Annotated in this window: 44 protein-coding genes (1 of these 44 only partly in view); 18 read left to right on the forward strand and 26 right to left on the reverse strand. The window is 38.9% G+C overall.

The genetic code is table 11. From position 1 onward, the window contains the following. The 8 genes from P20495_RS17340 to P20495_RS17305 all read right to left on the reverse strand — a co-directional run. Nucleotides 1–220, reverse strand: partial view of a family 16 glycosylhydrolase gene (locus tag P20495_RS17340; protein ID WP_007375369.1) — the 5' portion only. The gene continues 554 nt to the left of window position 1, outside the view; 220 of the gene's 774 nt are visible here — the first part of the coding sequence; its start codon is at nt 218–220; the stop codon falls past the left edge of the window. A 104-nt stretch (nt 221–324) separates the two neighbouring features. Beyond that, on the reverse strand, nt 325–3009 hold the full coding sequence (locus P20495_RS17335; RefSeq protein ID WP_008134064.1) for a TonB-dependent receptor: 2685 nt from the start codon (nt 3007–3009) through the stop codon (nt 325–327). Between the two features lie 682 nt (nt 3010–3691). Beyond that, nucleotides 3692–6100 carry a glycoside hydrolase family 15 protein gene (locus tag P20495_RS17330; protein ID WP_008134065.1) on the reverse strand — a complete coding sequence of 803 codons (2409 nt, stop codon included), beginning with the start codon at nt 6098–6100 and terminating at the stop codon, nt 3692–3694. A gap of 10 nt (nt 6101–6110) precedes the next feature. Then, entirely contained in the window at nt 6111–7607 is a 1497-nt protein-coding gene (locus tag P20495_RS17325; protein WP_007375372.1) for an MFS transporter, read from the reverse strand. Next, nucleotides 7600–9459 (reverse strand): alpha-amylase family protein, encoded by a 1860-nt coding sequence (locus tag P20495_RS17320; RefSeq protein ID WP_008134067.1) that lies wholly within the window; start codon nt 9457–9459, stop codon nt 7600–7602. Before P20495_RS17320 ends, P20495_RS17325 begins: the two co-directional genes overlap by 8 nt. Before the next feature lie 89 nt (nt 9460–9548). Next, nucleotides 9549–11348, reverse strand: a complete 1800-nt coding sequence (locus tag P20495_RS17315) for a glycoside hydrolase family 13 protein (protein WP_374700021.1) — start codon at nt 11346–11348, stop codon at nt 9549–9551. A 50-nt stretch (nt 11349–11398) separates the two neighbouring features. Continuing rightward, the gene (locus tag P20495_RS17310; protein ID WP_008134070.1) at nt 11399–12895 is read right to left on the reverse strand and encodes a tryptophan halogenase family protein; all 1497 of its coding nucleotides are present in this window, start codon (nt 12893–12895) and stop codon (nt 11399–11401) included. Between the two features lie 109 nt (nt 12896–13004). Beyond that, nucleotides 13005–15791 carry a TonB-dependent receptor gene (locus tag P20495_RS17305; RefSeq protein ID WP_033015027.1) on the reverse strand — a complete coding sequence of 929 codons (2787 nt, stop codon included), beginning with the start codon at nt 15789–15791 and terminating at the stop codon, nt 13005–13007. Nucleotides 15792–16451: 660 nt separating this feature from the next. On the opposite strand from P20495_RS17305, the gene P20495_RS17300 reads away from it, so the two are divergent. Beyond that, nucleotides 16452–18074, forward strand: coding sequence for an alpha-glucosidase family protein (locus tag P20495_RS17300; protein WP_007375377.1), 1623 nt, complete (start codon nt 16452–16454; stop codon nt 18072–18074). Nucleotides 18075–18166: 92 nt separating this feature from the next. On the opposite strand, the gene P20495_RS17295 is transcribed toward P20495_RS17300, so the two are convergent. Beyond that, entirely contained in the window at nt 18167–18712 is a 546-nt protein-coding gene (locus P20495_RS17295; RefSeq protein ID WP_007375378.1) for a TIGR00645 family protein, read from the reverse strand. A 241-nt stretch (nt 18713–18953) separates the two neighbouring features. Between P20495_RS17295 and P20495_RS17290 the strand changes: the two genes are divergently transcribed. Further along, entirely contained in the window at nt 18954–19196 is a 243-nt protein-coding gene (locus P20495_RS17290) for a hypothetical protein (protein ID WP_007375379.1), read from the forward strand. Nucleotides 19197–19487: 291 nt separating this feature from the next. Here P20495_RS17290 and topA read toward each other — a convergent pair whose 3' ends face one another. Together topA and P20495_RS17280 are read right to left on the reverse strand one after the other, a co-directional pair. After that, nucleotides 19488–22196, reverse strand: coding sequence for a type I DNA topoisomerase (topA, locus tag P20495_RS17285; protein WP_008134073.1), 2709 nt, complete (start codon nt 22194–22196; stop codon nt 19488–19490). A 252-nt stretch (nt 22197–22448) separates the two neighbouring features. Then, on the reverse strand, nt 22449–25730 hold the full coding sequence (locus tag P20495_RS17280; protein ID WP_008134074.1) for a hypothetical protein: 3282 nt from the start codon (nt 25728–25730) through the stop codon (nt 22449–22451). A gap of 192 nt (nt 25731–25922) precedes the next feature. Here P20495_RS17280 and P20495_RS17275 point away from each other — a divergent pair, with 192 nt between their 5' ends. Continuing rightward, nucleotides 25923–27257 (forward strand): dicarboxylate/amino acid:cation symporter, encoded by a 1335-nt coding sequence (locus tag P20495_RS17275; RefSeq protein WP_008134075.1) that lies wholly within the window; start codon nt 25923–25925, stop codon nt 27255–27257. A gap of 98 nt (nt 27258–27355) precedes the next feature. On the opposite strand, the gene sohB is transcribed toward P20495_RS17275, so the two are convergent. Both sohB and P20495_RS17265 read right to left on the reverse strand, forming a co-directional pair. Continuing rightward, complete coding sequence (gene sohB, locus P20495_RS17270) at nt 27356–28372, reverse strand: protease SohB (protein ID WP_008134076.1); 1017 nt, start codon at nt 28370–28372, stop codon at nt 27356–27358. A gap of 99 nt (nt 28373–28471) precedes the next feature. Then, complete coding sequence (locus P20495_RS17265; RefSeq protein ID WP_008134077.1) at nt 28472–30901, reverse strand: VolA/Pla-1 family phospholipase; 2430 nt, start codon at nt 30899–30901, stop codon at nt 28472–28474. A 206-nt stretch (nt 30902–31107) separates the two neighbouring features. On the opposite strand from P20495_RS17265, the gene P20495_RS17260 reads away from it, so the two are divergent. Further along, nucleotides 31108–31854 carry a YciK family oxidoreductase gene (locus P20495_RS17260; protein ID WP_007375386.1) on the forward strand — a complete coding sequence of 249 codons (747 nt, stop codon included), beginning with the start codon at nt 31108–31110 and terminating at the stop codon, nt 31852–31854. Between the two features lie 85 nt (nt 31855–31939). Here the strand turns inward: P20495_RS17260 and rluB are convergent, their stop codons facing one another. The 4 genes from rluB to P20495_RS17240 all read right to left on the reverse strand — a co-directional run bounded on the left by rluB (nt 31940) and on the right by P20495_RS17240 (nt 34725). Then, entirely contained in the window at nt 31940–32809 is an 870-nt protein-coding gene (gene rluB, locus P20495_RS17255) for a 23S rRNA pseudouridine(2605) synthase RluB (protein ID WP_002959716.1), read from the reverse strand. Further along, nucleotides 32806–33396, reverse strand: a complete 591-nt coding sequence (scpB, locus tag P20495_RS17250; protein WP_007375387.1) for an SMC-Scp complex subunit ScpB — start codon at nt 33394–33396, stop codon at nt 32806–32808. The genes rluB and scpB overlap by 4 nt, the downstream gene beginning before the upstream one ends. A gap of 151 nt (nt 33397–33547) precedes the next feature. Next, complete coding sequence (locus P20495_RS17245; protein WP_008134081.1) at nt 33548–34069, reverse strand: EF-hand domain-containing protein; 522 nt, start codon at nt 34067–34069, stop codon at nt 33548–33550. Nucleotides 34070–34293: 224 nt separating this feature from the next. Further along, nucleotides 34294–34725 carry a hypothetical protein gene (locus P20495_RS17240; RefSeq protein ID WP_008134083.1) on the reverse strand — a complete coding sequence of 144 codons (432 nt, stop codon included), beginning with the start codon at nt 34723–34725 and terminating at the stop codon, nt 34294–34296. Nucleotides 34726–34965: 240 nt separating this feature from the next. Between P20495_RS17240 and xthA the strand changes: the two genes are divergently transcribed. Genes xthA through P20495_RS17225 form a run of 3 tightly spaced genes read left to right on the forward strand, consistent with a single transcriptional unit; the run spans nt 34966 to nt 37222 of the window. Beyond that, nucleotides 34966–35772, forward strand: a complete 807-nt coding sequence (gene xthA, locus P20495_RS17235) for an exodeoxyribonuclease III (protein WP_007375390.1) — start codon at nt 34966–34968, stop codon at nt 35770–35772. A gap of 5 nt (nt 35773–35777) precedes the next feature. After that, nucleotides 35778–36425: an energy-coupling factor ABC transporter permease gene (locus P20495_RS17230; RefSeq protein ID WP_007375391.1), complete on the forward strand. Its 648-nt coding sequence runs from the start codon at nt 35778–35780 to the stop codon at nt 36423–36425. After that, nucleotides 36422–37222, forward strand: coding sequence for a putative RNA methyltransferase (locus P20495_RS17225; RefSeq protein ID WP_007375392.1), 801 nt, complete (start codon nt 36422–36424; stop codon nt 37220–37222). The genes P20495_RS17230 and P20495_RS17225 overlap by 4 nt, the downstream gene beginning before the upstream one ends. 38 nt (nt 37223–37260) lie before the next feature. Here P20495_RS17225 and yfbV read toward each other — a convergent pair whose 3' ends face one another. Continuing rightward, a complete protein-coding gene (yfbV, locus tag P20495_RS17220) occupies nt 37261–37707 on the reverse strand; it encodes a terminus macrodomain insulation protein YfbV (protein ID WP_007375393.1) in 447 nt (148 codons plus the stop codon). A 285-nt stretch (nt 37708–37992) separates the two neighbouring features. Between yfbV and P20495_RS17215 the strand changes: the two genes are divergently transcribed. The 7 genes from P20495_RS17215 (at nt 37993) to P20495_RS17185 (ending at nt 44669) form a co-directional block, all read left to right on the forward strand. Then, the gene (locus P20495_RS17215) at nt 37993–39207 is read left to right on the forward strand and encodes an acetate kinase (RefSeq protein WP_008134088.1); all 1215 of its coding nucleotides are present in this window, start codon (nt 37993–37995) and stop codon (nt 39205–39207) included. 1 nt (nt 39208) lies between these two features. After that, nucleotides 39209–41362, forward strand: a complete 2154-nt coding sequence (gene pta / locus P20495_RS17210) for a phosphate acetyltransferase (protein WP_007375395.1) — start codon at nt 39209–39211, stop codon at nt 41360–41362. Between the two features lie 233 nt (nt 41363–41595). After that, nucleotides 41596–41982: an ACT domain-containing protein gene (locus tag P20495_RS17205; protein ID WP_008134089.1), complete on the forward strand. Its 387-nt coding sequence runs from the start codon at nt 41596–41598 to the stop codon at nt 41980–41982. Nucleotides 41983–41985: 3 nt separating this feature from the next. Next, nucleotides 41986–42483, forward strand: coding sequence for a PTS glucose transporter subunit IIA (locus tag P20495_RS17200; RefSeq protein WP_008134090.1), 498 nt, complete (start codon nt 41986–41988; stop codon nt 42481–42483). Between the two features lie 4 nt (nt 42484–42487). Next, nucleotides 42488–42832 (forward strand): ArsC family reductase, encoded by a 345-nt coding sequence (locus P20495_RS17195; protein ID WP_008134091.1) that lies wholly within the window; start codon nt 42488–42490, stop codon nt 42830–42832. After that, nucleotides 42832–43962: a succinyl-diaminopimelate desuccinylase gene (gene dapE, locus P20495_RS17190; RefSeq protein WP_008134092.1), complete on the forward strand. Its 1131-nt coding sequence runs from the start codon at nt 42832–42834 to the stop codon at nt 43960–43962. The genes P20495_RS17195 and dapE overlap by 1 nt, the downstream gene beginning before the upstream one ends. Then, nucleotides 43962–44669 carry a M15 family metallopeptidase gene (locus P20495_RS17185; protein ID WP_008134093.1) on the forward strand — a complete coding sequence of 236 codons (708 nt, stop codon included), beginning with the start codon at nt 43962–43964 and terminating at the stop codon, nt 44667–44669. Before dapE ends, P20495_RS17185 begins: the two co-directional genes overlap by 1 nt. Nucleotides 44670–44671: 2 nt before the next feature. Here P20495_RS17185 and P20495_RS17180 read toward each other — a convergent pair whose 3' ends face one another. The 4 genes from P20495_RS17180 to P20495_RS17165 form a co-directional block, all read right to left on the reverse strand. Continuing rightward, a complete protein-coding gene (locus P20495_RS17180) occupies nt 44672–45541 on the reverse strand; it encodes a DMT family transporter (protein WP_008134094.1) in 870 nt (289 codons plus the stop codon). Nucleotides 45542–45580: 39 nt separating this feature from the next. Next, nucleotides 45581–46354 (reverse strand): DNA-binding domain-containing protein, encoded by a 774-nt coding sequence (locus P20495_RS17175; protein WP_008134096.1) that lies wholly within the window; start codon nt 46352–46354, stop codon nt 45581–45583. Continuing rightward, on the reverse strand, nt 46351–47181 hold the full coding sequence (locus tag P20495_RS17170; protein ID WP_007375403.1) for a DUF692 domain-containing protein: 831 nt from the start codon (nt 47179–47181) through the stop codon (nt 46351–46353). Before P20495_RS17170 ends, P20495_RS17175 begins: the two co-directional genes overlap by 4 nt. 175 nt (nt 47182–47356) lie before the next feature. Further along, nucleotides 47357–47815, reverse strand: a complete 459-nt coding sequence (locus P20495_RS17165; protein WP_007375404.1) for a hypothetical protein — start codon at nt 47813–47815, stop codon at nt 47357–47359. A gap of 224 nt (nt 47816–48039) precedes the next feature. Between P20495_RS17165 and P20495_RS17160 the strand changes: the two genes are divergently transcribed. The 4 genes from P20495_RS17160 to P20495_RS17145 all read left to right on the forward strand — a co-directional run bounded on the left by P20495_RS17160 (nt 48040) and on the right by P20495_RS17145 (nt 51116). After that, nucleotides 48040–49404: a COG3014 family protein gene (locus P20495_RS17160; protein WP_008134098.1), complete on the forward strand. Its 1365-nt coding sequence runs from the start codon at nt 48040–48042 to the stop codon at nt 49402–49404. An 8-nt stretch (nt 49405–49412) separates the two neighbouring features. Continuing rightward, nucleotides 49413–49838, forward strand: a complete 426-nt coding sequence (locus tag P20495_RS17155; RefSeq protein ID WP_007375406.1) for a YcfL family protein — start codon at nt 49413–49415, stop codon at nt 49836–49838. An 11-nt stretch (nt 49839–49849) separates the two neighbouring features. After that, the gene (gene lpoB, locus P20495_RS17150; protein WP_007375407.1) at nt 49850–50470 is read left to right on the forward strand and encodes a penicillin-binding protein activator LpoB; all 621 of its coding nucleotides are present in this window, start codon (nt 49850–49852) and stop codon (nt 50468–50470) included. Between the two features lie 178 nt (nt 50471–50648). Continuing rightward, nucleotides 50649–51116, forward strand: coding sequence for a glycine zipper 2TM domain-containing protein (locus P20495_RS17145; protein ID WP_008134100.1), 468 nt, complete (start codon nt 50649–50651; stop codon nt 51114–51116). Between the two features lie 376 nt (nt 51117–51492). Here P20495_RS17145 and P20495_RS17140 read toward each other — a convergent pair whose 3' ends face one another. The 4 genes from P20495_RS17140 to P20495_RS20095 form a co-directional block, all read right to left on the reverse strand. Then, entirely contained in the window at nt 51493–52710 is a 1218-nt protein-coding gene (locus tag P20495_RS17140; protein WP_008134102.1) for a pyridoxal phosphate-dependent aminotransferase, read from the reverse strand. 105 nt (nt 52711–52815) lie between these two features. Then, nucleotides 52816–53160: an Hpt domain-containing protein gene (locus tag P20495_RS17135; RefSeq protein WP_008134104.1), complete on the reverse strand. Its 345-nt coding sequence runs from the start codon at nt 53158–53160 to the stop codon at nt 52816–52818. Between the two features lie 459 nt (nt 53161–53619). After that, nucleotides 53620–54528 (reverse strand): DMT family transporter, encoded by a 909-nt coding sequence (locus P20495_RS17130; protein WP_008134106.1) that lies wholly within the window; start codon nt 54526–54528, stop codon nt 53620–53622. Next, on the reverse strand, nt 54512–55142 hold a 631-nt coding region (locus P20495_RS20095; protein ID WP_033015043.1), incomplete at its 5' end, for a 2OG-Fe dioxygenase family protein. The genes P20495_RS17130 and P20495_RS20095, both read right to left, overlap by 17 nt.

Genomic DNA, 55142 nt, shown 5'->3' on the forward strand with positions numbered 1-55142 from the left:
CACATTTGTTGTTATCAACTACCAGTGTTATGCCATGTGAGCTTGGTGAGATTAGACCTGGTTCAAATGTACAGCCAAATGGGCTGCCATTATCGCCTGATCTGGGTGTCCATATTGATGAATCAAAACCCCATGTAAAATTATCTTTAAAACTATTAGCTAGTACATCAGGTACTAACAACGCACTTAGTAAAATGAATACGACTATTTTTTTATACATATTTAATGATCTCTATTAAGATTTAAATGCACGTCAAATACTGTAATTACACAACCGCTTAAAGCACAGGACGTACGTTTTAATACTATATTTAACACTATAGGTTAAAAGTTAAACCCTACTTTTGCACCATAGTACCTAGGCATACCAAAACTGCCTTTAGCAAAGCCTTTAGAGGTACTGTTCCAATGCTGAACAGTTTCGTCACTGGCGTTACTAATGAACGCTTCTGCAAACCATTTTTGGCTTTGCGGTTCATATTTTAAAGAGGCATTAAACATTGCAAAGCTATCACGGGAGTCATCTATATAACGCGTGGCTTCATCAGAGATGGCAAACTCCATATCATCGAGGTGTTTATCAACGTTCCAAACTGTTGAATATGATTTATCTTTCCAACTTACATTAAACCAGCTGTGTATAAACCCGTATTCACCAAAATCAAAACTATGCGTGTAACTTAAATTAGCGGTAAATTTAGGCGTCATCGCCAAGTCATTGCCTTTTAAATTAGTTTGTAACAAAGGATTTTCAGGATTGAGTGAGTCCTCATAAGAAATATCAAATAAATACTCAGCATCGTAATCCCACTTTGTAAACCAGTCGTCTGTTACTTGAGCCTCTGTCCAGGTTACATATCCCGTAATTCGACCATTTGGGTATGGCTTCCAATCAAATTCGAGCTCAATTCCTTTAATAGTAGAACCAGGTACATTTTGTGTGTAATACGCTATAACAGGCTGATTTATGTAATCTAATACAGGGTTTCCAGAGACATCCAAAATAGGCCTACCATCATTATCCTCGACAGCAGAAAGACGCTCAACGTTACCAATAGAACCAACAGATGCATACTGCATGTCTGTGTAATCTGTGTAGAAAAATGCAGCTTGTAGATTTAACGAGTTATCAAAAAAGCTCGATTTAGCGCCTATTTCCCATGTTAATACTTCTTCTGGATCAAATTGCGTTTCGAATCGATTTACTTCAGAGGTTCTATCGTTTACTACTTCAAACACATCGCCAATACCACCGGCTTTAAAGCCGCTTGCTAAATAAGTATAAAGCATTGTATCGGGGCTCAAGTCGTAATCTAAACCCACTCTAAAGTCATGGTGCGTCCAACTGCCTTTGTTGTCATTTTCAAAAAATGATGCGTAAATAGTAGGATCTTCAAAGTAATCTGCTGGCAAGTTATTTAAATCAGTACGATTAAACCAACCCGGCGCGCAGCCATCTGCATTTGAGCAACGATAAGAGCGCCCGCCTTTATCTTCTTTTGTTTCATCACTAAAGCGATATCCCAGTGTGGCGTGCAGTTTGGGGGTTATTTTATACGTAGCTTGTGCAAAAAATGCGAATGCATCGGTTGATCTATCAGGTTGGTCCCAAAATACTTTATCGTCCATTGGATTATCGTAATACCCGAGCGTTGTGGTTTTTTCGTGAAAATAGTTAACGCCCGCAATCCAAGTAAGGTCAGTCATATCTGATGATTGTAGTTGCAGCTCTGTAGAATAAGATTTAGCGCCAGTACCGTCTAAAAAATAAGTTGCACCATCCCAAACATCTAAACCCGCTTCGCTATCTTGCTTTGAGGAGCGCTCCATGTCTTCAAAGCCCACTAACCACACTAAATCAAGATCGTCTGTTAATGCATAATTAAGAGTGTTACGTAAATACGTTATATCTAATTTAAGTTCACCGGGTACATTCACAACCGCTTGATATGTATTATCTGAAGGTAAAAAGTTTGAACAATCGCCACCGTACTCTGTTGGGCGACCTCGTAATTTATCGCAGTTTACCAAATCAACATTATTACCACTGTCGTTAACATATTTTTGAAATACGGTATGGTTGGTGAAATTACCATCTAAAGGCGACCATAACGTACTTACTCTAAATGAATACTCATTAGCACTATTATAAAAATCTGATTTGTCAGCTTCTGTTAACGCGCGAACTTGCTGCGACTCTGGGTTGGTACCAGCTGCATCTATCCACCAATTCTCTCGTTGAGTAAGTGTACTGCCAATGTTTTGATATGAATCTTGTGAAATAACGTCTGTATTTAGTACTGCATCACTTAATCTGCGAGTATCGTATTGGTTAGGATCGTAATAACCTTCCAAATAAGAATCACGTTTTAACCCTTTAGCTGCAATACGGACCGCAAAATCGTCGCTAACTGAAAAGTTATAAAAACCTTCCGCACTGCGTGTATTATATTTGCCCGCTTCTAACGTTACACTACCATAATCATCAGTAAAATCAGGTTTTGCAGAAATAACATTAATGCTACCAACGGTCGAATTTCTGCCAAACAGCGTACCTTGTGGTCCACGTAGTGCTTCAATACGCTCAACATCGTACATTAACGCTAAAGCACCTTGCATTCTTGGTGAATAAATTCCATCTAAATGCACGCCAACAGCAGGGTCGCCAAGTTCAGTAATATTGGTAGAGCGCACGCCTCGCATAGATATAACTGGTGCTGATTGATCTGTTGCCGTTGATATATCAAGCCCAGGTACAAGATTTGCTATATCCCTTATATTATTAACACCACTTTGTTTTAATTGTGCCGATGTTAACGCTGTAATTGCGACGGGTGTTTCCATTAACCTTGTTTTACGCTTAGTCGCCGTTACCGATATAACTTCTAATGCAGTGTCATTTTTTTTAACCTCGTTACTATTGCTTTGATCTGCTAAAGACTCTTGAGCAATACTAGGCAACGAACAAGCAAGTGCGATTGCCAAAGTTATTGTGTTTATTTTTTGCACGGGTATCACCTTTCAATTTGTGTGGGTTGTCAGAGGCATGTAAAACAGCTTTATTTACTACCTGTTAACAGGTTACAAATTAGTTACACCCATTGACTACCCTAATACGGTAAAGCGAAGCACTGGCAATACAACCCGAGTAAATTACACGTAAATAAAAATTAAGTTGTCATATTTATCGTTATTAAATAACCTGAACTTTGGATAATAACTGCTTGAGATAAATAAGTTTAACTATCATTGTGGTTCAATATGTTCATAAATCTCTTAACCAGAATTCAGGTTAAATAGATATAAATTAACTAGAGCCTATTTATCTTTCAGGTTAAATTTACAGCAGTATGTCTGATTTTAGGCAAATTGGCGCTTATGGGTCGAGGTTATTCACCATAGGCGATGTAAGTCATTATATTAGCGCAGGAGCCGTTACCAGCTCCATTAGGTTACACTCCTTACGCCTCGGTTAAGCCGCATTTAGATAAAACACATTTAAATCCTGAAAGATCAACCAGCCACAATAAAAGTGTTCCGATTGAGGTGAACATACGCTTTATGGATAATCAGATTTGATGAACTAAAAGCAAGGAGGGCAGCTTAACAACTCTTGGGTCACAGATACTAAAAAGCCATGGTTTTAAACCATGGCTTTTAAATTCGCGGATTTAAAAATATGAAACAATTACTATTTTAGTGCTTTTTTAACAACTGGGTAGTGATCCCATACTTGTTTATCACTGAGTGAGCGTACCAGCTTAATGTATTCTGCGTGTGTCCAAGCTAGAGGTGTTGCTGAATTAGTTCCTTCGCCCAGTATATAACCTGCTTTGTTTACACCAACGCCGTCCCATACTTGCTCTGGTAACATCATGCCTTCATTGGCAAATTGCTCTAGCCCTTTAACGTAACTGTTTTTAATTTCAGCTTGTTTTACGTCATTGAATGTATTACTGGCATTGGCTGCTGCTATTTCATAATGACCACGTTCACCGGTGAAAAACGGCCATACACGTCCACGTTGGCCAGGTGTATTACTTCCATTTTCTGCGTAATTTGTACCGGTTACTTCATCTTCGCCATAGCCATCGTTGCCATAACGACGATAACCTGCAAATGAGCCACGACCATCGCTAAATTTAAAGCTGTATTTTACTTGTAGATTGTCAGCGAGTGTTTCGTCATCGTATTCTGGTAGCGTTTTTACAATGCTTGGTGCAAGTGCATCACGTACCCCATAGCGTACTAACTCTAAAAAGCCACCGTCTAAAATCTGTTTTTTATTAAAGCCTTCTCGCCCGTTGTTTGCGTTAATTTTAGTGTTTGAGTTTGCATCGGTATCTTGGCCTATACGGATAAAGTATTCACCATCGCTATTCTCGCCTTTTAAGTTACCCTCGGTGGTAAACATTTGCGATTCAATGTCGTTGCTGTATTTTTTAGCCGTAGCAAGGTAGCGCTGTGCGTTTTTATCATCGCCACTAAGCGCTGCTATATCACTGGCTGTAACAAGGCCTGCTACTACTGCGGCTGTAGTTGAAGGCGAATAACCGCTTTGCTCTTCCCAGCGCTCTTGTTGTGTTGCCGGTGGTGTAATTTGCGTGTCGTTCCACAAAATTTTAGCAAGGCCGCCCTCGACTAAAAAATCCGCCGCTGGTTTTAACATACGTGCGTACCAGTCTTTAAGCTCGGCATCACTAAGTACATTTGCTTGGTGTAATTTCCACGCAAGCATAATTGGCATCGCAGTTTGATCAAGCTGTACACCCACCCATTCTAGTTCGCCATCGACATGTGTTTTTTGTAAAAACCAGCCTGTATCGCCATTGTTACCTGGCGTTTTGCTATTAACTTGAACTTTTTCAAGGTATTCGAATGCTATTTTTGCTGTAGCTGTATCACCCAGTGCCATAAATGCCATAGCTACTTGGTAGAAATCTCGTACCCACACGGCTTTATAACCAGTTGAGCCTGTTTTAGCCGATACGGTTTCGCCCCACGGATTAGACAACGACGCAATAAGCGCACCTGCGTGCGTTTTGTCTTCTTGTGCTTTTAATACCATTGCGCTGGTATAAAGTAACTTACCGTTATCGGCCGTTTGCCCCGTCATTTTATTAATAGGTGTAAGGCTTTGTAGGTAATCTTGCCAACCAAATGCCGCACCTTTACCATTGTAGTTATCAAGTACACTTTGATAACCTTTTGCTAATGTTTGGGCGCCCTGCTCTGCACTTTGTTGCTCGTTATGTGCAAAGCTCAGTACTAAATCAAACGTGGTATTACTTTCAATATTGCCAAGCTCAGCAAGTAAACTGACATTACCTGACTGCTCACCAGTATTGCTATAGCTGGTATTTAATGATTGTGACTTTTTAAGCTCATCCAAACCATCGCTTACACCCGTAAAGCCAACCGTTTTTGCGCCAAATTCAGTATTTGCTTGCAATGTTAAGTAGTTGTCACCTTGCCAAGCAACTAAACCTTGCTCGGTAGTTTTTGCAAAATCATCAAGGCCGTTATTATCAATATATGGATTTACCACAACATAGGCTTTAACGTCTTTAAGGTCGGTATTAAACACGCTACGAACAAATAAACTTTGCCCATCAGGATCGGTAAAAACGTGTTTTTCAAGAGTGAATCTGCCTTGTTTATCTTTACTTACTATTTTATAAGCAAGTGATAACGGACGGCCTTGCTCGTCTTTGTATAGATAATCAATAGTGACATCAAGATCGTCTGCTTCGCTAACAGTAAAGTCTTTTCCTGTTACCACAAATTGCATATCTTTTATTTGTGCTTGATGAATAAGGCCAAACATAGTTTCGGTGATCATGCCTTTAGCAATTGAAAACCAGACTTTTGATACTACACCTGTTGGTGCATCACTTGTGTAATGACCATTTTGGTATTGCTCGTACGATGTGCCAATCCCTGTTTTACCTGCGTATGACCAAAACGGGTCGCTGCCCGGAGCACCAGGCGCAGTTGTTTTAGATGTTTGTACTGTTTGTGACTGATTCGTATTTTGAGCACCGCATGCAGTTAATCCAAGTGCTAATAATGAAATAGTAATTAGGTTATAGTTTTTCATTTTTTTACTCTTAATTAGAATTTTTAACGCGCATAACAGCAATGGCTGCTAATACAAATGACGCAGCACCAATTAACAAAGCGTAAATGGGCTGATTAGAAAACACATGACTCAAAATAAGCCCTAAAATACTGGCTGCAAGTAGCTGTGGAATAACAATAAAGAAGTTAAATATTCCCATATAAACACCCATTTTATTACTCGGTAATGAGTTACTTAGCATTGCATAAGGCAGTGACAATATTGAAGCCCACGCAAAACCAACACCAATCATAGGAATAAGCAGCATTTTGGGGTCTGTTATAAACATAAAGCTGGCAAGGCCTAATGCGCCTAGTAATAAGTTAAAACAATGCGCGCCTTTTAAGCCCATTTTTTTAACTAAGAATGGAATGCACATTGCGGCAATAGCAGCGAATCCATTGTAAGCCGCAAATAAAATACCGACCCAATCAGCGCCATCATTAAACGCTTTTGATGTTGTATCGCTACTCCCATAATGAAAGCTTGTTACTGCCGACGTGGTATAAATCCACATCGCAAATAAGGTAAACCAACTAAAAAATTGCACCCAAGCTAATTGCTTCATCGCAGTTGGCATTGTAAATACATCTTGCACTACTTGATAAAAGCCCCCTTGAGTGTGATTTTTAGCTTTTAATAAACCAGCTATCCACTGCACAATGCCAAAGGCAAGTAAGCCACCCGCTAATAAATAAAGTTCTTTTTCAAGCGCTAAGCCCATCACTAGGGCAAGTGTTGCAAGGCCTAATACAACAAATATAATGCCGCCTTTATTGTAGTTAATATCAGCAATTTCAGCCGTTACAACTGGCCCTTTTTGTGCCTCAAATTTAGCTAATTGCTCAGGTGTGTATTCTTTTGTTTTTGCAACAGTCCACAACACAGCAGCTAGTAAAACAACGCCACCCCAGTAAAATGAGTACTTAACTGAGTCTGGTATTTCACCAATAGCTGCCGTGTTACTCACATCAAACCAATTTGTCATCATCCATGGCAGTGCTGATGCCAAAACTGCACCTATTCCAATAAAAAAACTTTGTAACCCGTAACCGGTAGCGCGTTGTTTTTCTGGCAAGTTATCGCCTACAAGCGCTCTAAATGGTTCCATGGTTACGTTAATTGACGCATCCATAATCCACAACATACCAGCAGCAATCCACAATGTTGGCGAATGCGGCATAATAAACAATGCAATGGTTGTTAATATTGCACCCAAAAAGAAAAATGGACGACGACGACCAAAACGACACCACGTTTTATCACTCCAATAACCAATAATAGGTTGCACAATTAAACCGGTTAGCGGTGCTGCTACCCATAAAATAGGAATATCATCCACTTGTGCGCCAAGGGTTTGAAATATTCGGCTCACGTTACCGTTTTGCAGGGCAAAACCAAACTGTATGCCTAAAAAGCCAAAACACATGTTCCATATTTGCCAAAAGCTTAGAGTTGGCTTGTCGCTATTATTTTGATTATTCATTATTAGCCTTATTTGTTAATACTGCGCTGCTAAATGCATCAAGTGTAAGTGTGAAGGTTGCGCCTTGAGACCCTGATGTAATCTCGGTGCTATGCTGCTCAAGTAAGTCATGCAATTGAGTGTATTCGCTGAGTCCCGCTAATTGCACTTTTGATAAATTAACCGTAATTGTTTGAGATTGTTCGCTAAAGTTACTTAATACGTAAAGCATTTGTTGGCCAAGTTTGCGGGTAAAGCCTACAACTCGCTCACTTCCTGTAACGCTAAGCTCACTCATTTCACCGCCCACCACTGCAGGTAAACTATTAAGTGACAGAATGGCTTTATAGTAATCACGAAGTGCTACTTGCTCTTTTGTTAAATTAGCGCCGTCAAACTTACCGCTATTCATCCATGCTTGGTGCGCTGGCACGCCAATGTAATCAAAAATACTGGTGCGGGTTGGTAAGCCAAAGCCTGCGTTTTCTAAACCATCTTCTCCCACATCTTGGCCAAAATATAATAACGTGGGTGCGCGGCTCATTAAGTTTGAAACCACCATGGCCGGTTTACCCCAAGCAGCATTACCTGCAAAGTCGGGGCTTGCGATACGTTGTTCATCATGATTTTCTAAAAAGTGCAGCATGTGTGCTTCAATATCAGTAACTTGGCTTTGGGCAGCAAAAATAGCATTAGCAGCTTGCTTACCCTGCATAATGGCTTTTAATGTGTCGTAAAAGCCCACTTTATCGTAAAGGTAGTCCATTTTACCTTGGTGAATATACGCACGGTACATTAGCGGGTTATACACTTCGGCTAATAAAAAGGCGTCGCTTTTTTGCATTTTTATCGACGAATTTAAAAAACTCCAAAATTCTACAGGCACCATTTCGGCCATGTCGTATCTAAAGCCATCAACGCCTTTATCTAACCAAAATAGCGCTATGTCTCTAAATTTGTACCAGCTATTAGGGAGCTCTTTATCTTGCCAAAACTCGTAGTGAGCACGGTAATCCTTGTCTTTATAGTCGTTTGGCAGCTGAGCAAAATCGTAGCTGCCATCAGGCTTTACACCGTAATTCACTTTTACTGTTTCGTACCAATCGTTCATATCTGGTTTTGGAGATCGAGCACCATTACCTGTCCATTTGGCGGGTGTTTCATCAAAAAAACCATCAACAAGAGGATGAGCATTCCCGCCTAGCACTTTATACTCTGGCGATGTTGGCACCTGAAAAGACTGCTCTGGTACGTAGTAAAAATTATTGTTTTTATCGTACGCTTTAGTCGTGTCATCTTGCTCGCCAAAGTCTTTAACGCCTTTAGGCTTGCCTAGCGATTGATAATTACGGGCAACATGGTTAGGCACTATATCAATAACTACTTTCATGCCATGGCTGTGTGTACGCTCAATGAGCTGGCTAAACTCTCCCATACGGTTCGTCACATTAACGGCTAAGTCGGGGTTAACATCGTAGTAATCCTTAATTGCATACGGTGAACCTGCACGGCCCTTTACTACATCGGGGTCATCTTGTGAGATCCCATAGTCGGTATAATCGCCTACTAAGGCGTGGTGTAACACACCGGTATACCAAACGTGCGTTGTACCTAGCTCTTTAATGCCTTTTAGGGCTGCATCGTTAAAGTCGGCAAATTTACCTACACCATTTTGCTCTTTAGTGCCCCATGGCACATTGGCAGTTTCAGTATTACCAAACAAACGGGTAAATACTTGATATACAACCGGCTTGGTAAGCTCATTTTGCATGTGTGCGGGTGTTTGTTGTTGTTCAGGTTTGTTGTTTTCTGAACACCCTGTAGCAATAAGTGCACTACAAAGTACTGCGGGTACATAAACTGATTTTTTCATTGTGTGTCTTTTTTGTCAGTATTGTTATTAACTTTATACTAAAGATTACTGCAGCAACCATACAGTTGCTGCATACGTATTCAGGTAAACTATTGAGAGGTATTTATAATTAATACCGTTGCACTCATTGCCGGTAAAGCAACTGTATTACCCAACACCTGTGTTTTGTGGGTGAATAAGTTAAGTGCTTTGGTATTTTTTGGTATTACTTCCTGCATATACTCAATATTCTTAGTTAGCTCTTTTGTGTTTTTATTCATAAATACCAACACAGTTTGCTCGTCGCTAATACGCGCGTAACTATACACACCTTGTTGAGGCGTAAAGTGTACAAGCTTTCCTTTATCAAGTGCTGGGCTACTTTTTCTAAAGTTAAGCAAGGTGCTAATTGTTTTATGCATCTCTTTTTGCTGTTTTGTTAGCCCCTCGCCCGTAAAGGCGTTACGAGTTTGGCCTTTAAATCCACCTGGGAAGTCTATTCTAATATCACCATGGTCTTTACTTGGGGTGTTATCTAATAGCACTTCCGTACCGTAGTACATTTGGGCTATACCTCGTGTGGTTAAAAACAAGGTCATTGCCATTTTAGTTTTGGCTTCGTCTTGGCCAAGTTCAGTGTAAACGCGGCTCATATCGTGATTATCTGCAAATACCATAATGTTATTGGTATCAGGGTATAAAAAATCATTAGCTAACGATTCATATACTTTAACCCAACCGGTGTTCCAACTTTCATCTTCATTTAGCGCTTGAATTACCGACTCTTGCAACGAAAAGTCCATAACGCTTGGTAGGCTTGATGTATAGCCATCTTGGTTATGCTTACCACGTTGCCAGTAAGAGGCAATAGCAGGGTTAGAGGTCCACTCTTCTCCTACAATATTAAAATCCGGATACTCTTGCATAATTGCTTTTGTCCAATCGCTCAAAAATGCTTTATCTGAGTAAGAGTAAGTATCAACGCGAATACCACTTAAATCTGCGTATTCAATCCACCAAATCGCATTTTGAGTTAAATATTCGCTCAAGAGTGGTTGGCGCTGGTTTAAATCCGGCATGCTGGCTACAAACCAGCCATCGTTAAACTGGCGTTTATCGTAATCGCTTGCGTGTGGGTCTTGAATTGTTTGGCGGGCATGGCTTGTCGCATTTTTACCATTTTCAAATTCGCCATTAAAGTTGATCCAATCTTTGCTCGGTTTATCCTTCATCCATGTATGCTCAGCACCAAAGTGATTAAGCACCATATCCATTACAAGACCAATCCCCTGCCCTTTGGCCTTTACTGAGAGCAATTTATAAAGTGAATTAGAACCCATGCGTGGGTCTACTTTATAAAAATCAGTAATAGCATAACCGTGATAAGAGTAATCGGGCATGTTGTTTTCAAGCACTGGCGTTAACCATAACTGCGTTACACCTAAATCTTTTAAATATGGCAATGCATTAATAACACCTTGTATATCACCACCGTGTCGCCCTCCTTTAAATGTTGGATTTACTTCCTCCAACATACCGCTCACGGTGTCATTTTGTTTATCGCCATTTACAAAACGGTCAGGATTAATTAAATACACAGTATCTTTACTGCTAAAACCTTCTCGCACAGCACTATTTTTTGTTCTCTCAAGTAAAGAGAAAATGAAATTATTCTTACCATTGCTATTAAATTTTAATGTGCCTGCTTGGGCTGTATCGCTAATGGCTATATGTAAAAATACGTAATTAGGGTTTTCGGTGCGCGTAATATTGGCCAGCTCAACTCCTTGATAAGGTAAAAGCTTAAATTGGGTGTTTGCAATGTTTTGTTCATGCAACATTAGCGTAATTGTATTTTTTTTCATGCCCACCCACCAATTAGCTGGTTCAACGCTAAGAGCATAAGACATGCTTGGTATAGTATATAAACAGAGTAAGAGTATTTGCTGTATAAATCGCATTATGACGCCCTTTTAATACTGGCTAAAAATTCTTTGTGGGTAGGAAGTTTTTCAACTGTCGAATTTACTAATGTTTTTAAACTAATAAACAAATCACTTAACTGCTCGTCCGTAAACGAATTAGCAATAGTGCAATAGTCATCAGGTATTAAGCCTTGTCCAATCATCACTTGCTGCCATGCTATTTCGGCAAATAACTCATTATTTTCACGAATCACCTTACCTGTTTGTTTAAATAGATTAAGTTTATGGATCAGTGAATCCGGTATATCCATTTGGATGCATTGACGCCAAAATGCAGAGTCGTCCCGCTCTGTAAGTTTGTAATGCAAAATAATAAAATCGCGCATGCGCTCTATTTCTGTCACGCTTTGTTTATTAAACTCGCTTGCTAACGCATCGCTGATACCATGGTGCGGAAATAATTTAATCAGCCGTGTAACTGCGCTTTGAATTAGGTGAATGCTTGTAGATTCCAATGGCTCTAAAAAGCCACTTGATAAACCAACCGCGACTACATTTTTATGCCATTGTTTTACACGTCTACCTGTTTTGAATTTGATAAATCGAGGTTCTGTTATTGGATCTGCGGGTAAGTTATTAAGCAACAACGCCTTTGCGTCTTCATCCGATAAATAACGACTACAATAAACCAAGCCATTGCCTATTCGGCTTTGTAACGGAATTTGCCACTGCCAACCGGCACTGTGCGCAATTGATTGCGTATAAGGTTTTAATTCATCGTTTGATTTTGTTTGTACTGCAATGGCACTATCGCATGGTAAATAATGAGACCAATCTACAAATCCGGTATTGAGTGTTTTCTCAATAAGCAACGCACGCAACCCTGTGCAATCTATAAATAAATCACCGTTGATTTGCTTATTATCATCGAGTATGAGTGTTTCTACATTACCCGTTGCTAAACATTGTGTAACCTCACTAATTTTGGCATCAATGTGTTTTACACCACGCGATATTGCCAGCTTTTTTAAATATTCAGCGTAAAGTGTGGCGTCAAAATGATAAGCGTAACTTAGCCCAGGTAATTCGGTATTGGGTATTGTGTTTAAGGGAGCAAATTTATGCTGTTTAGCGGCTTGGTAATTTAACGAAAAATCCCATAAATCGTCTTCGCAACCCGTGATTCGACCTTTTAACCAAAAGTTATAAAAGTCGCAAAACGGGAAGTCTTTTCCAATCGGGCCAAACGCATGCATATAACTGTGCGTTGGTTTTTTCCAGTTTTCGAATTCAATACCGAGTTTAATTGTTGCGTTGGTTTCGTTTATAAACTCTTTTTCGTTAATGCCTAATGCGTTATTAAGTTGGATAATAGGTGGTATGGTTGCTTCTCCAACTCCCACGGTGCCAATAGATGATGACTCTATCAATGTGATATTAATTACTTTACCTAACACTTTATTAAGCAGTGCTGCAGTTATCCAACCTGCGGTACCACCGCCTGCGATCACGACGTGTTTTATTGATTTCATCTTATTATCCACGTTTTATTAAATCAAAGTATGATTAAAAAGTTAGGTAAAGTAGCTATAAAAAAGCCCTTGTAAAATAAATCACAAGGGCTTCTACACACAATTTTTATTATAGCTTGTAGCTAAAGCCTAACAAGTAAGTGCGACCGTAATCTTGGTAGTCACGTACTTGTAAATTGTTATCACCCGAAAGCGAAGTAAATGGCTCTTCGGTTAAGTTTTGAATTTGGAATGTAACAGATAACCCTTCCAGACCTTGTAAGCCCGATTCAGCAAAATCATATCCAGTTTGAATATCCCAAATTGTTTCGCCTTTAATATCTACTTGCGTAGCCGCAAGTCCTAAGCCGTTAACATTACCTTTAAAGTCAGAGCGTTTACGCATACTTGTACGCGCTTGAAAGCCATTTCTTTCGTAATAAAAAGTTAAGCTATCGATCTTCTCTGATAAACCTGGCAGTTCATATTCATTCCCATTTTGATCTTCAATATCTTGCTCTACACCAGTATGGCTGGCAATTAAGCCAAAGCCTTCCAGTGATGAACTAAATATACTCAATGGTAAAGAAAGAGATAGCTCGTAACCCCAAAGGTCACCTCCGCCACCATTTACTTTGCCTGAGCCAGAACCTTGGCTATTTGCTGGTATTTCACCTGTTGATGGATTAGCGACACCAGTCATATCTATTGCGTAGTTACCGTCAAAAATCCAAGTAGAAATATCTTTATAGAAATACGCTGCTGCAAAATAACCTTCTTCATGAAAATAGTTTTCATAGCTTAAATCAAAACCAGTGGCTTCTTTAGGCTCAAGCTGCGGATTACCACCAGATACACTCCAGTTATTACCGTTAGAGTCTTGAGTTGGGCTATATGTTGCATTTACAGAAGCGTTCATTTCATCTAAACGAGCACGTGAAATAGTTTTAGCTGCACCAAAACGAACCGTTTGTTCTTCATCTATTGCAAATGATAAGTTTAAGCTAGGTAATACATGCGAGTAATCATGGCTAATGTCTGTTGGAGATACAACAACTAAACCGTTTTCGGTCGTCGCAGCAGAACCTTGTGATGATTGTTCCGTTTTAACATAACGCACACCAACGTTACCTGAAACAGGAATTGAACCTAGTTCAGTATTAATATCTGCTTGCAAAAATAAAGCTGTAACTTGTTCTTGTACTGTCCAAGACTGCGTTTTATGTTTTTGATCTGTTAAGCTCTCTTGTAGGAGATTGTAGTAACCGTCATTAACCAGACCATTAGTGTCATAAGCAATCATATTACCCATACCAATAAAGTCTAAACTTGCAGTGCCCAAACGGTATTTTTCAGGTACTGAGACCATTCCAGGGTTATCAAGTGAAAAATCTTTTAAAGTCATAAAATAACCTTCTGACTTTTTAGTTTTTTCACGGTCACGGTACGAAATACCAAATTTAATAGCGCTTATGTAGTCATTTTCAAGCACTTTGCTAGCAGCTAACTTTAATGTTTGAAGCTCATCATTAATTTCTGGTGCGTTGATGAAGCCATCTTGCGCTGTATTTTGGTAAGGCGTATCATTTAGGCCGTATTTATCATTTAAAGCAGAGCTTGCGCCCCAAGATAAAGGTCCACCTAGTTGAATTAAGTTATAGTCACTGTAATCAAGTTCATGGGTAAATTGCGCGCCCGTGTTGCCACCATTAAAGGTATAACCTAAGTTATCAGCAACACCATTACTGTCTCCGCGACCAGTTCCTGAGTAGCTTTCTATACTCCAAAGCTGACGTTCTACTTCAGATACACTTGCATCAAACTCTACAGACCATGCATCATTAATATCGTATTTTGTATTAAAACCGAATTGCTTTAGTTCAGCATTACGTTCTTCATAATCATTTCGAATAACAACGCGCTGGCCTTGTTGCAGCTTAGCGCTAGTAATAAAACCAGATTCTTCGTCTACAATAACACTGTTTGGATCTATACTACCTTGACCCCATGCAAATGGAATTTCAATACCGCGTAAAATTCTTTCGTCAGAAAAATCAACATATAATGCATCGAATGTCATATTCAAGCGATCATTCGGAGATGCTTCTATAACCAGCATTGCTGAGTCACGATCTAATGTAGATGAACGGACATAAGGTTTTGCACCACCTAAAATTGAATAATCTTTACCATTATTTGTGAATTCTGGATAACCCCACGAATTCCAACGCTTTTCTTGGTTTGGAGAACTCATTTTGTTATACGCGAATGCCACACCAATAGTGTCATCTGCAAATTGGTCAATATACGAAAAAGTACCGCGGAAACCTTGGTTATCGCCATCTGGGTTTAACTTGTCAAAGCTTGTTTTTTCAAGCTGACCATTAAACATAACAACACGTTCACCTTTACTTAAAGGCTTAACCGTTTGCATGTCAATGACACCAGCAATACCTTCGGCTTCAATACTGGCATTAGGTGTTTTATAAACAGTAACACCGCTCATTATTTCAGATGGGTAAAGATCAAACTCTACGCCTCGGTTGTCACCAATAGACACTTGCTCACGGCCATTAAAAGTGGTCGCACTTTCATCTTCACTGAAACCACGAACACTCACACGACTTGCTCGGCCATCTAAACGTTGTGCAGTTAAACCTGGTAAACGTGCAATAGACTCAGCAATAGACGAATCAGGTAGCTTACCTATATCTTCTGCAGAAATAGATTCTACAACCTGTGTAGAAAAGCGTTTAGTGTTTATAGATTCAATTAAGCTGCCACGAAAGCCTTTAACCTCGATAACCTCTACGTCATCTTTTTTTATTGTATTTTCTTGAGCAGCTAGTGTTGCAAAGCTTGATAAGCCTGCAGCTGTTAATGCCAAAGTTAATATACTTGGTTTGAACATAGACATAATGTTTCCCGTTACCCATATTGTGATACCCGCATTCATTGTTTGAGTGATAGTCAAACAGGCGAGCTAATTTTGTTGTCAGGATGAATATTAACGCCAGCTTTATTTTATTAACAACTTTATGCATACGTATTCAACCGTTACAGAAGGATTTAACATTAACATAAACTTGAAAAAATAAAGACTAACCAATTGATTTAATTATATATAAAAACAAATAAAATCAATTGGAAAACATTGCTCGTTAAATTTACTCTATTAACAGTTAATAGCTCACTGACCTTGATGTAAACAAAGTGAAACTAATTAGTACCGCTATGAAAAATAAGAACTATCAAGCATCAACCAAGTGTTGAATTGGTCAGACCATTAAAGGTGAAACATAAAATATATTTCCCTTATAGGACAAGCTATTAGGTTTAGTTCGAGTAAGAAAATAGCTAAATTATATAATTGGTAAACAAAAAAACACACAAATCGAACATTTTTAATGATGCCTAAGTACTTATTTTTGATAATTTAATTCTATTAATTTTAGTGCATACGTATGCAGGCTTTTTACAGTGTTCAAGGCTTCACGTATGCTTTTTCAAATAACGTGATTAATCTTAATCACAAATAAGAATAGTCTAAATACTGTGTGGAATGACGGAGAAAAGCATGACCCAAAAGCAGTGGTATAAAGGTGCGGTTATTTATCAGGTTTATCCGCGTAGCTTTCAAGATAGCAACAACGATGGTATTGGTGATTTAAAAGGAATTATTAATCGTATTGATTACATTAAAAGCTTAGGCGTTGATGCTATTTGGATTTCACCTTTTTTCAAATCGCCAATGAAAGACTTTGGCTACGATATTAGTGACTACCGCGACATTGACCCGCTTTTTGGTGATTTAAACGATTTTGATGAGCTAATAAGCCAAGCCCATGATCGTGATATTAAAATAATTATTGATCAGGTATTAAGTCACACCTCTGATCAACATCAGTGGTTTTTAGATAGCCGCGATAATTTAATAAACGATAAAGCCGACTGGTATGTTTGGGCCGATGCAAAAGAAGATGGTACAGCGCCAAATAACTGGCTTTCTATTTTTGGTGGTGGGGCTTGGCAGTGGGAACCTCGTCGCGGGCAATACTACTTGCATAATTTTTTAACCGAACAACCGGATCTTAACTTTCATAATCCAGATGTAAGAAAAGCAGTGCTTGATAATGTAGAGTTTTGGCTTAAAAAAGGCGTTGATGGTTTTAGACTCGATGCTATTAATTTTTGTTATCACGATGCACGACTACGCGATAATCCAGCTAAACCAAAAGATAAGCGTCAAGGCCGTGGTTTTAGTGAAGATAATCCGTATGCGTTTCAGTACCATTATTACAACAATACTCAGCCAGAAAACATTGAGTTTATGCAAGATATTCGTGCATTACTTAATAAATACCCAGGTACTGTATCACTTGGGGAAATATCGTCAGAAGATTCGTTAGCAACTATGGCAGAATATACTCAAGGCGGCGACAAACTGCATATGGGTTATAGCTTTGAGCTTTTAACAAATGATTATTCAAGTGAATATATTAGAACTACGGTTCAAACCCTAGAACAACATATGCTTGAGGGCTGGCCATGCTGGGCATTTAGCAATCATGACGTAGAGCGCGTAGCAAGCCGCTGGAGCGAAAACGGCAAAATCAACTCTCAGCAATGTAAAATGTTAACCGCCCTACTTGCCTCTCTTCGTGGCAGCGTGTGTATGTACCAAGGTGAAGAGTTAGGGTTAGGTGAAGCAAGTGTTGCCTTTGAAGACTTGCAAGACCCGTATGGCATAACGTTTTGGCCTAACTTTAAAGGGCGTGATGGCTGTAGAACGCCAATGCCTTGGGAGCAAACTGGATCGCAGCACGCTGGGTTTAGTGAAGCCAAGCCTTGGCTCCCAGTAGATGATGCACACAAAAAACAATCAGTTGCGATGCAAACAAATGATAACAACTCAATTTTAAATGCCTACCGTGAATTTATGACCTGGCGAAAAAAGCAAACAGTTTTGCTTGAGGGTGATATTGAGTTTATTGAAACGCCTGAGCCTGTGCTTGCTTTTTATAGAACCCTTGGAACGCAAAGAATGCTTTGCATGTTTAATCTAAGCTTTCAACAAGCAAGTATTGATATGCCAACATCAATCGTTAAAGAATACACTGAGCTTAGCCATCACAGCGCAAAATTAAGCCAAGATACACTAACGCTTGAGCCTTACGCTTGCTTTTATGCAGAGTGTTAATGACATCAATAGTTACACTTAATGTTACAGCTAAGCTCTAAACATAAAAAGCCCAAGTAAATTACTTGGGCTTTTTTGTACATTTAATTTTTCTAATGACTTTGGGTTTTACTGTTTAAGTAATCAGTTAGCGCAAATAGAACACCAGACATAACAAACGTAACATGAATAATCACCTTCCACAGTAATTCATCGTTTGGGTATGCACCTGAGTTAATAAATACTTTTAATAATTCAACAGCTGAAATAGCCACGATTGCGCTTATTAGTTTCATTTTTAGCCCTGAAAAACCGACTTTCCCCATCCAAGATGGTCTGTCTTCATGATTATCAATATCAAGCTTTGAAACAAAGTTTTCGTAACCGCTAAATGTGATGATTAGTAATAGCCCTGCTAATAGTGCGGTATCGACTAAGGTTAAAATGCCAACAAGTAATTCTTGATTAGTTGCTGAAAACGTCGCAATACCCATTAAATAAAGCTGTTTAAAAAATTTTATTAGTAACAATACAACTGCAAAGAGTAAACCAACAAAAAATGGGGCCAGAAGCCAACGTCCTTTAAAGATAAAAGATTCTAACGCATGCTCTAATTTATTCGCTTGGCGTGGCTTTTTTTGAGGTGTATGTGATGACATTTTTTGGTCTTTTAATTTAAAAAAGCGACCTTAGCTTATAACTCACAACAATACAATGATGTGAAAATACCGATAGATGAATTACTCATCTTCACGATAAAAATATTTCGTTATCTTTTATCTCAATTTCGTTTAAAAATCAGCATACCAACAGAATTGTTCTGTACTGGGCACTATTGTTTTACGCTTCAACTTAAATAGCGTAATTCAGTCGTCACACCATTTTTTTAGGAATAAACGAATGAACAAAGCATTGCTAGCATTAATCGTAGCACCTTTATTTGCAGTATCTGCAACTTACGCAGTAGCAGACGATGCGACAAACGCCTCAGCCGAAACAATAAAAGAATACACAGAAATGTGTGTTAACTGGGCTAAAGATGACGACGTAAGTAATGAAGATCTAAATGCATACGTATTAAAGTGTGTAAATGATGAACTTGAATCAGAAGGATACAAGAAAATATCTTCTGTAAAAATTTAATAATATTCATACCAATCTGCTTGTATATGTGGTCTATTTAACGATAAGAAAATCGCGCTAGAACTAAGCAAAAATTTTGTATCTAGTTGTTCTAAATAAAAATTTTTAACAACGTTGTAGAGTGATTTAATTCGATAAATTGTTCAAATATTTATGCAGGTTGGTATTATATGTGCGGCTAACAAAGCCATTGCGAAGTACATATAAATAGATAAAAAAAACCGGAATCGACACAAGCTGTGCGTTCCGGTTTTTTTAGCTTTTAAAAGCGATGAATAAGCGATTATTTACTTATTCAGCCTCTTTTTTTGCTTTTGGCTTAGCCTTTGCTTTAGCAGGGGCTTTTTTAGCCGCTGGTTTCTTTTTAGGTGCTGCTTTTTTCTTCGCTTCTTCGGTCCATTTACCCGCTTCATAATGAGCAGTCCAGCCGGTAGCTTTACCGTCAACTTCAGTCATAACATACTGAGATTTATTTTTACGGCTATAGCGTACAACAGCAAGATTACCATCAGGATCTTTAGCTGGTGCATCTGCTAAATAATAAAACTTAGGCGAAATGCGGTCTCTAAAGCGTTTTAACTCTTCTACCTTAGGTGCACGTGTTTCACGTGACTTAGGAAAAGTATTTGCGGCTAAAAATATACCCGCAGCGCCATCACGTAAAACAAAATACGCATCTGATTTTTCACATTCTAATTCAGTAATGTGAACAGGATCTTCTTTTGGCGGCGCTGCTTCGCCATTTTTAAGTAGCTTACGAGTATTTTTACATTCTTCGTTATTACAGCCAAAGTACTTACCAAAGCGACCCGATTTAAGCTCCATGTCCGAACCACATTTATCACATTCGATAATTGGTCCATCATAGCCTTTAATTTTAAAGGTACCTTCCTCAACTACATGGCCTTTACATGCGGGGTTATTACCACACACGTGCAATTTACGAGTTTCGTCAATTAGGTATGAGTCCATTGCTGTTTCACAAATTGGACAACGCTTCATTTGCATTAACTTTTCAGTTTCTACATCTTCAACATCTGCAGCTACAGCTTCATCACCCGATACCAAGTTCATCGTTGTAGTACAACGCTCTTTTGGTGGAAGGCTATAACCAGTACACCCTAAGAAAACACCGGTTGAGGCCGTGCGTATACCCATTTTTCTGCTACACGTAGGGCATTCAATATCTGTTTCAACCATCTCGTTAAGACGCATACCACCTTGTTCTGGCTCATCTTTGGCGACAGTTAGTTGCGTTGAAAAATCAGCATAGAATTTATCAAGTACTTCAGTCCAAACGCGCTCGCCTTCCGCGATATCATCTAGCCGACCTTCCATTTTAGCGGTAAAGTCAAAATTCATTAAATCTGTAAAGTTTTCAACTAAACGATCGGTAACAATTTCACCCATTTTTTCAGCGAAGAAACGGCGATTTTCAACACGTACATAACCACGGTCTTGAATCGTTGAAATAATAGATGCGTACGTAGAAGGACGACCGATGCCTCGTTTTTCAAGCTCTTTAACCAAACTCGCTTCACTAAAACGCGCAGGCGGCTTGGTAAAATGTTGCTTAGGATCAAGCTCAACAAGAGTCAGTGTTTCACCTAACGTAACCGGTGGTAATGATTGATCTTCTTCATTCTTTTTGCGAATTGCAGGTTGTACTTTAGTCCAACCATCAAAGCGTAATACGCGACCCTTTGCTTTGAGCTGAAAATCGTTTGCTGCAACAGTCAAAGTAGTTAGATCATATTCTGCAGGCACCATTTGGCATGCAACAAATTGACGCCAAATAAGCTCGTATAATTTTTTAGCATCAGCGTCAACGCCTTCAATGTGACCAGAAAGTACTGTTACACTTGATGGACGAATAGCCTCATGCGCTTCTTGTGCATTGCCTTTAGAACTGTAGTTAATTGGGTCTTTTGGTAAATATTTTTCACCAAATTGCTCAGTTACATATTCACGACACATAGCAACTGCATCTTTTGACAGATTAGTTGAATCGGTACGCATATACGTAATGTAACCACCTTCATACAAACGCTGAGCAAGCATCATGGTCTTTTTAACGCCATAACCTAAACGTGTACTTGCCGCTTGTTGCATTGTTGAAGTAATTAAAGGCGCACTTGGACGACTCTTACTTGGTTTTTCTTCAACATTAACAACTTTATATTCGGCATTCTCAAGGCTTTTAACTGCTGCGCTAGCCTGAGCTTCATTTACTGGCTTAAATGGCTTGTCGTCTTGTTTGGTTACTTCTAAACGTAACTCTGACTCTGTGTTTTTAACATCAGCATGAATATCCCAAAACTCTTCTGGTATAAATGCCTTAATTTCACGTTCACGTTCAACCAATAAACGCACTGCAACTGACTGAACTCGACCTGCAGAAAGTCCGCGAGCGACTTTTGCCCACAGTAATGGCGACACCATAAAGCCTACAACGCGATCTAAGAAGCGTCGCGTTTGCTGAGCAAAAACCATATCGGTATTTAACTCACCCGGCGTTTCGAACGCTTGTTGAATCGCATTTTTAGTAATTTCGTTAAAAACTACGCGTTTATACTTTTCAGGCTCTCCACCAATGATTTCTTGGAGGTGCCAAGCAATCGCTTCCCCTTCTCTATCCAAATCCGTTGCGAGATATATTTGATCTGCATTTTCTGCCAGTTTTTGTAATTCTTGGACAACTTTTTCTTTACCCGGCAATATTTCGTAATGCGGTTCCCAGCCTTGTTCAGGGTCAATTCCCATACGTGCGACTAAGTTGGTATAATCTCGTTGTTTTTTATACGCTGCTTTTTCTTCAGGTGGCAATTTACGAACTTCTGCTGGCGTTTTAGTTGCCGGCACTTTAGCTTTGCTCGAACCCGAAGTAGGTAAATCTCGTACATGTCCAATACTAGACTTTACGATGAAATCATTACCTAAATATTTATTAATTGTTTTAGCCTTAGCAGGTGACTCTACAATTACTAGCGATTTGCCCATAGTTGCCTATTTCTAACCAAATATTAAAAATGTGTTTACCGCTCTAAGCGGCGCGAATATTTATAGGTATATCTACAAACACTAGTTGTTACAAGCTTTTAATACAAACTTTTCAGTATTTACTGAATAAACGAACAATTTCTGTTGCTAATTTAAACAAACAGGTGTTTTTAGAATAATTGTTGTGGAATATATAGAACACAAACAAAAATGCCAACCTAAAGGTTGGCATTTTTTTAAAACATCATAAAATTATAGCTTAGCGTCGTCAGTAACTGCAATTGAAGTTGACGAAATAAGACCCGATGTAGCTTCAACACTAATTGTTAAAAAACCATCAGTTATATCATTTCTTCCATCGGCTGGCTCTCTTGTTATACCAAAGGAAATACCTACAGGCACAAAACTTGTTGTATTAGGAAAGATATAACTGTTAGTGCCCGTTAGAATACCATTTTCAGAGGCGATACTTACCTCACTCCCAACGGGTAAAGGGTTATTATAGGCATCAGCTATGAACACGGTTAATCCAACACTATTAGTTCCTGTCGCTTCTGTTAAGTCTATTGAATCAACTCCACACATTAGCTGGCCTGTTGAACTACGCACTAAAGGCCCTGTAGGGTCACTATTTACACGCACCTCAGTCGCTGTTACGCCTGTAATAGCAGCACAATCATTGGCATAAGTTATTAGCCTAAAGAAAGCAGCATCACCAGACATTACAATTTCTTGGTTTTGAAATACGTTAACCATTTGGCGGCTGCATATACCAGCAGTTTCGTCTTCTTGACGGCATAGTAAACCATTATATAAACCGTTCTCTGTAGTCCAAGAACCATTACCATCAAAATCTACAAACTCTTCAAACTCATCGCCTGTTGAGTTATCACGTGAACAAGGATCCGTTCCATCGTTACAGTCTTTACCGCCAAAAGTGCCATCTTCATTGTTATCAATAAAAGCTTCTGGAATATCAAATAAATCATCAAAGAAGTCTTCGCTATCAAAGTAACCATTACCATTTAAGTCTGAAAAAGTCTCTTCACCAATAGCATATGCATGAACGGTTGCACGCCCCCCTAATGGTAAATCTAATGTTAGATCATTATTTAAAATACCTAATGGACACGGTAATCCACCATCACATTTTTGAGCAATTGTATTTGCGTACATTGAATCGGTAAACGGGCGTGGATTACTACTTGTCCACGTAACACTACAAACGCCATTCGTAGTCGTACAGCTTGGTTCGATAACACCACCTTCAGTAATAAAACTTACAGCAGTGCCATCTGGTACCGGGTTATTAAAATGATCGGCTAAGCGCGCATTAACAGATACTAAAGTCCCATCAACATTTAAACCATGCGTATTAAACTCTGAGCGAGATAGTGAAAAGCTATTTTGATCAGCAATCCCTGTGCTTATAACTAAAATATCCGAAGGCGCTGTTACAACCACAGTTTCGCCACCAACATCATCTTTACTTGAAGCAATAACACGCACAGGCGTCGCAACTGCACCAGACTGAACTGTAGTCTGTATCTCACCAGCACTATTGGTGATAGCCGAAGCGGTACTAAGCGTAATTCCACCTACTGAAGTGGATAATGTAAAGTCGACAGTTCTAGAAGCTAGTGCATTACCGTTAGAATCAATTAGTTTAAATCTAACTTCTGAAATTTCACTTCTGTTAGCTCCACCTGTACCTTTTAATGAAATGACAGGTTGTGTTACTTCAATAAATTGGATGAAGCCAATATCAGCTGGAGATACATTAATCGTTGCCGTACCTGATACAGTATCACCACCAGTAACAACTGTTGCAGTAATAATATCGCCGCCAACACACGTTAAAGGTCGGTAAGTTGAACGAGCGAAACCACCAATGCTGGTAACAGCTTCATCCATCACAGCTAAACCACTTGCAACACAGCCTGATGAAAATTCTACATTTAATGGGGTTGTATAGGCTTCACCATCTTTAGTAATTTCAATAGAAATTAGTGCTGTAGCACCTGCGGCTAGAAATTCATCATCAGCTAAAGAGCTTGTTATAGTAATATCAATATCTACAGCAGCTATCTGAAATGCTTTGGTAATGCTGCTCCCCAATACTGAAACAGTTATTTCTCCAGCCCCTACATCTCTGCCGGGGATAATATCAAGTATTGCAATACCATTTACATCGGTAATTGCGGTGCCGGTTGTAGGTGAAATAGAGCCAATCGTTGTTGTTGCCGTAACGAGAGTTTGAGTTAGTGGTATGGTTGAATCTTTTTTATTAACTTTAATATAAAGGATGCCGATTGAATCACCAGAAATACCGGCAGTCTCTTCACATAAACTCACATCCTTCGTCGTTTTGAAGTCAGGTGGGCAGTTTTGGAATATTGTAAATGCTATATCGGCACTGCTTTGATTTGGATCAATCGCATCCCCACTGGTATAAAAGCCCAATGTAGATTCAACCGCTTCAAACTGTGCGGTAACAATACCAGCCCCTTCAATTGTTCCTGATGTCAAATTGAGCGTAGCTATGCCCTTTGAGTCAGTCAGTGCAGTCCCTGAACTGGGCAATAAACTACCAAGCGATGAGTTAAAGGTAACAACTTCTCCAACCGCCGGTTGACTATCAGAATCTAGAACAAGCGCCTTAATTAAACCACTTTCACTTGCACTAATCTGGCTCGTTTGTGCCAGCGTTGTCGCCGAAAGTAAGCTTAAATCAATCGTAAAATCTTCCGACAATCCCAGCACAGGAGCGTCGCCTGCTGTAGTGTAAGTATAAGCATTAGAGTTTATACTACTGCCATCTTCAGTAATATAAGTAGCTGAAACAGTTCCTGCACCAGCTTCAGTGCCAGCAAGTATATCTATTTTAGCAATGCCTTCATTATTGGTCATTGCTGTTCCATTAGACGGATTTATTGTTCCAAAGCCTGATAGATTAAATTGTATGAGCTGAAAAGCAGCTGGTTCACCATCTAACAGAAGTATTGCTTGTGCAATTGCAGGCGTTAAAAAATTTACATTTCTGGCCTCTCCTCCATTTAATGTTTGTAAATTAACGGCCAACTCTACTTTAGGTATAACTTCAGTTTGAGTCTGAAAATCAAAAACGTCTGTATACGTTGCGCCATCAATAGTATACGTCGCAGTAACTTCTCCCGCGCCTGTAATTGTTCCCGCAGAAAGCTCAACAGTGGCAATACCGTCACTTTGGGTTAATGCAGACTCTGGATTAAGTTCACCCACACCATCAGCTAAACTGAACGTTATGCGTCTACCTGCAACTGGGGTATCATTTTGTTTAAGTGTTACACGTAAATCTATTGGCGCGTCAGCAGTTACTGCATTTGATTCAGAGTCACTAGTTTGAGAATACCCTTGAAGGGTTACTGTATAGACAGTTGTGTCGGTATCAGTATCACCACCCACTGTGCCATCTTTTTCAAGCGTTCCACCTCCGCCACAAGCCATGAGTAAAAAGCTAAGTAACATAATACTGAGCAATCGCGTTAAAGGCATTGACCTCTCCCTAGTGTTGTTATTATTAACTAAACGTTATTTACCTAATATTAACCTATAACCTAGTTTAAAATCACAGTTTTTTATTACTTTTTTGTATAAAATAATTTTCAATAAATACTAACTTTTTCTGTATAAATATTTATAGACTGGTAGTCTATGACAAAATTTATTAAAAGTAGATTAGGGTATATGTCAAAAATCCGTTCAATGAGTTTAACCACTCGCATCATGATAGGTATGGGGTTAGGGGTTGTAGTAGGCTTTATATTTCAGGCTATTTTAGCTGGTGAAGACGATTATCTAATACCACTTGGGTTATTCTCTTTGCCAATTAAAGCATTTTTTGTCGATGGCCTTTTTCATGTGGGTGGGCAAATATTCATCGCTAGCTTAAAAATGTTAGTTGTTCCGCTCGTTTTTGTTTCACTTGTCTGTGGAACCTGCAGCCTTAGCGATCCAAAAAAACTGGGACGCTTAGGTGGCAAATCTATTAGTTTATATTTACTAACTACAGCTATAGCTATTACAGTAGCAATCTCCCTAGCCTTATTATTTAATCCTGGGGAAGGAATTGGCTTACCTTCTCAAGCGAGTTACGATGCAAAAGAAGCACCTACTCTAGCTAGAGTTATTATAGACATGTTTCCAACAAATCCATTTGAAGCAATGGCTAAAGGCAACATGCTACAAGTCATTGTATTTGCATTACTATTTGGTATTGCTATGGCACTAAGTGGTAAAGCAGGCAAACGCGTTGCTGATGTATTTGAAGACTTAAACACAGTTATTTTAAAATTAGTTACTTTATTAATGAACATCGCACCATATGGCGTGTTCTTTTTAATGGCAAAGCTGTTCACTACAATAGAGCTCAATTTAATTGTGAGCCTAGCTAAATATTTTGGCGTTGTTGTTTTGGCCCTGCTATTACATGCGCTTGTAAATTACACATTACTATTAAAAATACTAACGGGCTTAAACCCGCGTATTTTCTTAGCTAAAATGAAGCACACCTGTTTATTTGCATTTAGTACATCAAGCTCTAGCGCAACCATGCCTATTACACTTGAAACTGCGACTAAAAAGTTAGGTGCAAGCAACTCAGTTGCCTCATTTACTATCCCCCTAGGTGCAACCATTAATATGGATGGTACAGCGATTATGCAAGGCGTCGCAACCGTATTTATTGCACAAGTGTTTAGTGTTGATTTAACGATTTCTGACTATTTAATGGTCATATTAACAGCTACGCTCGCATCTGTAGGCACAGCCGGTGTTCCTGGTGTTGGCTTAATAATGTTGGCAATGGTACTTAACCAAGTTGGCTTACCTGTAGAAGGGATTGCTATTATAATTGGCGTAGATAGATTGCTAGATATGACCCGTACTGCGGTAAATGTTACTGGTGACTGTATGGTTACCTGTGTTGTTGCCAAGTCTGAAGGTGAACTTGATGAAAGCGTATTCAATGACCCTAACGCAGCTAAAGATTTAGAAGATTATCATAAGTCTATTGATTCATAATCTATGACTATTGAGTTATAAAAAACCTTGATGTTTTGCATCTAAGGTTTTTTTTCGAGTAAAAATAATTAGCTTGTTCTCAGGTTAAAAATTCTAATCTAAGGATTTAGGGACTTAAATTTAGAAAGTAAGTTTATCCCGACTTTATTTACGCCACTACTCAAGCCAAGCGCGAGCTTATCGCTCAGTCCTTTTTTGACTTTATATTTAATTTTATAGATTTGGCGTTCATGTTGCTGCTCTAATAAAGCATCATCACTTGTTTTTATAACATCTACCAAACCTTTTTCAATAGCTTGAGTTGCAAACCAATGCTCACCTGTCGCAACTAGATTTATATCTAAACTTGGACGTTGAGTGCTTACAAACGTTTTAAATAAACCATGTGTTTGTTCAATTTCTTCACGAAATTTTTCACGGGCCTTATCTGTGTTTTCACCAAATAAAGTTAGTGTGCGTTTAAATTCACCTGCTGTTATTTGCTCAAATTCAACATCATTTTTCTTTAATATTTTATTAAAATTAGGAATTTGAGCAATCACACCAATAGATCCAACTATTGCAAAAGGCGCTGCAAGTATCTCGTCCGCGACACACGCCATCATGTAACCGCCACTTGCTGCTACTTTATCAATTGCAACACTCAGAGGAATACCCGCACTTTTAATACGCTGTAACTGAGATGCAGCAAGTCCGTAGCCATGTACAACACCGCCACCACTTTCTAAACGAATAAGTACTTTGTCTTTACTTGGATCGGCAATAGAGATAATAGCCGTTATTTCTTCTCGTAAGCTTTCTACTTCGTGAGCGTCCATACTACCCACAAAGTCAATTACATATAAACGAGGTTTAGGCTCATCTTTATCTGCTTTCTTACTCTTTGATTTAAGTTGTTTTTGATGCGCTTTAAGCTCTTTTTTACCCAGCGTATTTTGTAAAAAACTTTCTTTAAGTTCTACTAATTGTTCTGATATATCATCTATTTGTATTTCACCTTTTTTAGCTTTTGGCTTAACTGCAGCGCCAACTATTAACATTAAAATAACTGCGATAGCGATAACAAAAGTAACTGTTTTAGCAAAAAACAAACCGTATTCGTATAAAAATTCCAACTGGTTTCTCCGTTTATAAATTTCAGCTAATTTAGCATGCTTTAAAACAAAAAAAAGCCACTTTCAGTGGCTTTTAAAGGTTAATTATTTTACTGGTTATTAATCAGTCACAACCTCAGGGTTGGAAACTAATAACATCCGTCCACGAGAAGCTAAATAAACAGCTACTTGCAACTGCATTTCTGCATTAGCGGCAGCACTGCCTTCAACAGTTGAAGCCTGTGCTGCATCTTGAGCTGGTGTTAATATAGAACCATGATGCCCTTTAGTGAATTTAACTAAATAGCTTGCCGGTGCTTCACTCAAGGCTTGCGAAGAGCTTACTGTTTCAAGCCCCATCAAGTTAGCTAATGGAATTGTGCCAGAAATAGGATTGTTAGCTGCCATTGGTGGTATCACTTGGTCAGGCTTGTTATCAACACCATCACCCACAACAACATTAGTATAAACAGGAGTACCTAATGCTTTCACCGTGGCAGCGTAGTTAGTTGGATCACCACTATCAAGTGCTGTTTGTGCCGCAAATGCAAACTGTGTAAATACACCTTGAATGTTAGTAAGTTTAGTCGTTTCACCCGCTGTAGTAAGTGATGCAACATATTCATTGTAACCACATGTCAAGTAAGCTTCCATGTCTGGTACTAATGAGCCACAGTTAGAAAGCGCAGCGCCTTGTAGGTAGACATTAAGTTCATCAGCTTCGGTTGTACCAGCTTGTGAAAGTACTGAACCTTGAATAAATGGACCAAACGCAGCAGATTCAAGTAAGAAGCTTGCTATGCCACCGCCGCCACTTGCAAGTGCTACTGTATTTACATTAAACAGTGGGTCAACAGTAGGTGCCATTGGGCTATTAGCTTGAGCAATAAATGCCGGGGCTACAATAGACCCTAACGAATGCCCGATGTAGGTAACATCTTTGCTATTGATAGTCGTATCGTTAATGAAGTTTAAACCCAAGCGTAAGCCTAATAAATCAGCCGCTGATTGACGTAGGCTATCTCGCGCAACAAGTAATGAACTCAAGTCCATATAACTAAGTACCGAACCTGTTGTTGCATTAAAGTCATCACTGCCATCACCATCAACATCGATACCGCGTTCACCATGTCTTGGGTGGTCAATTGCTACAGTTGCAAAACCTTGAATAGAAAGTTGGGCAGTTAACGCTAGCATACTTTCTTTTTGCGTAGTAATACCATGTTGCATAATTACAACAGGCCAGCCATTTTCTGGCATTTCAATAGCCGGTAATTGTAGTTGCGCACGAACACCGTTAATAATTGGTAAAATAGGTTTTGTTAGTTGTACTGGCACATTCGCCATGCTTTGTACTTTTGGAATGGTATTATATTTAGTTAAATGACGCGTGCTGTCTAAACCTAAATCTCGAAGCTGTCCACTACTCAATGCAAAACATAACCCGTCATTCTCACTAATAGGTTCTGCAGGAAAAGCATCACCGGCAACAGCTTTATAACCAAGTATTGCTACCGCGTTATCACACATACCTTGCCAATATGTATCGTTTAAATCACTTATCTCAGTGCCTGTTGGAGTCCCTAGGTACATAGGAAGCATAATGCTACCCTTTTGATATTGAACACCAGAAAAAGCAGGCGATACTTCAACACCTTGTGAAGCAAATACTTGTTGTACATTTACCATTGGTTGTTCTGGTACTTGCACAGCAGGTGTTGCCATACTTGGCTGTTGCAAGCTCACTGCTAACAACTGCTTGATAGTCCCCAGCACAGGTCCTGCTGATTGAATAGTCATCGCACCTGAGAAAATAATGTCGTCTTTCGTAATATTTCCAGAACTAACAACTACATTTTCGTAGCTATTAACTGCGCCCTGCAAACCAAGTTGGGCTGCTGTAATTAATGGCGCTTCTTGTTTAACTAACCCATAAGTTGAAGATGGCTCAATAGAGCGACCCAATGAGTCTTTAAGCCCTGTTGTTAATACATTAATGTATGAACTACCAGCTTTAAATGGTTTTAGAGGAACAATTGCAACAGCATTACCTGAAGCTTGAGTAACAAAGTCAACACCAAAGGTAAGTTCGCCCACTAATTTACAAGCAGTACCTGCAGCTACTACCGAACATTCTTCATCCGTTAAGCTTGCCCCCATTATTACTTCAAAAATTCTAACCGTACCAGGAGCCCCAGCAGACGCTTCATCTAAACTCACACTCGGTGGGAATGTTAAATCAATTTTATAAGGAACCTGCGAAGACCAACCGTCAAGTGCGCCTAGAGCCAATTGTGGGTTGGCATAAGCTGTGCGTGGAATAGACACGTTATCATCATCTAATTCACCAGGAATGTTTAATGTACCGTCTTGGGTACCACTCATTAACAAATCGTTTGGAACAGATATAACTCCATTAGCAGGGTCAAAACTTACTGTTGCCGTTGGAATAACTGGGGCTGTGTCGTTTTTAACATCTTTTAACGTTTCTCCACCGCCACAACCTGCTAAAGCAGCTGTAACCGAGAGTGAAAGTAGCATTTTTTTCATATTGTTGGCTCCGCACATATTTTATTTTTATAGTGTGTTTAATCAGTGTATTAAGTTAAAACAATGTAATCAGGTTATTAATGAGACATTAGACCAGTTAAACTTAACGTAAAGTTTCTATTTTCGCCACCTAATTTTGCAATAAATTCGATTACTTCACGTTTTGCTATGTTAAAATTAAAAAAATCATACAATTTGGTACTTTTATGCACACTTATCAAGCAGCTGAAAACGCACTCAAAGATAAAGTTATTTTAATAACAGGCGCCGGCGATGGCATTGGTAGAGTAGCAGCCATTACATATGCAAAGTATGGTGCTACGGTTATTTTATTAGGTAAAACAACTAATAAACTTGAATGTGTTTACGATGAAATTGTTAATGCAGGTTATCCTAAACCTGCAATTGTGCCTATGGATTTAAAAGGCGCAACGAAGCAAAACTACCGCGACCTTGCTGCAACGATTGAATATCAGTTTGGCCGCCTAGATGGGCTTCTTAATAATGCCGGTATTTTAGGCTCGCTTGGCCCACTTGAGCATTTTTGCTCATCTACGTTCGAAAACATAATGAAAGTAAACGTGACTGCACAAGCGATGATCACTAAAGCCTTGTTTCCGGTTCTTCGTAAATCTGATAATGCATCAATCGTATTCACATCATCAGGTGTTGGTCGCAAAGGCCGTGAATTTTGGGGACCTTATGCCATTTCGAAATTTGCAGTAGAAGGCATGATGCAAACATGGGCATGTGAAGTAGGTAAAACAAACATTCGTGTAAACTGTATTAACCCAGGTGCTACGCGCACTTCAATGCGAGCGGCTGCATATCCAGGTGAAGATAGAGACGCGCTTGCTACACCAGAGGATTTAATGCCTACCTATTTATATCTAATGAGTGACGATTCTAGTGAAGTGAATGGCGAATCGTTAGATGCTCAGGTAAAAAAATAACCCAGCCTAAGTCCTGTGTTATTTAAAAGCACATTAAAAAAGCCGCAATTAGCGGCTTTTTTGTGTTAAATAAATAACTAATTGACTATTTACGTTTAGTCGGCTTAACACGTTGATTGTGTTTTTTAACTGCTTTACGGATTTGGTTGATTTTAGCGCGTTTATCTTTGCGCTTTTCTGGCATAACAGAAAGCTTAGTCTGCGTCTCCCGACCTAATTTAACGGTTTTACGTAAATAGTTTACCGTTTCTAGATCATACTCCATCCAACCACCTTGCGGTACGCGCTTATCTAGCTCCAATTTACCGTAACGAATACGAATAAGACGAGATACTTCCGCATCTTGAGATTGCCATAAACGGCGGACTTCGCGGTTACGCCCTTCATTTAACGTTACGTTAAACCATCGGTTAACACCTTCGCCACCCATTGGGGTTACAGTCGTGAATTTGGCTGGGCCATCTTCAAGCTCAACACCACGTAGTAGGTTTTTAACCGTTTCGTTGGTTACTTCACCAAATACACGTGCAGAGTATTCACGTTCTACTTCATAACTTGGGTGCATTAAACGGTTTGCTAGCTCACCATCATTAGTAAACAGCATCAAACCTGATGTATTAACGTCTAAGCGGCCTACTGCAATCCAACGATCGCCATCAATACGAGGAAGTCGGTCAAATACAGTACGACGCCCTTCTGGATCTTTACGTGTACTTAGCTCACCTTCTGGTTTGTTATACATAATTACACGACAAATTCTATCTGCTTTTTCTTCAATTTTCACAGTGTGTCCGTCAACACGAATTAAGTCTGTTTCCTCAACACGGTCGCCTAACTTTGCCACTTTACCGTTTACACTAACGCGGTTTGCATCAATGTATTTTTCCATTTCACGGCGCGAGCCTACGCCTGCACGGGCTAGGACTTTTTGTAACTTTTCACCTTGTATACTCATTCGGATGGTTCTCTCACAGAAGGATCACTTAATAACTGGTTAATTTTACTTTGCTGCTCTGTTGGCAGTGCTGGTAAATTATCTAAACCTGTTAACGAAAAATAATCTAAAAATTGTTTTGTAGTTGCATATAAAGCCGGTTTACCCGGAACCTCTTTATGCCCTACCACTTTAACCCACTCTCTTTCGAGTAAGGTTTTTATAATATTCGAACCCGTAGTAACTCCCCTTACTTGCTCAATTTCGCCACGTGTAATGGGCTGCCTGTATGCAATAAGCGATAATGTTTCCAGTAAAGCACGTGAATACTTAGGCGCACGTTCTTGCCACAAATTATTTAACCAAGGGCTTAAACTACTACATGCCTGAAAGCGATAACCACTGCCAACTTCGACTAGACGAATACCACGAGTTTGAAAATGTTCTTGTATAGTGTCTATTGCGTCGTTTATTCGCGCCATAGAAATAGCTAAATCTATTAATACTACGTCTTTAAGGTGGCGCTTACTAACAGGCTTATCTGCAACAAAAATAGCTGCTTCAATGATCTCAACTAGTTGTTCATCACTAATTCGCCGACCCGCCATACACACTCTTAACAAATAAAAATACACAGCCATCTATTATGACAGAACAACACCAAACTAGGAAAATATATCTACTAAATAACTAGATTTTAAACACAAAAAAGCCAGTGATTATCACTGGCTTATAATTTACTCTTTAAAACAACAAATATTAGCTGCGTTTAATTGCTTCTAGTGCGTCATCTTCAGCTACTGCATTACCGTATTTTTTAATGTAACCCTTAAACTCGCTTTTACTGATGCGCTTATCTTGGTTTTCATCCATATAACCAAAATGATTTGAAATATCATCATCGTTGCCTTCAGCAATCGAAATATAACCGTTGCTATCATTATCTAAACTTGAAAAACTACTCTCAATTTTATCGAACTTAGCTATTTCAGCTTTAAACGCTGATTCACTTACGTCACTATCAGTCGCCACTTTACCTGCATTAAGCTGCATGTAGGCGTTAAATTCTTTACGGCTAATTTCATTATCCATATTGGTATCAATATTCGAAAAATGCTCCCAGATGCTATCATCATCCGCTTCGACTTTTGAAGTGTAGCCATCGCTGTCGTTGTCCAGGCTTGCAAAATCACTGTCTATTTTCTCAAGGCCTTGATTTGAAGAACAAGCCGCGAGGCTCAAAGATGCTAAAATTGTTGTTGCTAATGTTAACTTTTTCATAAGACGTGTCCTTGTAATTAAATAAATGTCACTTTAGCTAATACAATTCGGATGCCAATGTTAATTAACTAATTAAAATCAAATAGTTACAAATAAAAAGAGCATTTAACAAACAATTTCAATAAGTTATATCTGAAAACTTTGCAAAGTGCTTTGTAATTTTTGCAAAAAAAAAGCCCAGTATATATAAATATACTGGGCATGCTTTTCAAATTTTTGTGTTATTAAATAGCCGCATTTTGATAACGTTTTACAAAATCAGTTACTTTTTGACCATTACACTTTAGAGAGTTTAAATTACCGATTTTTTGACGAACTGGCGCTAAACCTTGTTTCAAAGCAGTCATACACAGTTGTGTTTCTTGTTGAGTGTCTTTAGCAAACACTTCAACTTTAGTTTTAATCACTTCAGTAGTTGTTCCTTTTTTAGCAATATCACGAATATCTTCGCCATTACACAAAATACTTTGTGAAAAGCGTGATAAAAACACACCATGCTGGGCTGCTTCTTTACGAGCGGCAGAAAAGCCTTCATTGGCACTTAATACACACAATTTAGATTCTATTTTATTATCTTTACTAAAATACGAATTACTTTGTGCCGAGACCGTAGTTGATGCTAAAAGTGCTGCAGCTAAAATTAGTTGTGTTTTCATGTGAGATCCTATTTGAACGAGCTTATTGAGTGATTTCGCGCATTATATAACCTACTTTTTAGATATCAATTGAATTTTTTATTTATTTAACAAATTAATATAGCATTAACAATGTTTAAACTTTAAGCACCATTTGGTCAACAATTATGCAGCGATTTTCTCCATTTCAGTCATGTTATGTACGCGTAAATACTGATACAATTTGGTGCATTAAATAGAACCAATTTTAAGGTAAATTCAATGAAAGTGATTTCTTTCAATATCAATGGTCTGCGTGCTCGTCTTCATCAATTACAAGCAATTATCGATAAACATCAACCAGACGTAATTGGACTGCAAGAGATTAAGGTTCATGATGAGGCGTTCCCACTAGAGGATGTGCAAAAAATGGGATACCACGTTTATTACCATGGTCAAAAGGCACATTATGGTGTGGCTATGTTATGCAAGAAAGAGCCTAAATCGGTCTTAAAAGGATTTGCTACCGATACAGAGGAATCGCAAAAACGCATGATAAGCGTTACTGTAGAGCAAGAAAACGGTCGTGATTTAACCGTAATGAATGGTTATTTCCCGCAAGGCGATAATATCAATCACGAAACTAAATTTCCTTATAAACGCCAGTTCTATATTGACTTGATGACTCACCTTGAAACAAACCATACACCCGATCAAGATATAATTGTTATGGGCGATATCAACATATCACCTACCGATTTAGATATTGGTATTGGTGAAGTAAATGCTAAACGTTGGTTAAAAACGGGTAAATGTTCTTTCCAACCGGTAGAGCGTGAATGGCTTGCAACATTACTTAATTGGGGCTTTAAAGACACCTTTAGAGAACAAAACCCAGAAACAGACGATCAATACTCATGGTTTGACTATCGCTCTAAGGGGTTTGTAGATAACCGAGGACTTCGAATAGATGTAGTACTTGCAACTAATGAGCTTGCAGCACGCTGTATAGATACTGGTATTGATTACGAACTGCGCGGTATTGAAAAACCCTCAGATCATGCCCCTATATGGTCAACATTTAAGTAATTACTATGCTCAGCATAACAATACAAGGGCTACTTTGGGCCCTTGTAATTATTATTGCCCTACTAAGCTTTGATAAAAAAACATATAAAACATTGCTTAATACGCCAGCCCGTCAAACTGGCGTGCTTGCATGTGCGTTAGTGTTTGCAGTGCTTTGGCGAATAAAAGCAGGAATTTTAACTGGCCTCGATTTACACATATTAGGCGTTACAGCTGCAACATTAATTTTAGGCTGGCGATTGACTATTTTAAGTAGCCTACTTGCCACAGCCCTACTGACTGCATTTGGTCAAATTGAACTTGAACTGTTACCAGTTCAACTGCTTATTGGTGCGTTTATTCCTATTTTACTAAGCTACCTTGGCTTTATAATTAGTTACCAGTATTTACCTCGTCATTTTTTTGTTTATATATTTGTTTGTGCGTTCATAACTGCAGGGGTTATAGCCTGTATAAAAATAAGCCTAGGTGCTTTATTTTACTTAGCTATAGGGCAATACAATTGGCAAGAACTCGCAGATAACTACGTTTATTTAAGTGCCATAATTTGGTTTCCTGAAGCAATGCTCAACGGTATGGCTATAACAGTTATGATCACCTATCGCCCGCATTGGGTAAAAACTTTTTACGATAAGGACTACCTAGACTCATGAGTCTACAATATCAATGCCCACTGTGTAACCACGCACTTTTGAAAACTGATTCAACACTTCGTTGTGCTAACAACCATAGCTTTGATGTTGCTAAAGAGGGCTATGTTAATTTACTGCCTGTGCAACAAAAAAACTCAAAACAACCAGGCGATTCGCTTGAAATGGTACAAGCTAGGCGTGCATTTTTAGAGCGTGGCTATTATGGCTTTTTGCAACAAAACCTTAGCGATATAATCAGTAATATAAGTGCAAATACTATTATTGATTTGGGATGCGGTGAAGGGTTTTATACTCAAGCAATAGCAAGTAAAACAAACGCAGTTGTGTACGGCGTCGACATTTCAAAATCTGCGGTTAAATATGCAGCAAAGCGCTACCCTAATTGCAACTTTAGTGTAGCATCAATTAGCCAAGCGCCTTTTGAAAGCCAATTTGCTGATGTACTTGTTAGCGTATTTGCACCTTTGTTTGAGCAAGAGCTTGAGCGCCTTGCAAATCAAAGTGCAACGTTAGTGGTTGCAAGCCCAGGTCCTTGTCATTTAAAAGAGTTAAAGTCGTATATATATTCAAAAGTAAACGAACATACTGAAATATCTTCGCCAAAAGGGTTTCAAAAATCAGAGCAAGCTCTTTTAACAGAGCATGTCGCGCTTAGCTTTACTGATATTAAAAACTTAATAATGATGACGCCATTTGCATGGAAGTTCAGGCCAGAACATTGGGAAGCACTCAAGGAGAAAGGCGAGCATACTGTCACCTTGTCATTTTACATTACGCAGTTTACAAAAACTGCATAATCAAATTTGGGGTTATTTAGGCGTAAGTTTAACGACGTCTAAAATTGCTCTTTCGTAAACGCTTTATCCATTTTATCAAACATGTCTTTAAGTAGACTCGCAAGCTCCAAATAACGAGGCTTTTTTTCGCTTAACTGCGCTTGATAACCGTTGGCAACCATTTTTGTATAAAGCTCGTGATACCACTTTTGCATGGCTGGCTCTAAAGGTGTTTGCGCGCGTTTACCTAGCCACAATAAGCCTTGCAACGGTAACGAGATAAAAAATAAAGCACTCGCAATAGCTTGCGGTAAGAAGTCTGGACCTAGGTAATTCAGCTGAAAAAATAACGTAAGCATGGCTAAAATAGGCATAACTGTGATCGCAAGATCAGTAGCTTTAATAACCTTAAACTCGATGAATAGAGGTGCTAGTTCTTTTCTCATTGGCCATTGTTTTGCATACAACCGCCCTGTTTGTACTTGTGACATCACACTTTTTTGCATCATGACTCCTCACAGTGACTCTATTAAAACACAATACTAAATTGATTATCTCTAAAGTGTAACACAATTTTAAGGGCTTTTACTTTCTCAGTAAAAGTGCTTAATTTTGCTGTTAAAGTGTGCAAAACACTAAACTAAATTCCATAACTGGGGTAAAATATTTCGCATTGATTCAGCTACATTTTAGTTTAGCTTAATTAAATGTTTTAGCCTTATTTATCACTCTGAGTGTAACGATTAATGTTTCACGTTCACTTACTAAATTTTGTTTATGGAAATGAATTTATGCCAACAACCTCCCCTAAGTCACAACACGTTTTAGTACTAAATTGTGGTAGCTCCAGCTTAAAATTTGCCATTATTGATGCAAACACGGGCCACGAAATTATATCTGGTCTAGCAGAGCGCTTAGGTGCAACAACTCCTTCTATAAAATATAAATTCAACGGTGCTAAAACTGTCATTAACTTAGTAGCAGGTCAAGCCCATGCAGAGGCAATAGATACGTTAGTAAGCCTAATAAAAGATCATAGCTTAGATGAGCAACTTATTGCTGTGGGTCATCGTGTTGTGCACGGCGGCGAGCATTTTACGCAATCTGTTTTGATTGACGAGAAGGTCATTGCGGGTATTACACAGGCAGCAACACTTGCGCCACTTCACGGACATGCTAATTTATTAGGCATTGCATCTGCACAGGCATCGTTCGAAGGCTTACCACAAATAGCCGTATTTGATACTGCGTTCCACCAAACGATGAATGAAGTAGCTTACCTTTATGCACTGCCATATAAGCTATATACAGAATTTGGCGTTAGACGTTATGGGTTTCATGGCACAAGCCACTTTTATGTTGCAGGCCAAACAGCAAAACTACTTAATCAACCTATTGAGCAAAGTAACTTTATCAGTGCCCACTTAGGTAATGGTTGTTCAGTGTGTGCTATTAAAAATGGTAAGAGTGTAGATACCAGTATGGGCCTAACACCACTAGAGGGCCTAATGATGGGCACCCGTAGTGGCGATATAGATCCAGGCCTGTTTAACTTTTTAACCACGCAGCTCGATTACACTGCACAGCAAATAGATAACTTGCTCAATCAAAAAAGTGGTTTATTAGGTATCAGCGAGCTTTCTAATGATTGCCGCACAATCGAAGAAGCGGCTGTTGCCGGTAATAAAAAAGCAATACTCGCGCTTGATATGTTTTGCTACCGTCTTTCAAAACAAATTGCCGCTTATATGGTACCACTACAACGCCTTGATGCGATTATTTTTACCGGCGGTATTGGCGAAAACTCTGATATTATTCGTGAAAAAGTAATCTCACAGCTTGCCTTTTTAGGACTCGATTGCGATCAACAAGCTAATCTTAATGCTCGTTTTGGCCAAGAAGGCATTATTAGCTCTTCACAGGCACGTAGTAAAGCCGTTGTCATGCCTACAAATGAAGAGTGGGTTATTGCACTTGATGCTGCAAACATAGCAAAGGAGCTTTAATATGGCGCGTCGTATTATGTTAATTCCTGTATCTACAGGTGTTGGTTTAACGTCGGTATCAGTTGGTTTAGTGCGTGCTCTTGAACAAAAAACAGTTAAAGTTAACTTTTTTAAACCAATTGCGCAGCCCCGCTCGGGTGAAACGGGCCCTGAAAAATCAACGCAAATAGTTACCCAAGGCTCACCGATTAACCCACCTACACCTTTTGCACTCGATTACGCAGAGCAAATGATTGGCGATGGCAAAGGTGACGACCTACTAGAGGAAATTGTTGAGCGTTTTGAGAGCAAAATAAACGACGATGAAGTAGCCATCATAGAAGGTATGGTCCCTACTCGTCGTCAACCTTACGCTGGACGTGTAAATCGTGAAATTGCACAAACACTTGGCGCCGACATTGTATTTGTACTCACCCCCGGTAATTACAGCATTACACAAATAGAAGACCGCCTTGAAATCGCAGCGGGTAACTATGGTGGAATTGACCACCCTCGCGTACTAGGCTGTATTTTTAATAAAGTAAATGCGCCACTTGATGAAGAAGGCCGCGCTCGCGCCGATTTAGTTGACACCTACAAACCAGAAGAGCTTGAAAACGAATTAAATCGTTTAGCGTCGTTACCTATTTTTAGAAAAAACCCGTTTATGCTACTTGGTGCAATCCCTTGGGATTTTGACTTAGTCGCACCTCGCGTAAAAGATTTAAGCGCGTATTTAAAAGCAACGATAATTAACGAAGGCGATATGCTGCATCGTCGTCTGCGTCGTATTACTTTTTGTGCGCGTACAGTGTCAAATATTTTAAATTACTTTACCCCTGGAGCCTTATTGGTAACACCAGGCGATCGCTCAGACATACTTGTTGCTGCGTGTTTATCAGCTATGAACGGCACTAAACTTGGCGCTATATTACTCACCGGTGGCTTTGAGCCAGAGCCACGTATTATGGCCTTGTGTGAGCAAGCTATGCAAACTGGCTTGCCTATACTCGCTACTGATGGCGATACATGGCGCACCTCGTTATTACTGCATAACTTTAATATGGAAGTACCAAACGACGACGACCAACGAATTGAAAAAGTAAAAGATCATAACGCTGAACATATTGATTCTGACTGGTTAGACACGTTAGCCAAAAGCGTAGGTAAAACACGTAAATTATCGCCTCCAGCATTTCGTTACTTGTTAACAGACAAAGCCCGTAAAGCCGGAAAAACAGTTGTGCTACCAGAAGGCAATGAACCTCGTACTATTAAAGCGGCTGCTATTTGTGGCCAACGCGGCATTGCTAAAACTATATTGCTTGGCGATCGCGAAGAAATAATGCGCATTGCAGAGCAACAAGGGATTGAGCTTAACGAACACGTAAGTATTATTGAGCCTAAAAGCATCATTAATGATTATATTGCGCCTATGGTCGAAATCCGAAAAAGCAAAGGTCTAACTGCCGTAGTCGCGCAAGAGCAACTGCAAGATAACGTCGTACTTGGCACAATGATGCTTGAGCAAGGTAAGGTAGATGGCTTAGTGTCGGGTGCAGTAAACACCACTGCCAATACAATTCGCCCACCACTGCAGTTAATTAAGACAGCGCCAGGATCATCGTTAGTATCATCCGTATTTTTTATGCTGCTGCCTGACCAAGTGTTAGTTTATGGTGACTGTGCGATTAACCCAGACCCTAATGCTGAACAACTTGCAGATATAGCGATTCAATCTGCCGACTCTGCTGCTGCATTTGGTATAGAGCCGCGTGTAGCTATGATCAGTTACAGTACGGGTACGTCTGGCACGGGCGCTGATGTAGAAAAAGTACGCGAAGCCACAAAAATAGCGCAGCAAAAGCGTCCTGATTTAATCATTGATGGGCCACTTCAATACGACGCAGCCATTATGGAAAACGTGGCACTTAAAAAAGCACCTAATAGCCCTGTTGCAGGTAAAGCGACTGTATTTATATTCCCTGATTTAAATACAGGCAATACTACCTATAAAGCAGTACAACGTAGCGCTGATTTAATAAGTATTGGTCCAATGCTACAAGGTATGCGCAAACCTGTTAACGACTTAAGCCGTGGTGCTTTAGTTGATGATATTGTGTATACCATTGCACTAACGGCCATTCAAGCAGCACAAGCTGAAGCACTTAATTAAACACCAACACTAACATGTGCTTTTTATAGCCTAGCTATTATTTATTTAATAATTAAATAGTTAGGCTATTTATACCCTGCAACCCCCATACTTATCCACAGAAATTGTGGGTAAGTTTTTCTACCTTCGGGAATTAACTCACTTACTATCAGGTTAGTTACTGTTACGCCTTTAATTTAAAGCTAATAATCTATACTATAAACCTACCGATATTGCTGTTTCGCAGGTTTTTAATGTCAAAACAAACATTACAATTACACAGCACCGTTTTATCTATACATAGCTTAGATATAGATGCCGACATACCTGCGGCGCTGTTAAAACTCCCGTTGTTTTTTATTTCTAAAACCTACGACGAACTTTCAATTGTATGCCCTAGTAGCTTTGAAATAAACAGCCTAGACACAGAGCCAAATTGGCAAGCACTTGAAGTTGTTGGCCCACTTGGTTTTTCGCTAACCGGGATAATGGCCAATATTTCGGGCGTATTAGCACGTGCTAAAATATCTATATTTTCAATTTCAACCTACGACACCGATTACATACTTGTAAAAAAGCAAACTGCACTTCAAGCTATTACGGAACTAAAAAAAGATGGCTACAATGTGGTGGCTGAATAAATTATGAAAGCACAAAAAGTAGAATATATTGCGCAAAACAAAATACCTCGTAACGCCATTAATATTACCAGCCCTTTTTCAGGCAAAGTACTGGAGCTAAATGAACATCCAGAACCTTTGTTTCGCTTTGGCACACTTGGGCCAGGTATTATAGTGCAACTAACTAACCATAAAATTCTAGCGCCCTTTGATGGCACTTTATTACAGGTAAAAAATGCAGGCACGGAGTTTATATTACAAGCAAAAAATGGGTTAAAAGTGTTAATCAACTTAACCATTCCAACATCGCAACCAATTACACACACTCATATAGCACAGCTCAATGGTAGCAAAATAATCAAAGGCCAACGCCTTGCTTATTTTGATTTACGAGAGCTTGATACTCCTATGCTTGCTAGCCTAATTTTACTAAATGGCCACAACCTTGGTACATTTCATTACTCTCACTCACTGGTACAAGCGGGTGAAGACACTCTATTAACTATTATTAAGAAGAATTAAATCTATGATTACCTTATACGGCATTAGCAATTGTGACACGATTAAAAAAGCTAAAAAATATTTAACCGATAACAATGTCGAATTTACTTTTCACGACTACCGTAAAGATGGCGTGAATGAGCAAATGGTGAGTGACTTTGCTGATAAGCTTGATTGGGAACAGCTTGTTAATAAACGTGGTACTACTTATCGTGCATTAACTGATGAGCAGAAACAAAGCTTAACTAAAGAGAGTGCTATTTCACTGTTAGTTGAACAACCTGCAATGATCAAACGTCCGGTACTCGTAAACAATGGCAGCTACCATTTAGGTTTTAAAGCAGTTCAATACGATGAGATTTTTAAATAATGACTGTTGACGTAATTGCACTCGCTCAAGCGCTAATCCAACGAGAGTCAGTAACCCCCGAAGATGCTGGCTGCCAACAAATGATGAACGATCGCCTTGCTGCGGTTGGTTTTAATATAGAGTCATTATTTTTTACCGACACACTTAACACTTGGGCTCGAAAAGGCACACAATCACCGCACTTTTGTTTTGCAGGTCACACCGATGTGGTGCCAACAGGCCCTGAAAAAAATTGGCAACATCCGCCGTTTTCAGGATTAATAAAAGACGGTCTCTTACATGGCCGTGGCGCTGCCGATATGAAAGGCTCACTTGCAGCAATGCTTGTAGCAACCGAGCGTTTTGTTACTAAGCACCCAGATCATAAAGGTTCAATTTCATTTTTAATTACTTCTGACGAAGAAGGTCCATTTGTAAACGGGACGACTCGTGTAATTGATACGCTAGAAGCACGCGGTGAAAAAATCGATATGTGCCTAGTTGGCGAACCTTCATCACGAGATGTACTAGGTGATGTTGTTAAAAATGGTCGAAGAGGCTCACTCACCGCTTTTTTAACCGTTAAGGGCGTACAAGGGCATGTAGCCTACCCTCATTTAGCACAAAACCCAATTCATCTAGCAACCCCTGCACTTACTGAGCTTAGCCAAACGGTGTGGGATAACGGAAATGAATACTTCCCTGCTACCAGCTTTCAAATTTCAAATATTAATGGCGGCACAGGTGCTGGTAATGTGATCCCGGGTGAACTAGAAATACAGTTTAACTTTAGATTTAGCACGCAAGTAACGCATGAGCAATTACAACAACGTGTAAATGACATTCTACAAAAGCATAACTTAAATTATGAATTAAGTTGGATAGTAAATGGTTTGCCTTTTATTACCGAGCACGGCCCCCTTGTTAATGCCACAGTCAATGCTATTAAATCGGTAACCGGTTTAACCACAAACCTAGAAACCACAGGTGGCACATCTGACGGGCGTTTTATTGCGCAAACAGGTGCTAAAGTAATTGAACTAGGGCCACGTAACGCTACTATTCATAAAGTAGATGAATGCGTAAGTACCGATGATTTAATAGCCCTTACCAACATTTACGAGCAAATATTAGAGCAACTTTTAACATAATGGATGCCACTCAACCAACACCAATAATGTGTATTACAGGGCAAAGTGATACACATTTAACTGATATACAAAATCATCGCTTGCACAGCGCTATTACTAGCGACTTTTTAGCACTACAAAGTGCAGCTCAAAAAGCGGGATTTGATCTTACTATTGCCTCAAGTTTTCGCGACTTTGAACGTCAGTCAATTATTTGGAATAATAAGTTTTTAGGTATTCGACCTGTTTATAATAAACAGCAAGAAATTGTAGATTTAACTAAGCTAAGCGAGATTGATAAATGTATAGCTATAATGCTCTACTCTGCACTACCTGGCGCAAGCAGGCATCATTTAGGGACTGACTTAGATGTGTTTGATAAAGCCGCAGTAAGTGATGATTATAAGCTACAGCTAACACCTGATGAATACCTGCAAGGTGGGCCGTTTGCACCTTTAAGTAACTGGCTTGATGACAACTTGGGTAAGTTTGGCTTTTATCGCCCTTACCAGCATGATTTAGGTGGCGTCGCACCTGAGCTTTGGCATATAAGCCATATTAAGCAATCACAATTATTAGTGAATAAACTTAGCGAGCAAGTACTTTTTGAATGTATAAAAAACAGTGAACTACAGGGCAAGCAGGCAATACTTGATAACTTACCTGCTATTTATACACGCTTTGTAACAAACGTAAGCACACCCCTAAAAGAAGGCTCGCTCAAATAATATTATGCCTTCTTTTTATTTAAAATAAATACCAGCACAGCGCCTAAAATTAACGCGCTTGCGACTACAAACTCCATTGTTACCTGCTCTGATAAAAACAAAACCCCGGCAATGGCTGCAAGTACCGGCACACACAACTGCACAACAGCAGCTTGGGTACTTTTAAGCAGTGGCATAGCTACATACCAAACACTGTAACCAATCCCAGATGCTATCGCACCCGAGGCACACGCAAGTAACACCCCTTCAATACTCATATTTTTTAAATAACTCATACCTACAAGTAATAAAACAGGGATAGCCACTAAGCTTCTTATAAAGTTAAACCCAGTAGTACGCAGTGGCGATACACACACTTTACCGCGAATACTGTAAATACCCCATGCTATACCGCTGAGTGCCATAAGTGATGCACCAAACAGTGAAGGCACTGCAGCGGATGGCAGCATTAAATATACAAAGCCGCCTAGCGCCACTATAAACGAGCACCACTGAAGCACACTTAATTGCTCTTTTTGATAAATACCCCAGCCAATCATAGTAAGTTGCACAGCGGAAAACAAAATAAGTGCGCCAGTGCCTGTATCGAGCTCTACGTAGGCAATCGAAAAACAAAGTGCATAAACCAAAAGGCTAATACTGCTTTGCCAGCTTCCTCTGTCACTTATAATAGCGGGGTTAAATGTGCCTTTACGTTTTAAATTATGGGTATAAATAGCCATTATAATGCCCAAACACGCTGCACCACTTAGTAAGCGAATAACTGTAAAGTTCCAAGCATCTATATAGCCTTCGGCTAAAGCCATTCTGCAAAAAAGAGAATTTGCGGCAAACGCAATTAAAGCAATGATTGTGTATATGGTGGCTTTCAAAAAAATTCCTTTGCAACAAAAAAACATTGTTGTTTAAACTTACTCGTTAATTAACCAACCACGTTCAAGCCACTGATTAATTTTAGTAATTAAAAACCCAGCGATTTGCTCACCAGGGAGCTCATTTAAACAGGATTGGCATAACTGTGCAAAGGGTGTGTTTTGTTTTAATAGATTCAGTAAGCGATGCTCTTGTTCATCAACGCTTAAATATTGTGTACGCCTGTCAATATCACGTGCAATAACCCAAAAGCGAGGTTCTGAGGCTATTGGTTCTGGCGGTGTTTGCTTTTCTTTTATTGCCTGCCAACTTTCAACCGCCAACGTATTAAACGCGACTAACTGTACACTTGGATGTAATTTTAATAGTAAATTTGGCCATTGCTGTGGTTCAATACTTTCAAGCTCTGATACATTGAGTAATGTCTTATCGCTTGCATCAAACGCGCTTAGCAATAGTCGTTCAAATTTGGCTATATCTGCAAGTATGGGGTAATCGTTAAAAGGAGTATTGGTGGCTAAGTAATCAGGTAATTTATCTGCAAAAATTCGTAGTGACGTATGAGTTGAAGGATATAAAGCTAAATAACCATCAACCATCATCTCAAATAAATCATCACCTAAGTAAATGCCCAACTGTTCGTGATCTTGTTCTACAACAGCTCTTAAACGAATTTTATAAGCGTTTTGATAAATAGAGAGTCGCTGTTGTGTGTTTAACTGCCCTTGCTGCGCAATTTGCTCGCTAATATCCGAACTTTCACCTTGCAGTAAATCCATAAACTGTTGTTGCAGCTTCGCTAAATCGCTCATGCTCTAATATCCCAAAACGGTTTCACTAGCGTTTTAGCATGCTCAAGCTCAGTTATTAAATCATCAAGGGAGCCAATATTATCATCGCGTTCAATCATAGTACTTACAGGACCTAATGTTTTTGCATACTGAGCATATAAGTCCCATACCGCATCTGGGACATCTTCATCATGAGTATCTATAATATGCGTACCAAAGTCTTGATGTCCTGCTAAGTGAATTTGCGCAATAGCAGTACTCGGAATAGCCGATAAATAATCCATTGCGTTAAAGTCGTGATTACGTGCACTTACATAAACATTGTTTACATCCATTAAAAACTTACAGCCAGTTTGCTTATGTAATTGCGCTAAAAATTCCCACTCACTCATTTGTGAAGCGTTGTATGTTAAATAACTCGACACATTTTCAAAAATCATCTCTCGGCCTAGGTAGTCCTGAACTTGCGATATTTTATTAGCTAAATGTTCAAGCGCCTCATTGGTGTAAGGCATTGGCAGTAAATCGTGGCTATTTATGCCGCCAACTTGAGTGAAGCATAAATGATCAGACACCCACTGCGGCTCTACTCTTGCAATGGTGTTTTTTAACTGATTTAAATAGTCTTTGTTGATTGCGTCTGTACTACCAATCGACATTGATACACCATGCATCACAATGGGGTAATCAGATCTGATTTTATTTAAATAATGCCAAGGTTTTCCACCGGCTACAAAATAGTTTTCTGAAATAATTTCAAACCAATCTACAGCTGGTTTCTCTGCAATAATTTGCTCAAAATGAGGGGCTCTTAGTCCCAAACCAAAACCTAAAAAACGATTTGTCATAAACTTCCTTAATAAGCCTGAATAATAAAATACATCGTTCAGGCTTATTTTATGCGTTCGATAAATTTTTATACCAATTGCATTAAATTAGTGATCTATTATAGCGCTAAGAAAATAACGCAATAAGTGTGCTATTTAATGCGATAAAAAGATCATATTTTTAATAAAATTGGTATTAGCTACCTACAGAACCACCAATGTCACCACATGCTTTTGCTGGCATTGATACAAAACCAGTCCCTTTACATGATGCATGTCCAGCGCACGCGTTATTAGCTGTTTTACAATCATTATGACCGCCACATACATTTACATCATTACAATGTACTAAATCAGCTTTAGCTACACTGCCAACCCATTTATCTTTTACTTTACCGCCAACGTCAGCACACGCTTTTGCAGGCATAGCTACAAAACCAGTACCTTTACATGATGCTTGACCAGCACATGCATTTTCAGCTGTTTTACAATCGTTATGACCGCCACACACATTTGCATCGTAACAATGAACTAAATCAGTTGTTGCGCCATTATTTGCAACAGAACTTGATGGTGATGTTTCTGCCTCTGTAGCATTACAACCAACTAAACCTGCAACCATTACAGCCATTGCTGCACCTGTGAACTTTTTCATTTTTTATTTCCTCTGAGTGATATAACAAATAGCTAGACCGTAAAAGCTAAATTACTATTTCAGTGTAGTTGATAAAAATTAATAGAATTCACGTTTTGTTCACCAGTGTGATCTTATATTTCTAGATTAGCAGGCAATTTTACTCTACGATTTTTTACAATATTTCACACATTTAGCTAAAAATAATATGTTAATGTATGTAGGTAAATTAAGAGGAGTGCGCAGTGCGCCTAAGTATAACTTTAAGCTTTTGTTTTATTTTAAGTGGGTGTAGCACAATAGGTTTTAGTGACCTATTTAATGACTATGCCACGCAAATGACACCAATAAGAAATGCGATCGAGAAAAATAATATCGAAGAAGCGCAATCCCTTATTGCTAATAATAGCACCCTGCACAGCAGCTACTTACTCAACCAACTCGAGCAAGCTCGTTTAAACGACTTAGCGAATACAGCAAATGATGCACAAAGCAAATTCGAGAATGTGTATACGCAAATGCAAAAAAAACGTGAAGCCGCCAAAATACAGGTAAGTGCAGGGCTTGAACAAAGTAATGCGTTATTTACTAACGACTCAGCCATTACCTATGTTCCACCTGCTTACGAAATGAGCATGCTTCATAGCTATAAAGCACTTAACTATGTATATAAAAATGATATTGAAGGCGCTTTAGTAGAAATTCGTAGAGCTAATAAAGTACAAGTTGATGCACTTGCAGAAAATCAAACTGAAGTAGACTCAACAATAAAAGAAGCGCAACAGCACTACCCGAGTATGAACAATGTAACCAGGGATGTAAAAAATGGCTTTCAAAATGCCTACACGTTTTACTTATCTGCTTTGCTTTACCAAAGTGCTAAACAATACGACGATGCTTATATTGATTATAAAAAAGCACTCGCTATACAACCTAACAATATTTATTTACAACAGGACGTAATACGCCTTGCTAAAAAACAAGGGTTTGCGCAAGACTTAAGTGAATTCAAAAAACGTTTTAGTGATGCGCCAACTATTTCTTCATCACAAGGCGAAGTGATTGTTTTATTTGAACAAGGCTTAGTACCAAAACAAGATGAATTTAAACTGCGCTTACCAATTTATTCATCACGTGGCGATGCACGCTTTTATAGCCTAGCAATGCCGGTATATAAAGATAACGCCTATGTGCGCCGTCTTAACACCATAAACATTGATGCACAAAGCTTAACGCTTAGTCCACTGGTACACATTGAAGCACTTGCAGCCAAAACATTAGAAGATCAAATACCTGCAAAAGTAGCTCGTCAAGTACTTAGGTTAGTGGCAAAAGAAAAAGTGCGTGCAGAGTTTGCTCGCAGCGCCGGTGATGTAGGTAACATAATTGCCAATATTTATAATTTGGCATCTGAGCAAGCTGATACACGCAGTTGGCTTACGCTTCCAAATCAAATAAGTGTTGCAAGGCAAAACCTAAATACAGGTGAGCATTCTCTGCATATAGGCACACAAGCGCCTATAAATTTCACCATTAGTAAGCAAGGGTTAACGTTAATTTACTTAACCTCTATCAATAACTACTTTAATTACCACGTAGTTCAACTTTAGGAGCCATCATGAAATACATAGCGCCATTATTAGCAGTACTAATGCTAAGTGCATGTTCAAGTAAACCGATTACATCCGGTATTTCTGTTGAACAAAATAAAAGCCAGTTTAATGAGCAATTACGTGTTGATAACCCAGCTTTAAGTAAAAAGCTGACTATAACTGACATAAAGACCCGTCAAACAAACCAGTTAACCGATGTGGTAGTGACACTTTCGAGTCAGTATAAAAAATCACAGTATTTACAGTATCAATTTAATTGGTTTGATAAAGACGGCTTTGTTATTAAAGGCAACCACTCACCTTGGCAAGCACTCACCTTATTTGGTTTTGCAAAAACACAATTACCGGGCTTAGCACCGAGCTCTGATGCAGTTACCTTTTCTTTAGCAGTAAGAGAAGTGTCTACCGAATCACAAGAATTTAAAGATTAAAGGAAACAACCATGATCATCAGTAACAAATTTAAAACAGCATCAACTTACGCTTTAGTTGGCTTGAGCGCTTTAGTATTAAGTGGCTGTGCTAATAAAGCCGTAGTAAGTTATGGCGATGCACAAGCAGTAGAGACAACCGATATTAATTTTGGCTCTACTGACTTACAAAAAGTAGCGAGCCAAATGACCGATTCATTACTCAGCTCACCCGTTGTTGGCACAATGACCGCTAATAAACGCCCTGTAGTATTTGTTGAGCGTATTAAAAACAAAACCAGTGAACACATTGATACTGAATCAATCACCGATTCAATCTCAACACAAATGCTACGCAGCGGTAAGTTCCGTTTTGTAGATATGACGCGTGTTGAGTCAGTACGTGAGCAATTAACTTTTCAGAACGAAGATGCCCTTGTTAACCCTGCTACAGCCGTTGCATTTGGTAAGCAAATTGGCGCGCAATATATGTTATACGGAAATTTATCAAGTATCGTTAAATCAAATGCCGATAAATCAGACGTATACTATAAATTTACGATGCGTCTAATGGATATGGAAAGCGGCCTAGTTGAATGGGCAGACGAAACTGAAATTCGTAAAACGAAAGAAAAATCAACCTTTGGCTGGTAGCTAATACCAATCAGCTTATATATGGGGTCTATTTAACGTTAAGAAAATTACGCTAGTACTAGACAAAGATTTTTGTATCTAGTGGTTCTAAATAAAAAATTTTTAACGACGTTATAGCGCAATTTAATTCGTTAAATTGATCAAAGATTTATGCAGGTTGGTATAAAAGGAGCAAGTTATGAAAGCAATTACTGTAATTATGTGCGCTTTACTTACAATAAGTGCGCCTACGTTTGCTAAATACGAGCGCAATAAAGCAGTTCCTGTGCAGCAAGTTTTATTTGGTGACGTAAAATCGGTCCGCAATATTACCGAACAAGAAATCATTCAAGACAAAAACAACGGCTGGAAAACTTTCGGCGGTGCATTACTCGGCGGTGTTGTAGGCAACCAGTTTGGTGGCGGTAGCGGCCGCACAGTAGCAACAATATTAGGCTCGGTAATTGGCGGCAGTGTTGCGCATAACAGGCAGCAGCAAAGTCATTATCAGCAAAATCATTTTGTAGAGTTATTAATACAAGTTGAAAACGGCGATCAGTTTATGGTTGTTCAAGATCAAGACCAATCAATGCGTTTTAGTAAAGGTGATAACGTAAGATTAGTTTACTTGAACGACAACACGGTGCGTGTAGATAAAGCGTATTAGGCCGTGCTGAACTTTGGTGATTAAATTTGCAGCGGCATGTTTGGTGTTTCGACAAGGCGGAACCTATGAACGGTGGTTGTTCCTCATAAATAGGCGATAACGCAGCATAAATGCCAAACATGCGCTGCCCGCAGGGTTCTGCCTAGCGGCAATTAACTCTTTGTTGCCTACATGGATGTAGGTAAGGGGCGTGAGCAGGACGCGGAAGCTTTGCTCGGTTTTTACTTAGCCCACTAGGTTACAAACCTCGCGTCGCGATTTAATAGCCCCTAGATTGAACAAATTTCAACCCAAAAAGTTCAACACGCCCTGCCAATATATTCATGACTAAAGTAAAAAACGAGCCAAATTTGGCTCGTTTTTATTTTTTAAATAACTATACTTGGCGATAGTCTTTAAAAAAGCGCTTCATTTTTAACATCGCATCCAATAAATCATCTTTGCTTGGTAAAAATACCAACCTAAAATGATCCGGCTCGGGCCAATTAAACGCCCTGCCATGCACAAGCAATATCTTTTCGGCTTTTAGCAAATCGTACATCATCTTTTCATCATCTTTAATGTTAAAAAGTGCTGTATCTACTTTGGCAAACGCATAGAGCGCGCCTTTTGGTTTTTTACAACTAATGCCTTCAATAGCGTTTAACCCGCGCCATGCTATATCGCGCTGCTCGTATAAGCGACCACCAGGGTTAATCAAATTATCAATTGATTGCACCCCGCCCAACGCTTGTTGAATTGCATATTGCGCAGGTACATTAGCGCATAAACGCATAGATGACAGTATTTCTAGACCTTTGCGTAAATCATCCATAACTGAGGTACGACCGCTTAGCACCATCCACCCCATTCTTAGCCCCGCTGCACGGTAGGTTTTTGCTAAACCATTAAAAGTAATGATTGGTACATCATCACACAGTGAGCCGATTGAAGTATGCGTTATACCATCGTATAAAATCTTTTCGTAAATTTCATCGCTCAATAACAGTAGTTTATGTTCACGCGCTATATCAATTAATTGCATTAACAAATCATCACTGTAAACCGCACCTGTCGGATTATTAGGATTAATTAATACCAGAGCTTTAGTTTTAGATGTTATTTTGCTTTTTATATCTGCAATATCCGGAAACCAATCTTGCTCTTCATCACATAAATAATGCACCGGATTACCACCCGATAATGTGACAGAAGCAGTCCAAAGTGGATAATCTGGAGCTGGAATAAGCACTTCATCGCCATTATTTAATAGCGCTTGGGTGATCATCTGAATAAGTTCGCTTACGCCATTACCAATATATATGCTATCTACATCTAAATTATGTAATCCACGTTGTTGATAGTGCTGATAAATAGCCACGCGGGCTGAATAGAGGCCTTTAGAGTCACAGTAACCTTGGGCTGAATATAAGTTGCGGATAATATCGCGGTGCATATCTTCTGGCATATCAAAACCAAAAGCAGCCGGATTACCTATATTCAATTTTAATACTTTTTGACCTTCGTCTTCCATTTTTTTAGCTTGTGCTAAAACCGGCCCACGAATGTCATAACATACACCTTCTAATTTGTGACTCTTTTTAATATCAGACATTTTTACCTCGACTAGTGAGTCTTTAGACTAACCTAGTAAAGGCGTAAAATGCCAGTGTATTTGATTACTTAATACTGAAATAAATTCACGTTTCAGCTTCAATAATTAGCGAGATGCTAACCATTCATTTAGCTTAGCTTGAGAGCCTGTTACTTGAGCCATTAAGCTATTAGATGCGTCGATAGCTTCAGCTAAGTTATCTAGGTTTAAATTTTGCTCAATAACACGCGATACTTCAGCAAGGCTTGAAGCGCCAAACTGCGCCGCGTTCGATTTTAAACTGTGAGAGTGACGAATAGCCGCTTCTCTGTCTTTACCAATAGTTGCTAAAACTTCAGAGCCTAAACGTTCAAACTCTGCGCAACAAAAATCAAGCGTGTCAGCAAACTGCTCACCCAATAACGATTCCATACTCTCTAATGCCGATGTATCAATATTTATCTCTGTCATTTTTATCTAAACCTCGTTACATGTAACAGTTATTAAGCCATTGTTTTATAAGAACAGTTATGATGTTACACTTTTAGTTTGAATTTTGGAGTTTAATCAGATAATTATATTCGTTTTACCACTTAATTACATCTCATTTTCTAGGTTAAAGAGTCCCTATGTGAACACTAATATTTTTCTCTAACCAGGTTCTAAATCTAGCACATTAATATTAACTCTTATCTTTAAAAGCTACTTCATATTATGGGCCATGAATATCTTAAACAGACACGTAAACATTACATTGTAATCTAAGAAAATTACAGTATAACTTTTATGTGCCTATTTCCTTTATAATAAACCACCACGCTTTCGCCTCCATAGCGAAATAGAAAATTATAAAGTTGTGGCCAGTATTACTTAAGCCACAACATTTTTAAGGTACTCAATTATTTACATGATTAGTGGAGTGTTTTTAGGCTACTGTGTTTTTTGCAGCGATGTAATTACTACACTAACAAAAATTAAACTACCGCCAAATATTTGTAATAATGTTAATGATTCATTTAGCCAAATTATGGCAAAAATGGCTCCAAATAATGGCTCGCTTCCCATTAATAAAGATACTCTTGTTGGTGATGTTCGGCGCACTGCATAGTTTTGTATATAAAATGCAAATAATGTACAAAATATAATTAGGTATGACATTATCAGCCAGAATTCAATTACAGTTGGGATAGATAACTCTGCCTCAGTTGAAAAGAGTGCTAATGCGATTAGGGAACTGATTGCTACGATGAATGACTGGATAGCAGTAAGAGAACGCGTTGTTATCTTTTTATTTTCAGTTGATCGCTTTGTTGTCGTCACCATTAATGCTCTAAACAACGCAGCCAATAGAATAAAGTAATCGCCTTTATTTAACACCAATTCAAACTCTTCACTACTAGTTAAAAAGAAGATCCCTAATACACTTGTGACAGTGAGGAGGATTAAAGCTTTTGATATCCTTTTCTTATTGATAATGGGCTCTGCAAGTGCAGTTAATACGATAGATAAGCTAATTAGAAAAGCTGCATTTGACGCTGTTGTGTGTAAGACTCCAAATACTTCACAATAAAAGATGGCTGATAGAATACACCCCGTAGGGATTGCAATTTTCCAGTCGTTATTCAAACCTTTACGGAAATCCGAGATAACCATTGGCAACATACAAAGAAAAGTTAAAGAAAAACGAAGTGCAATAAAAAGTAATACGCTAGTGTAAATTAGTACACTTTTAGTTAAGCCGTAACTAGTTCCCCAAAAAAGGGCTACCATCAATAGCATTAACTCAGTAATTGGAAATTTATAACGCGCTTTTTTATAAGTATTAGCTATTAAGTCCATTAGACTTCTCCTTTCGAGTAAAGGCAATAACAAGCACATCTCTATATGCTTCTTTATACCGTGTAGCTGGTTTTATTGGGGAGACTTGATGCATAGTTTTTTCATCATCTGCCATGATGATGTCAAGTGTTTCATTTAAAGTTACACTTGTAAGCGCCTCTTTATAATTGTTAGTGAGTAACGTAGAACCACCAATAATGTTATTCTTACAAACCATCATCGATGCAATATATGTAACCCCATTTCGATGTAACCCTTCTGGCGCAGGGTGACCCAGCTCTGCTTCAGTTGTTTTAATTCGATAAGGGTGTAGGCGTATACTCCAGTCTTGTTTTTTTCCTTCAGCAGAATCATAAACACTGCTCAATAAGCTAAGTACTTTCGTTAATACAGGCGAAGAAGTGAATTCATCTGTTAATGGATAGAAGTGACGTTCAATATCTCCGTTAAGAGAATTAATGTAGGATAGCTGGATATATGGAGCATGTGGTAAAATTGCGAAACCCTCGCTATTTGATTCTTTTGCAAGTTCCCCATAGCGGCGATAACGATATTTTCCACCATCAGCCATATAAGTATCGCGTTTTAATTCGTTCCAATACTCTTTGAATAGT

The sequence above is a fragment of the Pseudoalteromonas sp. BSi20495 genome (assembly GCF_000241185.1).
GTDB lineage: Bacteria > Pseudomonadota > Gammaproteobacteria > Enterobacterales > Alteromonadaceae > Pseudoalteromonas > Pseudoalteromonas fuliginea.

Coding starts and splice junctions, on each gene's coding strand:
- P20495_RS17280 (WP_008134074.1), bottom strand. CDS start 25,730: ATGCCTTTAACGCGATTGCTCAGTATTATGTTACTTAGCTTTTTACTC.
- rluB (WP_002959716.1), bottom strand. CDS start 32,809: ATGAGTATACAAGGTGAAAAGTTACAAAAAGTCCTAGCCCGTGCAGGC.
- P20495_RS17325 (WP_007375372.1), bottom strand. CDS start 7,607: ATGAATAATCAAAATAATAGCGACAAGCCAACTCTAAGCTTTTGGCAA.
- P20495_RS17305 (WP_033015027.1), bottom strand. CDS start 15,791: ATGTCTATGTTCAAACCAAGTATATTAACTTTGGCATTAACAGCTGCA.
- P20495_RS17240 (WP_008134083.1), bottom strand. CDS start 34,725: ATGAAAACACAACTAATTTTAGCTGCAGCACTTTTAGCATCAACTACG.
- P20495_RS17295 (WP_007375378.1), bottom strand. CDS start 18,712: ATGTCATCACATACACCTCAAAAAAAGCCACGCCAAGCGAATAAATTA.
- topA (WP_008134073.1), bottom strand. CDS start 22,196: ATGGGCAAATCGCTAGTAATTGTAGAGTCACCTGCTAAGGCTAAAACA.
- P20495_RS17175 (WP_008134096.1), bottom strand. CDS start 46,354: ATGAGCGATTTAGCGAAGCTGCAACAACAGTTTATGGATTTACTGCAA.
- dapE (WP_008134092.1), top strand. CDS start 42,832: ATGACTGTTGACGTAATTGCACTCGCTCAAGCGCTAATCCAACGAGAG.
- P20495_RS17170 (WP_007375403.1), bottom strand. CDS start 47,181: ATGACAAATCGTTTTTTAGGTTTTGGTTTGGGACTAAGAGCCCCTCAT.
- P20495_RS17145 (WP_008134100.1), top strand. CDS start 50,649: ATGAAAGCAATTACTGTAATTATGTGCGCTTTACTTACAATAAGTGCG.
- P20495_RS17140 (WP_008134102.1), bottom strand. CDS start 52,710: ATGTCTGATATTAAAAAGAGTCACAAATTAGAAGGTGTATGTTATGAC.
- lpoB (WP_007375407.1), top strand. CDS start 49,850: ATGATCATCAGTAACAAATTTAAAACAGCATCAACTTACGCTTTAGTT.
- P20495_RS17135 (WP_008134104.1), bottom strand. CDS start 53,160: ATGACAGAGATAAATATTGATACATCGGCATTAGAGAGTATGGAATCG.
- P20495_RS17330 (WP_008134065.1), bottom strand. CDS start 6,100: ATGAAAAACTATAACCTAATTACTATTTCATTATTAGCACTTGGATTA.
- P20495_RS17245 (WP_008134081.1), bottom strand. CDS start 34,069: ATGAAAAAGTTAACATTAGCAACAACAATTTTAGCATCTTTGAGCCTC.
- P20495_RS17230 (WP_007375391.1), top strand. CDS start 35,778: ATGCTCAGCATAACAATACAAGGGCTACTTTGGGCCCTTGTAATTATT.
- P20495_RS17320 (WP_008134067.1), bottom strand. CDS start 9,459: ATGAAAAAATCAGTTTATGTACCCGCAGTACTTTGTAGTGCACTTATT.
- P20495_RS17265 (WP_008134077.1), bottom strand. CDS start 30,901: ATGAAAAAAATGCTACTTTCACTCTCGGTTACAGCTGCTTTAGCAGGT.
- P20495_RS17195 (WP_008134091.1), top strand. CDS start 42,488: ATGATTACCTTATACGGCATTAGCAATTGTGACACGATTAAAAAAGCT.
- P20495_RS17310 (WP_008134070.1), bottom strand. CDS start 12,895: ATGAAATCAATAAAACACGTCGTGATCGCAGGCGGTGGTACCGCAGGT.
- P20495_RS17290 (WP_007375379.1), top strand. CDS start 18,954: ATGAACAAAGCATTGCTAGCATTAATCGTAGCACCTTTATTTGCAGTA.
- P20495_RS17155 (WP_007375406.1), top strand. CDS start 49,413: ATGAAATACATAGCGCCATTATTAGCAGTACTAATGCTAAGTGCATGT.
- P20495_RS17215 (WP_008134088.1), top strand. CDS start 37,993: ATGCCAACAACCTCCCCTAAGTCACAACACGTTTTAGTACTAAATTGT.
- P20495_RS17225 (WP_007375392.1), top strand. CDS start 36,422: ATGAGTCTACAATATCAATGCCCACTGTGTAACCACGCACTTTTGAAA.
- P20495_RS17315 (WP_374700021.1), bottom strand. CDS start 11,348: ATGTCTTATGCTCTTAGCGTTGAACCAGCTAATTGGTGGGTGGGCATG.
- P20495_RS17200 (WP_008134090.1), top strand. CDS start 41,986: ATGAAAGCACAAAAAGTAGAATATATTGCGCAAAACAAAATACCTCGT.
- yfbV (WP_007375393.1), bottom strand. CDS start 37,707: ATGCAAAAAAGTGTGATGTCACAAGTACAAACAGGGCGGTTGTATGCA.
- P20495_RS17275 (WP_008134075.1), top strand. CDS start 25,923: ATGTCAAAAATCCGTTCAATGAGTTTAACCACTCGCATCATGATAGGT.
- P20495_RS17205 (WP_008134089.1), top strand. CDS start 41,596: ATGTCAAAACAAACATTACAATTACACAGCACCGTTTTATCTATACAT.
- scpB (WP_007375387.1), bottom strand. CDS start 33,396: ATGGCGGGTCGGCGAATTAGTGATGAACAACTAGTTGAGATCATTGAA.
- xthA (WP_007375390.1), top strand. CDS start 34,966: ATGAAAGTGATTTCTTTCAATATCAATGGTCTGCGTGCTCGTCTTCAT.
- P20495_RS17260 (WP_007375386.1), top strand. CDS start 31,108: ATGCACACTTATCAAGCAGCTGAAAACGCACTCAAAGATAAAGTTATT.
- P20495_RS17165 (WP_007375404.1), bottom strand. CDS start 47,815: ATGAAAAAGTTCACAGGTGCAGCAATGGCTGTAATGGTTGCAGGTTTA.
- P20495_RS17130 (WP_008134106.1), bottom strand. CDS start 54,528: ATGGACTTAATAGCTAATACTTATAAAAAAGCGCGTTATAAATTTCCA.
- pta (WP_007375395.1), top strand. CDS start 39,209: ATGGCGCGTCGTATTATGTTAATTCCTGTATCTACAGGTGTTGGTTTA.
- P20495_RS17300 (WP_007375377.1), top strand. CDS start 16,452: ATGACCCAAAAGCAGTGGTATAAAGGTGCGGTTATTTATCAGGTTTAT.
- P20495_RS17185 (WP_008134093.1), top strand. CDS start 43,962: ATGGATGCCACTCAACCAACACCAATAATGTGTATTACAGGGCAAAGT.